The sequence below is a fragment of the Pseudomonas sediminis genome, assembly GCF_039555755.1.
Classification (GTDB): domain Bacteria; phylum Pseudomonadota; class Gammaproteobacteria; order Pseudomonadales; family Pseudomonadaceae; genus Aquipseudomonas; species Aquipseudomonas mendocina_D.
In genome coordinates, this window is the sequence record NZ_CP154631.1 from 3741602 (window position 1) to 3798120 (window position 56519).

The 56519-nt window shown below is 62.8% G+C and carries 50 protein-coding genes and 1 pseudogene (2 of these 51 running past the window's edge); 26 read left to right on the forward strand and 25 right to left on the reverse strand.

Translation table 11 applies throughout. The annotated features are described in order from the left end of the window. The 3 genes from purF to AAEQ75_RS17535 all read left to right on the forward strand — a co-directional run. Nucleotides 1-1081, forward strand: the 3' portion of a protein-coding gene (purF, locus tag AAEQ75_RS17525) for an amidophosphoribosyltransferase (RefSeq protein ID WP_099525427.1). The gene continues 428 nt to the left of window position 1, outside the view; the window shows 1081 of its 1509 coding nt (coding positions 429-1509); its start codon lies off the left edge, out of view; the stop codon is at nt 1079-1081. 77 nt (nt 1082-1158) lie between these two features. Next, the gene (locus AAEQ75_RS17530; RefSeq protein ID WP_343349917.1) at nt 1159-2370 is read left to right on the forward strand and encodes an O-succinylhomoserine sulfhydrylase; all 1212 of its coding nucleotides are present in this window, start codon (nt 1159-1161) and stop codon (nt 2368-2370) included. Between the two features lie 2 nt (nt 2371-2372). Next, nucleotides 2373-3149, forward strand: a complete 777-nt coding sequence (locus AAEQ75_RS17535; RefSeq protein WP_343349918.1) for an SDR family oxidoreductase — start codon at nt 2373-2375, stop codon at nt 3147-3149. A gap of 125 nt (nt 3150-3274) precedes the next feature. Here AAEQ75_RS17535 and AAEQ75_RS17540 read toward each other — a convergent pair whose 3' ends face one another. Beyond that, nucleotides 3275-4939, reverse strand: a complete 1665-nt coding sequence (locus tag AAEQ75_RS17540) for an electron transfer flavoprotein-ubiquinone oxidoreductase (RefSeq protein WP_343349919.1) — start codon at nt 4937-4939, stop codon at nt 3275-3277. 467 nt (nt 4940-5406) lie between these two features. Here AAEQ75_RS17540 and AAEQ75_RS17545 point away from each other — a divergent pair, with 467 nt between their 5' ends. Continuing rightward, nucleotides 5407-6156 carry an electron transfer flavoprotein subunit beta/FixA family protein gene (locus tag AAEQ75_RS17545; protein WP_012018936.1) on the forward strand — a complete coding sequence of 250 codons (750 nt, stop codon included), beginning with the start codon at nt 5407-5409 and terminating at the stop codon, nt 6154-6156. Further along, entirely contained in the window at nt 6157-7086 is a 930-nt protein-coding gene (locus tag AAEQ75_RS17550) for an electron transfer flavoprotein subunit alpha/FixB family protein (protein ID WP_343349920.1), read from the forward strand. It begins immediately after the preceding gene. A gap of 84 nt (nt 7087-7170) precedes the next feature. Here the strand turns inward: AAEQ75_RS17550 and AAEQ75_RS17555 are convergent, their stop codons facing one another. Further along, nucleotides 7171-8097, reverse strand: a complete 927-nt coding sequence (locus tag AAEQ75_RS17555; RefSeq protein ID WP_343349922.1) for an alpha/beta fold hydrolase — start codon at nt 8095-8097, stop codon at nt 7171-7173. Between the two features lie 113 nt (nt 8098-8210). On the opposite strand from AAEQ75_RS17555, the gene AAEQ75_RS17560 reads away from it, so the two are divergent. The 8 genes from AAEQ75_RS17560 (at nt 8211) to AAEQ75_RS17595 (ending at nt 15456) form a co-directional block, all read left to right on the forward strand. Further along, the gene (locus AAEQ75_RS17560; RefSeq protein ID WP_116618872.1) at nt 8211-9044 is read left to right on the forward strand and encodes a substrate-binding periplasmic protein; all 834 of its coding nucleotides are present in this window, start codon (nt 8211-8213) and stop codon (nt 9042-9044) included. Nucleotides 9045-9053: 9 nt separating this feature from the next. Next, on the forward strand, nt 9054-9404 hold the full coding sequence (locus AAEQ75_RS17565) for a DUF4398 domain-containing protein (RefSeq protein WP_343349924.1): 351 nt from the start codon (nt 9054-9056) through the stop codon (nt 9402-9404). Then, nucleotides 9404-10216 carry an OmpA family protein gene (locus tag AAEQ75_RS17570; protein WP_179545092.1) on the forward strand — a complete coding sequence of 271 codons (813 nt, stop codon included), beginning with the start codon at nt 9404-9406 and terminating at the stop codon, nt 10214-10216. Before AAEQ75_RS17565 ends, AAEQ75_RS17570 begins: the two co-directional genes overlap by 1 nt. A 186-nt stretch (nt 10217-10402) precedes the next feature. Further along, the gene (locus AAEQ75_RS17575; protein WP_143506285.1) at nt 10403-11848 is read left to right on the forward strand and encodes a PLP-dependent aminotransferase family protein; all 1446 of its coding nucleotides are present in this window, start codon (nt 10403-10405) and stop codon (nt 11846-11848) included. An 85-nt stretch (nt 11849-11933) separates the two neighbouring features. Further along, on the forward strand, nt 11934-13634 hold the full coding sequence (locus AAEQ75_RS17580) for a vWA domain-containing protein (protein ID WP_343349925.1): 1701 nt from the start codon (nt 11934-11936) through the stop codon (nt 13632-13634). Next, nucleotides 13631-14203: an RNA polymerase sigma factor gene (locus AAEQ75_RS17585; RefSeq protein WP_343349926.1), complete on the forward strand. Its 573-nt coding sequence runs from the start codon at nt 13631-13633 to the stop codon at nt 14201-14203. Before AAEQ75_RS17580 ends, AAEQ75_RS17585 begins: the two co-directional genes overlap by 4 nt. Further along, the gene (locus tag AAEQ75_RS17590; RefSeq protein WP_343349927.1) at nt 14200-14877 is read left to right on the forward strand and encodes a hypothetical protein; all 678 of its coding nucleotides are present in this window, start codon (nt 14200-14202) and stop codon (nt 14875-14877) included. Before AAEQ75_RS17585 ends, AAEQ75_RS17590 begins: the two co-directional genes overlap by 4 nt. Nucleotides 14878-14955: 78 nt before the next feature. After that, the gene (locus tag AAEQ75_RS17595) at nt 14956-15456 is read left to right on the forward strand and encodes a hypothetical protein (RefSeq protein ID WP_343349928.1); all 501 of its coding nucleotides are present in this window, start codon (nt 14956-14958) and stop codon (nt 15454-15456) included. A gap of 12 nt (nt 15457-15468) precedes the next feature. Here the strand turns inward: AAEQ75_RS17595 and AAEQ75_RS17600 are convergent. Together AAEQ75_RS17600 and AAEQ75_RS17605 are read right to left on the reverse strand one after the other, a co-directional pair. After that, nucleotides 15469-15670 (reverse strand): annotated as a pseudogene (locus AAEQ75_RS17600) (AMP-binding protein); the annotation flags it as partial. A 27-nt stretch (nt 15671-15697) separates the two neighbouring features. Continuing rightward, nucleotides 15698-17038, reverse strand: a complete 1341-nt coding sequence (locus AAEQ75_RS17605) for an NCS2 family permease (RefSeq protein ID WP_343349929.1) — start codon at nt 17036-17038, stop codon at nt 15698-15700. Between the two features lie 592 nt (nt 17039-17630). On the opposite strand from AAEQ75_RS17605, the gene AAEQ75_RS17610 reads away from it, so the two are divergent. Continuing rightward, nucleotides 17631-18398 (forward strand): GntR family transcriptional regulator, encoded by a 768-nt coding sequence (locus AAEQ75_RS17610; protein ID WP_343349930.1) that lies wholly within the window; start codon nt 17631-17633, stop codon nt 18396-18398. Between the two features lie 180 nt (nt 18399-18578). On the opposite strand, the gene guaD is transcribed toward AAEQ75_RS17610, so the two are convergent. From guaD to xdhA, 4 genes are all read right to left on the reverse strand, one after another. Further along, a complete protein-coding gene (gene guaD / locus AAEQ75_RS17615) occupies nt 18579-19883 on the reverse strand; it encodes a guanine deaminase (RefSeq protein ID WP_343349932.1) in 1305 nt (434 codons plus the stop codon). Between the two features lie 88 nt (nt 19884-19971). After that, nucleotides 19972-20805 carry a xanthine dehydrogenase accessory protein XdhC gene (gene xdhC, locus AAEQ75_RS17620; protein WP_343349933.1) on the reverse strand — a complete coding sequence of 278 codons (834 nt, stop codon included), beginning with the start codon at nt 20803-20805 and terminating at the stop codon, nt 19972-19974. A gap of 230 nt (nt 20806-21035) precedes the next feature. Continuing rightward, nucleotides 21036-23432, reverse strand: a complete 2397-nt coding sequence (gene xdhB / locus AAEQ75_RS17625) for a xanthine dehydrogenase molybdopterin binding subunit (protein ID WP_343349935.1) — start codon at nt 23430-23432, stop codon at nt 21036-21038. 62 nt (nt 23433-23494) lie between these two features. Further along, a complete protein-coding gene (gene xdhA, locus AAEQ75_RS17630) occupies nt 23495-24949 on the reverse strand; it encodes a xanthine dehydrogenase small subunit (RefSeq protein WP_343349936.1) in 1455 nt (484 codons plus the stop codon). Nucleotides 24950-25313: 364 nt separating this feature from the next. On the opposite strand from xdhA, the gene AAEQ75_RS17635 reads away from it, so the two are divergent. From AAEQ75_RS17635 to ligA, 4 genes are all read left to right on the forward strand, one after another. Next, a complete protein-coding gene (locus AAEQ75_RS17635) occupies nt 25314-25973 on the forward strand; it encodes a GntR family transcriptional regulator (RefSeq protein ID WP_256835247.1) in 660 nt (219 codons plus the stop codon). 6 nt (nt 25974-25979) lie between these two features. After that, nucleotides 25980-29468: a chromosome segregation protein SMC gene (gene smc / locus AAEQ75_RS17640; RefSeq protein WP_343349937.1), complete on the forward strand. Its 3489-nt coding sequence runs from the start codon at nt 25980-25982 to the stop codon at nt 29466-29468. A 213-nt stretch (nt 29469-29681) separates the two neighbouring features. Continuing rightward, a complete protein-coding gene (gene zipA, locus AAEQ75_RS17645; protein ID WP_343349938.1) occupies nt 29682-30503 on the forward strand; it encodes a cell division protein ZipA in 822 nt (273 codons plus the stop codon). Nucleotides 30504-30562: 59 nt separating this feature from the next. After that, complete coding sequence (gene ligA / locus AAEQ75_RS17650; protein WP_343349939.1) at nt 30563-32923, forward strand: NAD-dependent DNA ligase LigA; 2361 nt, start codon at nt 30563-30565, stop codon at nt 32921-32923. 217 nt (nt 32924-33140) lie between these two features. Here the strand turns inward: ligA and AAEQ75_RS17655 are convergent, their stop codons facing one another. The 5 genes from AAEQ75_RS17655 to AAEQ75_RS17675 all read right to left on the reverse strand — a co-directional run bounded on the left by AAEQ75_RS17655 (nt 33141) and on the right by AAEQ75_RS17675 (nt 36013). Beyond that, on the reverse strand, nt 33141-33509 hold the full coding sequence (locus AAEQ75_RS17655; protein ID WP_343349940.1) for a glutaredoxin family protein: 369 nt from the start codon (nt 33507-33509) through the stop codon (nt 33141-33143). A gap of 195 nt (nt 33510-33704) precedes the next feature. Continuing rightward, nucleotides 33705-34250 carry a GTP cyclohydrolase I FolE gene (folE, locus tag AAEQ75_RS17660; RefSeq protein WP_074680367.1) on the reverse strand — a complete coding sequence of 182 codons (546 nt, stop codon included), beginning with the start codon at nt 34248-34250 and terminating at the stop codon, nt 33705-33707. A 77-nt stretch (nt 34251-34327) separates the two neighbouring features. Continuing rightward, nucleotides 34328-34885: a Smr/MutS family protein gene (locus AAEQ75_RS17665; protein WP_143506300.1), complete on the reverse strand. Its 558-nt coding sequence runs from the start codon at nt 34883-34885 to the stop codon at nt 34328-34330. Nucleotides 34886-35014: 129 nt separating this feature from the next. Further along, a complete protein-coding gene (locus AAEQ75_RS17670) occupies nt 35015-35335 on the reverse strand; it encodes a hypothetical protein (RefSeq protein WP_143506301.1) in 321 nt (106 codons plus the stop codon). 81 nt (nt 35336-35416) lie between these two features. Beyond that, on the reverse strand, nt 35417-36013 hold the full coding sequence (locus tag AAEQ75_RS17675; protein ID WP_143506302.1) for a cysteine hydrolase family protein: 597 nt from the start codon (nt 36011-36013) through the stop codon (nt 35417-35419). Nucleotides 36014-36168: 155 nt separating this feature from the next. Between AAEQ75_RS17675 and AAEQ75_RS17680 the strand changes: the two genes are divergently transcribed. Then, nucleotides 36169-36297 carry a hypothetical protein gene (locus AAEQ75_RS17680; protein ID WP_343349941.1) on the forward strand — a complete coding sequence of 43 codons (129 nt, stop codon included), beginning with the start codon at nt 36169-36171 and terminating at the stop codon, nt 36295-36297. Between the two features lie 78 nt (nt 36298-36375). Continuing rightward, the gene (prmB, locus tag AAEQ75_RS17685) at nt 36376-37296 is read left to right on the forward strand and encodes a 50S ribosomal protein L3 N(5)-glutamine methyltransferase (protein ID WP_343349942.1); all 921 of its coding nucleotides are present in this window, start codon (nt 36376-36378) and stop codon (nt 37294-37296) included. Between the two features lie 119 nt (nt 37297-37415). Here the strand turns inward: prmB and AAEQ75_RS17690 are convergent, their stop codons facing one another. The 7 genes from AAEQ75_RS17690 to AAEQ75_RS17720 all read right to left on the reverse strand — a co-directional run bounded on the left by AAEQ75_RS17690 (nt 37416) and on the right by AAEQ75_RS17720 (nt 46926). Continuing rightward, nucleotides 37416-38240: an SDR family oxidoreductase gene (locus AAEQ75_RS17690; protein ID WP_343349943.1), complete on the reverse strand. Its 825-nt coding sequence runs from the start codon at nt 38238-38240 to the stop codon at nt 37416-37418. 88 nt (nt 38241-38328) lie between these two features. After that, nucleotides 38329-40317: an acetyl/propionyl/methylcrotonyl-CoA carboxylase subunit alpha gene (locus AAEQ75_RS17695; RefSeq protein ID WP_343349944.1), complete on the reverse strand. Its 1989-nt coding sequence runs from the start codon at nt 40315-40317 to the stop codon at nt 38329-38331. A gap of 160 nt (nt 40318-40477) precedes the next feature. After that, on the reverse strand, nt 40478-41275 hold the full coding sequence (locus tag AAEQ75_RS17700; RefSeq protein WP_343349945.1) for an enoyl-CoA hydratase/isomerase family protein: 798 nt from the start codon (nt 41273-41275) through the stop codon (nt 40478-40480). Between the two features lie 55 nt (nt 41276-41330). Then, nucleotides 41331-42491, reverse strand: coding sequence for a citronellyl-CoA dehydrogenase (gene atuD / locus AAEQ75_RS17705; protein WP_343349946.1), 1161 nt, complete (start codon nt 42489-42491; stop codon nt 41331-41333). An 81-nt stretch (nt 42492-42572) separates the two neighbouring features. After that, complete coding sequence (gene atuC / locus AAEQ75_RS17710) at nt 42573-44189, reverse strand: geranyl-CoA carboxylase subunit beta (RefSeq protein ID WP_343349947.1); 1617 nt, start codon at nt 44187-44189, stop codon at nt 42573-42575. A gap of 4 nt (nt 44190-44193) precedes the next feature. Then, nucleotides 44194-45063 carry an SDR family oxidoreductase gene (locus tag AAEQ75_RS17715; protein ID WP_343349948.1) on the reverse strand — a complete coding sequence of 290 codons (870 nt, stop codon included), beginning with the start codon at nt 45061-45063 and terminating at the stop codon, nt 44194-44196. Nucleotides 45064-45105: 42 nt separating this feature from the next. Then, nucleotides 45106-46926, reverse strand: coding sequence for an acyclic terpene utilization AtuA family protein (locus AAEQ75_RS17720; RefSeq protein WP_343349949.1), 1821 nt, complete (start codon nt 46924-46926; stop codon nt 45106-45108). 221 nt (nt 46927-47147) lie between these two features. Here AAEQ75_RS17720 and AAEQ75_RS17725 point away from each other — a divergent pair, with 221 nt between their 5' ends. The 3 genes from AAEQ75_RS17725 (at nt 47148) to AAEQ75_RS17735 (ending at nt 49543) form a co-directional block, all read left to right on the forward strand. Next, nucleotides 47148-47771, forward strand: a complete 624-nt coding sequence (locus AAEQ75_RS17725; protein WP_343349950.1) for a TetR/AcrR family transcriptional regulator — start codon at nt 47148-47150, stop codon at nt 47769-47771. A 95-nt stretch (nt 47772-47866) separates the two neighbouring features. Further along, nucleotides 47867-48649 carry a substrate-binding periplasmic protein gene (locus tag AAEQ75_RS17730; protein ID WP_343349951.1) on the forward strand — a complete coding sequence of 261 codons (783 nt, stop codon included), beginning with the start codon at nt 47867-47869 and terminating at the stop codon, nt 48647-48649. A gap of 75 nt (nt 48650-48724) precedes the next feature. Beyond that, the gene (locus tag AAEQ75_RS17735; RefSeq protein ID WP_343349952.1) at nt 48725-49543 is read left to right on the forward strand and encodes an ABC transporter substrate-binding protein; all 819 of its coding nucleotides are present in this window, start codon (nt 48725-48727) and stop codon (nt 49541-49543) included. Here AAEQ75_RS17735 and AAEQ75_RS17740 read toward each other — a convergent pair. The 4 genes from AAEQ75_RS17740 to AAEQ75_RS17755 all read right to left on the reverse strand — a co-directional run bounded on the left by AAEQ75_RS17740 (nt 49494) and on the right by AAEQ75_RS17755 (nt 52746). Continuing rightward, nucleotides 49494-50252 (reverse strand): CPBP family intramembrane glutamic endopeptidase, encoded by a 759-nt coding sequence (locus tag AAEQ75_RS17740; protein ID WP_343349954.1) that lies wholly within the window; start codon nt 50250-50252, stop codon nt 49494-49496. The genes AAEQ75_RS17735 and AAEQ75_RS17740 overlap by 50 nt on opposite strands. A 103-nt stretch (nt 50253-50355) precedes the next feature. After that, nucleotides 50356-50529: a DUF2897 family protein gene (locus AAEQ75_RS17745; protein WP_099525466.1), complete on the reverse strand. Its 174-nt coding sequence runs from the start codon at nt 50527-50529 to the stop codon at nt 50356-50358. 55 nt (nt 50530-50584) lie between these two features. Continuing rightward, on the reverse strand, nt 50585-51352 hold the full coding sequence (eutC, locus tag AAEQ75_RS17750) for an ethanolamine ammonia-lyase subunit EutC (protein WP_343349955.1): 768 nt from the start codon (nt 51350-51352) through the stop codon (nt 50585-50587). Further along, entirely contained in the window at nt 51352-52746 is a 1395-nt protein-coding gene (locus tag AAEQ75_RS17755; RefSeq protein ID WP_343349956.1) for an ethanolamine ammonia-lyase subunit EutB, read from the reverse strand. The genes eutC and AAEQ75_RS17755 overlap by 1 nt, the downstream gene beginning before the upstream one ends. Before the next feature lie 359 nt (nt 52747-53105). Between AAEQ75_RS17755 and pyrF the strand changes: the two genes are divergently transcribed. The 3 genes from pyrF (at nt 53106) to AAEQ75_RS17770 (ending at nt 55796) form a co-directional block, all read left to right on the forward strand. Next, the gene (gene pyrF, locus AAEQ75_RS17760; protein ID WP_343349957.1) at nt 53106-53807 is read left to right on the forward strand and encodes an orotidine-5'-phosphate decarboxylase; all 702 of its coding nucleotides are present in this window, start codon (nt 53106-53108) and stop codon (nt 53805-53807) included. 218 nt (nt 53808-54025) lie between these two features. Continuing rightward, nucleotides 54026-54787 carry an SDR family oxidoreductase gene (locus tag AAEQ75_RS17765; RefSeq protein WP_343349958.1) on the forward strand — a complete coding sequence of 254 codons (762 nt, stop codon included), beginning with the start codon at nt 54026-54028 and terminating at the stop codon, nt 54785-54787. Between the two features lie 112 nt (nt 54788-54899). Then, nucleotides 54900-55796 carry a bile acid:sodium symporter family protein gene (locus AAEQ75_RS17770; RefSeq protein WP_343349959.1) on the forward strand — a complete coding sequence of 299 codons (897 nt, stop codon included), beginning with the start codon at nt 54900-54902 and terminating at the stop codon, nt 55794-55796. An 87-nt stretch (nt 55797-55883) separates the two neighbouring features. Here AAEQ75_RS17770 and AAEQ75_RS17775 read toward each other — a convergent pair whose 3' ends face one another. Continuing rightward, on the reverse strand, nt 55884-56519 hold the 3' portion of the coding sequence (locus AAEQ75_RS17775; RefSeq protein ID WP_343349960.1) for a benzoate/H(+) symporter BenE family transporter. The gene runs 555 nt beyond the window's last position; the window shows 636 of its 1191 coding nt (coding positions 556-1191); its start codon lies beyond the right edge, outside the window — the gene reads right to left on this strand; the stop codon is at nt 55884-55886.

Sequence of the window (56519 nt, forward strand, 5' to 3'; positions counted from 1 at the left end):
CAAGCTGCAGCCCACCGAGGAAGACGTGTTCGCTGCCGTTACCCACGTGCACGAGCGCTGCCTGGGCGGTTACGCCGTGGTGGCAATGATCACTGGCTATGGCATCGTCGGCTTCCGTGACCCCAACGGCATTCGCCCGATCGTGTTTGGCCAGCGTCATACCGACGAAGGCGTCGAGTACATGATCGCCTCCGAGAGCGTATCGCTGGACGTGCTGGGCTTCACCCTGATCCGCGACCTGGCGCCGGGCGAGGCTGTGTACATCACTGAAGAGGGCAAGTTGTTCACCCGCCAGTGCGCGGCAAACCCGCAGTACGCGCCCTGCATCTTCGAGCACGTTTACCTGGCGCGCCCGGACTCGATCATGGATGGTATCTCGGTGTACAAGGCGCGTCTGCGCATGGGCGAGAAGCTGGCTGACAAGATCCTGCGCGAGCGTCCAGAGCATGACATCGACGTGGTCATCCCGATTCCCGACACCAGCCGTACAGCGGCGCTGGAGCTGGCTAATCACCTGGGCGTGAAATTCCGCGAAGGTTTCGTCAAGAACCGCTACATCGGCCGTACCTTCATCATGCCGGGCCAGGCGGCACGCAAGAAATCCGTGCGGCAGAAACTCAACGCCATCGAGCTGGAGTTCCGCGGCAAGAACGTGATGCTGGTGGACGACTCCATCGTGCGTGGCACGACCTGCAAGCAGATCATTCAGATGGCCCGCGAGGCCGGAGCGAAGAATGTCTACTTCTGCTCGGCAGCACCTGCCGTGCGCTATCCGAACGTCTACGGTATCGACATGCCCAGCGCCCATGAGCTGATTGCCCATGGTCGTACCACCGAGGAAGTCTGCGAGCTGATCGGTGCCGACTGGCTGATCTATCAGGATCTGCCGGATCTGATCGAGGCCGTCAGTGGCAGCAAGAAAATCAAGATCGACAACTTCGACTGCGCGGTATTTGACGGCAAGTACGTCACTGGCGACGTCGATGAGGCCTACCTGGATAAGATCGAGCAGGCGCGCAACGATGCCAGCAAGGTCAAGTCGCAGGCAGTCAGCGCGATCATCGATCTGTATAACAACTGATGCGAGCGGGCAGGGCAGCGGTCCTGCCCGGTCCGTAGCCCGGATTGCATCCGGGCTACTTTTTGTGAGGTAGCGATATGACTCTGGAATGGGAAGCCGGCAGGCTGGACAGTGACCTGGATGGCGTAGGCTTCGACACCCTGGCCGTGCGTGCGGGTCAGCACCGCTCGCCTGAGGGTGAGCATGGCGAAGCGTTGTATCTGACCTCCAGTTACGTGTTTCGTACCGCTGCCGATGCTGCCGCGCGTTTTGCTGGCGAAGTGCCGGGCAACGTCTATTCGCGCTATACCAACCCTACCGTGCGCACCTTCGAGGAGCGCATTGCCGCACTGGAAGGCGCCGAGCAGGCGGTGGCCACTGCCTCCGGCATGTCTGCGATCCTCGCCATCGTCATGAGCCTGTGCAGTGGCGGTGACCATGTGTTGGTGTCACGCAGCGTATTCGGTTCGACCATCAGCCTGTTCGAGAAGTACCTCAAGCGCTTTGGCATCGAGGTGGATTACGTTCCGCTGGCGGATCTGGATGCCTGGCAGGGCGCGTTCAAGCCCAATACCAAGCTGTTGTTCGTCGAGTCGCCTTCCAACCCGCTGGCCGAACTGGTGGATATCGCCGCACTGGCCGAGATCGCCCATGCTCGCGGCGCGCTGCTGGCAGTGGACAACTGTTTCTGCACGCCGGCCCTGCAGCAGCCGCTGAAACTTGGCGCCGACATCGTCATGCATTCGGCGACCAAGTACATCGACGGCCAGGGGCGCGGTCTGGGTGGTGTGGTTGCCGGTCGCAGTGAGCAGATGAAGGAAGTGGTGGGTTTCCTGCGTACCGCCGGGCCGACCCTTAGCCCGTTCAACGCCTGGATGTTCGTCAAGGGCCTGGAGACGCTGCGTATCCGTATGCGCGCGCAGAGCGAGAGTGCCCTGCAGTTGGCGCTTTGGCTGGAACAGCAGCCGCAGGTCGAGCGTGTGTACTACGCTGGCCTGCCCAGCCATCCGCAGCACGAGCTGGCGAAGAAGCAGCAGAGCGCCTTTGGCGCGGTGGTCAGTTTCGAGGTCAAGGGCGGCCGTGATGCCGCATGGAAAGTGATCGATGGCACTCGCGTCATTTCGATCACCACCAACCTTGGCGACACCAAGACCACCATCGCCCACCCGGCAACCACTTCGCACGGTCGGCTGACGCCACAGGAGCGCGCCAATGCTGGCATCCGCGACAGCCTGATTCGCGTTGCAGTGGGCCTGGAAGAGCTGGAAGACCTCAAGGCAGACCTGGCGCGCGGCCTGGCCGCACTCTGAGCATGTTGGAGTGGGGCACGAATGACACGCCCAACAATGGGCGTGTCGCGTTGGTCACCGGAGCCGCGCGCGGTATTGGCTTAGGCATCAGCGCCTGGCTGATCACCGAGGGCTGGCAGGTGGTGCTGGCCGACGTAGACCGTGAGCGGGGCTCCAAGGTAGCGCGTGTGCTGGGTAACAATGCCTGGTTCGTCGCCATGGACGTAGCCAAGGAAGATCAGGTCAGTGTCGGCGTTGCCGAGATACTCGGCCAGTTCGGCCGCCTCGATGCACTGGTGTGCAATGCAGCTGTCTCCGATCCGCACACCCCGCCGCTGGAGTCGCTCGATCTCAAGCGCTGGAATCGTACGCTGGCGGTCAACCTGACCGGTGCCATGCTGCTGGCCAAGCACTGCGCGCCTTATCTGCGTGGGCATCGCGGCGCCATCGTCAATATCGCCTCGACCCGTGCCAGCCAGTCCGAAGCCGATTGCGAAGCCTACGCTGCTAGCAAGGGCGGCCTCGTTGCGCTCACGCATGCGCTGTCGATCAGCCTGGGACCAGAGGTGAGAGTCAACTGCGTCAGCCCTGGCTGGATCGACGCTCGTGACCCGTCGCAGCAACGCCTGGAACCACTATCGGTGTTCGATCATGCGCAGCATCCGGTCGGCCGTGTCGGCACGGTAGAGGATGTCGCGGCGCAGGTCGCCTGGCTGCTCTCCGATGCGGCCAGTTTCGTCACCGGGCAGGAATTCGTCATCGATGGCGGGATGAGCCGCAAGATGATCTACCAAGACTGATTGGTAGGAGCGAGTTCTGCTCGCGAAATGCAGTGTTGCAGGCGCTTCGCGAGCTGCGCTAGTCCCTACGGACTCGATAGAAATGCAAAAGGCTCCCGAAGGAGCCTTTTGCATGTGTGGCCGAATTACATGTTGGGGTAATTCGGGCCACCAGTACCTTCCGGTGCAACCCAGGTGATGTTCTGGGCCGGGTCCTTGATGTCGCAGGTCTTGCAGTGCACGCAGTTCTGCGCGTTGATCTGGAACTTCTTCTCGCCGTCTTCCTGCGTCACCACTTCGTACACGCCGGCCGGGCAGTAACGCTGCGCCGGTTCGTCGTACAGCGGCAGGTTCTTCGCCAGCGGAATGCTCGGGTCAGTGAGCTTCAGGTGGCAGGGCTGCTCTTCTTCGTGGTTGGTGTTGGAGAGGAACACCGAGCTAAGTTTGTCGAAGCTGAGTTTGCCGTCCGGTTTCGGGTAGGCGATCTTCTTGCTCTCTGCGGCCGGCTTCAGGCAGGCGTAATCCGGCTTGTTGTCGTGCAGTGTGAAGGGGATCTTGCCGCCGAAGATGTTCTGATCCAGCCAGTTGATGCCGCCGCCAACGATGGCGCCGTACTTGTGGATGGCTGCGCCGAAGTTACGGCTGCGGAACAGCTCGTCGTACAGCCAGCTGGCTTTGAAACCATCGACGTAGTTGTTCAGCTCGTCACCGCCCTCACGGCCTGCGGCCAGAGCTTCGGTGATGGCGTCGGCGGCGAGCATGCCGGATTTCATCGCGGTGTGACTGCCCTTGATCTTGGCGAAGTTCAGCGTGCCGAGGTCGCAGCCGATCAGGGCGCCACCCGGGAAGACCATCTTCGGCAGCGAGTTCAGGCCGCCCTTGGCGATGGCGCGTGCGCCATAGGCGACACGTTTGCCGCCTTCCAGGTACTGGGCAATCACCGGGTGGTGCTTGTAGCGCTGGAATTCGTCGAACGGCGACAGGTGCGGGTTGGCGTAGGACAGGTCGATGATCAGGCCCACTACGACCTGGTTGTTCTCCAGGTGATAGAGGAAGGAGCCGCCGGTGTTCTCGGTGCCCATGATGTCCATCGGCCAACCAGCAGTGTGTACCACCAGGCCCTGGTCATGCTTGGCCGGGTCGATATCCCAGATTTCCTTGATGCCGATGCCGTAATGCTGAGCATCGGCTTCGCTGTCGAGGTTGTACTTCTTGATCAACTGCTTGCCGATGTGGCCACGGCAGCCTTCGGCGAACAGGGTGTACTTGGCACGCAGTTCCATGCCAGGGGTGTAATAGCCTTCCTTCGGATTGCCTTCGCGATCGACGCCCAGATCACCGGTGACGATGCCGCGTACCACGCCGTTTTCGTCGATCAGCGCTTCCTGAGCGGCGAAGCCCGGGTAAATCTCCACACCCAGGTTCTCGGCCTGCTGAGCCAGCCAGCGGCACAGGTTGCCTAGGGAAATAATGTAATTGCCTTCGTTGTGCATGGTTTTCGGCACAAAGAAGTCTGGAATTCGGGTAGCCTTGTCGGCGTCGCGCAGCAGATAGATGTCATCGCGCTTGACCGGGGTGTTCAGCGGGGCGCCGAGCTCTTTCCAGTCGGGGAAGAGTTCATTGAGGGCGCGCGGTTCGAACACTGCACCGGAGAGGATATGAGCGCCAACTTCGGAGCCTTTCTCGACCACGCAGACGCTGATCTCTTGACCCGCTTCAGCGGCTTTCTGCTTCAGTCGGCAGGCGGCGGACAGTCCGGACGGGCCGGCGCCGACGATGACGACGTCGAACTCCATAAATTCGCGTTCCACAGGCTATCTCCTACTCAAGGCTCTTCGATGTTTTATATTGGAGGGCACGGCTCACCCCCTAACCGCGGCGTGGGCATTATATCTACACCCTCTCTGCGGGCCAATACAAACGTTTGTTTGAATTTTCTGTAGGCCTGTTAGAATCGTACTACATCGCGGATGACCGGCCAGTTCGCTGTATTGACCAGGCCAGGCCGTGGGGTCAAGATACGGGCGGTTTTGCGCTCGCCGTCTGGGCTAACAGGCCGTTGAAAAACTACCTGCGTTGCCATTGCTGCGTTAAAAACAGCCTTAAAATGCTCATTTACAAGACGTAAACTGCGCTTTTTCTGCTGTTTTTGCCTTGCACTGGCTGCCTCGCCTACGTTTTTCAACGGCCTGCTAAAAGGTTGGCTCCTGCCAATTTATATCGCTGACCAGGCTCGCCTTGGCGAGATTCTTATTCACCGGAGAGTAACGAGGAATCCATGAAGGTTCTTGTAGCTGTCAAACGAGTGGTTGACTACAACGTCAAGGTTCGCGTCAAGGCGGACAACAGCGGCGTCGACCTCGCCAACGTCAAGATGTCCATGAACCCCTTCTGCGAAATCGCCGTGGAAGAAGCCGTACGTCTGAAGGAGAAAGGCGTGGCGAGCGAAATCGTCGTCGTCTCCATCGGCCCGGCTACCGCTCAGGAACAGCTGCGCACCGCGCTGGCTCTAGGTGCCGACCGCGCTATTCTGGTCGAATCCAATGACGAGCTGAACTCCCTGGCCGTGGCCAAGCTGCTCAAGGCAGTGGTCGACAAGGAGCAGCCGCAACTGGTGATCATGGGCAAGCAGGCCATCGACAGCGACAACAACCAGACCGGCCAGATGCTGGGCGCCCTGACTGGCTTCGGCCAAGGCACCTTCGCCTCCAAGGTCGAAGTGGCTGGCGACAAGGTCAACGTCACCCGTGAGATCGATGGCGGTCTGCAGACCGTTGCTCTGAACCTGCCGGCGATCGTCACCACCGACCTGCGTCTGAACGAGCCGCGCTACGCGTCGCTGCCGAACATCATGAAGGCCAAGAAGAAGCCGCTGGAAACCGTTACCCCGGACGCTCTGGGCGTTTCCACCGCCTCCACCGTCAAGACCCTGAAAGTCGAAGCGCCGGCTGCTCGCAGCGCTGGCATCAAGGTCAAGTCCGTGGCTGAACTGGTCGAGAAACTTAAGAACGAGGCGAAGGTAATCTAAATGACTATCCTGGTTATCGCTGAACACACCAATGCCGCTCTGGCTGCCGCTACCCTGAACACCGTTGCCGCTGCGCAGAAGATCGGTGGCGACATCCATGTGCTGGTAGCCGGCGCCAACGCTGGCGCTGCTGCCGAAGCCGCTGCCAAGATCGCTGGCGTGGCCAAGGTCCTGGTTGCCGACAACGCTGCTTATGCCAACCAGCTGCCGGAGAACGTTGCTCCGCTGGTAGCCGAGCTGGGCAAGGGCTACAGCCACATCCTGGCTGCCGCCACCAGCAACGGCAAGAACATCCTGCCGCGCGTCGCTGCTGCACTGGACGTCGATCAGATCTCCGAGATCATCGCCGTTGAAAGCGCAGACACCTTCAAGCGCCCGATCTATGCCGGTAACGCCATCGCGACCGTGCAGTCCTCGGCTGCCATCAAGGTGATCACCGTACGTAGCACCGGTTTCGATGCCGCTGCTGCCGAAGGTGGCTCCGCTGCTGTTGAAGCCGTTTCCGGTCCGACCGATGCCGGCAAGTCTGCCTTCGTTGGCGAAGAGCTGGCCAAGTCCGACCGTCCGGAACTGACCGCTGCCAAGATCGTCGTATCCGGCGGCCGTGGTATGGGCAATGGCGACAACTTCAAGCACCTGTACTCCCTGGCTGACAAGCTGGGTGCTGCAGTCGGCGCTTCCCGCGCTGCGGTCGATGCCGGTTTCGTCCCGAACGACATGCAGGTTGGTCAGACCGGTAAGATCGTTGCGCCGCAGCTGTACATCGCCGTCGGCATCTCCGGCGCGATCCAGCACCTGGCCGGTATGAAGGACTCCAAGGTGATCGTCGCGATCAACAAGGACGAAGAGGCGCCGATCTTCCAGGTCGCCGACTACGGTCTGGTTGCCGACCTGTTCGAAGCCGTACCGGAGCTGGAGAAGTCGGTCTAAACCGCTTTTCCCGCAACGAAAAAACCCGCTCTGCTGAGCGGGTTTTTTATTGCCTGCGCGTTGCTCGCGATCAGCGCCTGACCATCATTTCAGGCCTTCGAGAAAGCCTCGGTAGAGAAGGGCGCTTTCTTCAGGGCGTTCAAGCATGGGCGCGTGGCCGACGTTATCCATGATCACCACACTGGGTTTGTTCAGCAGGGGTTGCATGACCTCGATGCTGGAGACATCCAGCACGCGGTCCTGTCTGCCCCAGAGCAGCAGGGTCGGCGCCTGAATCTTGGACAGCTCGGGTGCCAGCGGCACTGGGCGCTCCACGAGTTGCTTGAATACCTGGTCGTAATGCGTGGCCTTGGCCATGGCGCGTTCGCCCAGATAGCGTTTGAGCGATTCCGGCAGGTAGGGCGGTTCGACGAAGACGAAATGCAGCAGCTTGTCGAAATCCTGCGGCTGTTTGACCACCAGCGGGTTGGGCGAGCCACTGGTCAGCAACTGATACAGTTCGCTCTTGTGGGGGCTGTCGATTCCGGCATTGGCGAGCAGTGCCAGCGAGCGGACGCGTTCCGGGTAGCGCGCGGCGAAGAGGGCGGCAATCTGTCCGCCCATCGAGTTGCCCAGCACGTGCGCCTGCTGGACGCCCAGCTCATCGAGGATATCCGCCAGGCGCTCGGCCTGAGTGCCGACGTCGTAGCTGCCTGGCGGCAGATCGCTGTCGCCGAAGCCGGGCAGGTCCAGTGCGATGACGCGATAGTCCTGAGTCAGGTGGCGGGAAAAACGCAGCCAGTTATCCTTGTCTGCAGCGAACCCGTGGAGCAGTACCAGGGTTTCGCCGTTTGCCGGTCCTCCCCGGTAATAATGGATGTTAAGATTGTGGACAGATAGTTGCTCGTGACTGAGCCCGGCACGGTACTGTTCTATCAGGCGCAGGCTGGCCAGTTGAGTCGCTGGAACGAAATACAGCGTGGCGGCGCTGCCTGATAGCAGAAGCAGCAGTGCGAACAGCAGTTTTTTCATGGCGCGTCCTTATCGCGAATTATTATGGCGGCGCCATTAAGCTAGCATGAACACCGAGGATGCCGGGGTGCCAAGACCATCCCACCGATCAACGCATAAACCGAGAGTAGCCAATGCCAGAGCGTTGTCTGTTTAAGTCGCTGTTGCTGTGGTGCGCCCTGGCTCTGATGCCAGCCTCTGCTCTGGCTGCCGGTAAGTGCGAGCGCCTGGTGGCGACCGGCAACCCGGAGTATCCCCCTTATCTCTGGCGTGACCCGCAGAATCCGCAGCAGCTGATCGGCGCCAATGCCGACCTGCTCAAGCATCTGGCCAAGGAACTGGGCGTGGTGGTCGATGTGATCTACACCGGGCCTTGGTCGCGCGCGCAGGACGAAGTGCGTACCGGCCGTGTCGACCTGCTGGCAGGGGCGTTTCTGACGCTACCGCGTCTGGAGAACATGGATTACGTGCACCCGGCATTCTTCTTCACGCCGAGTGTGGTCTGGGTGCGCAAGGGAGAGGCCTTTCCCTACGGCAGCTGGATCGACCTGCAAGGGCATACCGGCGACACCTTGGTGGGCAATAGCTTCGGCCAGCAGTTCGACGCCTTCGCCAAGCAAAACCTGAAGCTGGAGGGTGTCTCCAGCCTGACGCAGGCTTTCCAGAAACTGCTGCTCGGCCGCACCGACTACGTGCTCTACGAGCGCTACCCCGGCCTCGCGCTCGCCGAGACGCTGGGTATGGACGATGACCTGGAGGTACTGGATCCGCCGATTTCCAGCGAAGGCCTCTACCTTACCTTGTCGCACAATTCGGCGTGCAACGAGCCCTGGCTGCGTGGCCAGCTGGCGCGGAAAATGACAGAAATGGTCGCCGCCGGCCTGCCTGAGCAGTTCCTGCAAAGCAATCTAGAGCTTTGGAAGGCGCAGCAGATGCAGCCCGACCCGGTTGGCGACGTCACTCAGTAGGAAAATCTCGTGATCAATCGAACCCTTCCCTTGCTGCTGGCGCTGGGCCTGACGGCCTGCGCGAGCGATCCTGCGCCCGTCGAACAACTGCGTCTGACCGAACAGGCGTTGGCGCAGATCAAGTCCCTAGGTGTGGTCAGCGAGCAATCGGAGTCGCTGCGCCAGGCTGAGGACAAGTTCGCGCAGGCCCAGGCCGCCATGCAGGACGATGAGAACAAGCAGGCGCGCCAGCTCGCCGAACAGGCCGAGCTTGATGCGCGCCTGGCCGAGGCTGAGCACCTCAACGGTAAAGGACGGGAACAGCTGAATGAACTCAATCAGCGCATCGGCCGTCTGCGTCAGCAACTGGGAGCCATGTGATGAGGGCGTATGGTTATCTGGGCAGTCTGGCGCTGGTCGTTACTTTGCTCGGTGGTTGCGCGACCAACCAGATGGCGAGTGAGCAAGCGCTGGAAGAGGCGCGTCTGAGCTTCCAGGCAGTGAAGGAAGATCCCAGCGTGCTGCGTGCTGCACCTAAAGACGTGATTCGCGCCGGCGAATCACTGGGCCGTGCCGAGCGCCTGTCCAGCTACTGGGGCAGTGGTGACGATGTTCGTCATTACGCTTACCTCAGTCAGCGTTATGCCGCGATCGCCCGCCAGCACAGCGATATCAGCCTCAATCAGGAGCGGGCGGCCAAGCTCGAGCTGGAGCGCCAGCGCCTGCAACTGACGTTGCGCGAGGCCAAGCTGATGAGCGTGCAGCAGCACAACGGTTGGTTGGAAGAGCAGATGGTCAGCCTTGCCACCAGCGAGACCGAGCGAGGCCTGGTGATGACCCTCGGTGACATGCTGTTCGACGCTGGCCGCGCTGATCTGCAGCCGGCGGCCAACCGCACGGTGCTCAAGCTCGTGCAATTCCTGCAGATCAACCCGCAGCGCCGCGTGCGTATAGAGGGCTATACCGACAACACCGGCGACGCTGCCGAGAATCTCGAGCTGTCCCGCGCGCGGGCGCAGGCCGTGGCCGACCTGCTGGTCGACCTGGGCGTGGATGCCAAGCGGATTCAGGTCGCTGGTTACGGGGTCGACTTCCCCGTTGCGGAAAATGCCTCTGCCCGTGGTCGGGCACAGAATCGGCGAGTGGAGATTGTCTTCTCCGACGAGCGAGGTCAGCTCGGCGCCGAGCGCTGAAGGTCAGCAGTCAAAAAGCCCCGGCATCGTCCGGGGTTTTTTATGCCTTGAATCGGGTAGAGATACGGTTTTTACGCATACAGACAGTTGGCACAGAGCTGCTTGTGGAAAGTGTTTTCATCTGTGCCGGTACAATTGTGTAGCAATAGGTTACTGTTATGCTCCAGTGATATGAAGGATATTGCCATGAGCAATCTGTTGCTCTACCAACGCATCGCTCAGCAGTTGGCCGAGGATATTCGTCGTGGCGTCTACCAGCCGGGGGAGCGCGTGCCCTCGGTGCGCAAGATGAGCGCCCAGCTCAATGTCAGCCACGCCACGGTGTTGCAGGCGTACGCCAATCTCGAGGATCAGGGCCTGATCCGCGCACGGCCACAGTCCGGTTTCTACGTGCACCAGACGCCCGCACTGACTGCGCCGACGCCGGATATCGCCAAGGTCGAGCGGCCAGGCCTGGTCACCCGTGCCAGCATCATCAATCAGGTGCTTACCGAGTCGCGTCGCGAGGGCGTATTCCCGCTGGGCGCCGCGGTGCCGCATGTCGACTACTTGCCGGTGCGTGCGCTGCACCAGCAACTGGCGAAGGTCACGCGCTTTCACAGTCCGCGTGCCTTCAGCTACATGTTCAGCCCCGGCTTCGAACCGCTACGCCGCCAGGTGGCGATCCGCATGCGCGATGCCGGCGTGGTGGTCGACCCGTCCGAGGTGGTGATTACCCATGGCTGCGTCGATGCGCTGCAGATGAGCCTGCGCGTGCTGACCAAGCCGGGCGATCTGATCGCGGTGGAGTCGCCGACCTACTACGGCTTGCTGCAACTGGCAGATCTGCTGGGGCTCAAGGTCATCGAGATCCCGTGCGACCCCACCACCGGCATCAGCCTCGAAGCGCTGCAGCTGGCGGCCAACCAGTGGCCGATCAAGGCGCTGGTGCTGACTGCACGGCTGTCCAACCCGCTCGGCGGTACCATTCCTGAGGAGCGTCAGCGTCAGTTGTTGCGCCTGGCTGGCGATTACGATTTCCAGATCGTCGAGGACGATATTTACGGCGAGCTGATGTTCGAACAGGGCCCGACCAAGGCGCTCAAGTCCCATGATCGCGACAGCCGGGTGATTTATTGCTCGAGCTTCTCCAAGACGCTGTCGCCCGGTGTGCGCATCGGCTGGATAGTCGCTGGCAAGTATCAGGACGAGATCCAGCGGCTGCAGACCTTCTCCACCCATTCGGCGTGCAGCGTCACCCAGATGGCTGTAGCGGCCTACCTGGAGAATGGCGGGTACGACCGTCACCTGCGGCATATCCGTCAGGAGTACCGCAAGAACCTCAGCGCCTTCCAACTGGCGGTGCAGCAGTATTTCCCGGTCGGTACGCAGATGACCCGGCCCAAGGGCGGCTTCATTCTCTGGGTCAGCCTGCCGGCGCGGGTCAACACCAAGGATCTGCACGTGCGCGCGCTGCAGCAGGGCATTTCCATCGCACCGGGACTGATCTTCAGCAACACCGAGCAGTTCAACCATTGCGTACGCCTTAACTGCGGCATCCCGTGGAATCGCGAGGCGGAGAGGGCGTTGATGACCCTGGGCATGCTGGCCACGCAGCTGTGCCAGGAAGCGGGCGGTTCCTGGGAGGATTAAAAAGTCCGTCTCGTTTTAACCCGATTCATCGAAGGGCTGCGTCTACCTGAGCGAAGGTCTCGTGCCATTGCTCAGGAGGTGCACCATGTCCGTTTATTCCTCGTTGCTCGTTCGTCCATTCGCCGTCGGTTTTTCCGCGGGAACTTTGCTACTGCTTGCCGCCTGCAGCGCCTCTGGCCCGGAGCCGGAAGCTCAGGCCAACTCGGAACCGGCGGCGACACTCGTCCGTGAACGTCTGGCTGCGCCCGTAGCAGCCGAGATGCCTGCCGCAGCCAGCCAGAAACGCATGTCGACCCCGGCTTACGCGCCGTCGCCCATCGCCGATGTCCTGCCACCGGGCTACCGCGATGAGTCACGCGAGCAATACCAGGCCTATGCCGATAATCCGGTGTTCGCGGTTGCCGAGACCCCGGTATCCACCTTCAGCATCGACGTCGATACCGGTAGCTACGCCAACGTGCGGCGCTTCCTCAACGGCGGGCAACTGCCGCCGAAGGACGCTGTGCGCCTGGAGGAGCTGGTCAACTACTTCCCCTATGCCTATCCGTTGCCGCAGGGTGACGTACCTTTTGGCGTCAGCACCGAGCTGGCGGTGACGCCGTGGAACCCGCAGACGCGCCTGCTGCGTATCGCCATCAAGGCGTCGGATCGCAGTGTGGACGAACTACCACCAGCCAATCTGGTGTTCCTGGTCGACGTGTCAGGCTCGATGCATCGCCGCGAAGGGCTGCCGATGGTGCAGGGCACGCTGAAATTGCTGGTCGATCAGTTGCGCCCGCAGGATCGCGTCTCGCTGGTCACCTATGCCGGTGACAGCAAGGTGGTGTTGGACTCCGCGCCCGGCAGCGACAAGGCGAAGATTCGGGCGGCGATCGATCAACTCAACGCTGGCGGTTCGACGGCAGGCGAGTCAGGCATTCAGTTGGCTTACCAGCAGGCGAGCAAACATATGATTGATGGCGGCATCAATCGCATCCTGCTGGCCACCGATGGTGACTTCAACGTCGGTATCAGCGATTTCGACAGCCTCAAGCGCCTGGCTGCCGACAAGCGCAAGAGCGGCGTCTCGTTGACCACCCTGGGTTTTGGCGTGGACAACTACAACGAGCGTCTGATGGAGCAGCTGGCCGATGCTGGCAACGGTAATTACGCCTACATCGATAATTTGCGCGAGGCGCGCAAGGTACTGGTGGATCAGCTGGCGTCGACCCTCGCCACGGTGGCCAGCGACGTGAAGTTGCAACTGGAATTCAACCCGAGCGAAGTCAGCGAGTACCGCCTGCTGGGCTACGAAAACCGTGCGCTCAAGCGCGAGGATTTCAGCAACGACAAGGTCGATGCCGGGGATATCGGCGCTGGGCATACCGTCACCGCGCTGTACGAGATCGTCCCGGCGGGCAGCAAAGGCTGGCTGGAGCCGCTACGTTATCAGGCCAGTGCCCAGCCCGCGAGCAAGAGCGGCGAACTGGCCTGGTTGCGGATTCGCTACAAGGCGCCGGGGGAAGCATCCAGCCGGCTGCTGGAGCGGCCTATCGCTCGCGGCGAGACCAAGCCGGTTGCGGCTGCCAGCGAGGACCTGCGCTTCGCCGCTGCGGTAGCCGCATTCGCCCAGCAGCTCAAGGACGGGCGCTACACGGGCGACTTCAATCTGGCGCAGAGCATCGCGCTGGCGCGCTCGGCCAAGGGTGAGGATCGCTTCGGCCTGCGTGGCGAGTTCATCCAACTGGCCGAAATTGCCCAGAGCCTGCACACTTCCAGCTCCACCCCAGCAAGAGTTCAGCAGTGAACGCACCCCTCATGGATGACGACGCCGCCTTGCTGCGGCGTTATCGCCGCGGCGATGCCGCGGCCTTCAACGAACTATACCAGCGCCATCGGCTGGGCCTGTTCCGCTTTCTGCTCGGTCTGTGTGGCGATCACGCACTGGCCGAGGAGGTTTTTCAGGAAACCTGGATGAGCCTGGTGCGTAGCCAGAGTGAGCAGCGCGAGTCGGTGCTGTTCAAGACCTGGCTGTACCAGATCGCCCGCAACCGCTTGATCGATCACTGGCGCAAGACGGGCCGTCATCAGGCTGGACATGACGAATACGATGAAGGCCAGCATGCCCAGGCCGATCCGCAGCCAAGCCCTGAGCAGCAGTGGAGCTTGAGCCGCGATAGCGAGCGACTGCAGGCGGCGTTGGCCGACCTGCCGGAAGACCAGCGCGAAGTGTTCCTGCTGCGCGCCCATGGCGATCTGGAACTGAACGAAATTGCCGAGTTGACCGGCACGCCGGCCGAGACGGTCAAGAGCCGTCTGCGCTATGCCTTGCAGAAACTGCGCCGGCTGTTGGCCACCGAGGAGTTGTCCGTATGAACCATGAACGAGAACCTCTGGACCACGAACAGGCGTTGCTGGCGCATTTTCGTGCCCATGGCAGCGGCGAACCTTCGGCCGAGCTGGATGCGCGCATTCTGGCGGCGGCCAGTGCGGCTGCTCGAGAAGCGCGTCAGGCCGACAAGCCTGAATCTGGCTGGGTGCAGCGCCTGCATCAATGGTTGTTTGGCAGTGGCCGCCAGCGCTGGTCGGTGGCCCTGGCCGGGTTGGCCTGTGTCGGGATTGGCGTCAGCCTGACTTGGCGCACCCTGGAGCAGACGCCAGATGCCTTTGATGCCGTGCCGCCCAGCGTGGCCATGAGCCCCGCTGCACCAGCCCCGGCACCGATGGCGGCCAAGCGTGCTGCCGAGAACGAGTCGGTGGAGCGTATGGCCGTACCCCAGGAGCGGATGAGGACAGAGGCCATGGCACGCTCGGCGCCAGCCGCCGCGATGGCAGATGCGCCGATGGTCAGTTCAGCTGCGGCAATTGCTCCGATGGCAGAACTGGTGATCCAGAGCGAACCACGCGAGGCGTTGCTGCGTCTGCTGGAGCTGCACAAGGCCAATAAGCAGGAGGAGGCGCAGCGTCTGCTGGAGCAGCTCAAGGCCGATTATCCGCAACTGGATATCGAGGCCGAGCTCGCGCACCTGGCCGCTGAGCCCCCTAAGTAAAAGTCATGTAAGTCGGCTTGTCAGGCGCGCCCAGGCGGAGGAGCATGGGCGCGTTACTGATCGAGCTATCCTTGTCCCATGATGCGTAAGTCCATTCTTCTATTGCTGTGCCTGGGTTGGCTGAGCGCCTGTGAGCGTGAGCCTGAGCCTGTTGCGCAGCAGCCTGCACCTGAGCCCGCAGTGGTCGCCACGCCTGAACCTGCGCCCGTTGTCGAGGTTGCCAAGCCCGAGCCTGTCGAACCTGCGCCGCCTGCCAAGGTGGCCGAAAGCAAGCCCGTGCCTCCTGCCAAACCGCCTGTTGCCGCGAAGCCCAAGCCTGCTGCGGCACCACAACCCAAGCCTGCCGAGCCCGATTCGAAACTGGCGCTGGATCTGAGCGTGCCGCAGGAGCTGTTCGAGCAGGCACTGGAAAGCGAAACCCGCGAGGAGCTCTCGCCGGTGCTGCCGCCGCTGTTTGGCGAGAAACCCGAAGTCCAGAGCCCGTTCCAGATCAGCGGTCGGCTGATCAGCAACGAGCGAGTGGACGACTACTGGGATTCCATCGAAGGCGCCGAGCTGCAGTTCGAGTTCAAGCAGTAGCTCAAAAGGGATGTTGATTAGGGCGCTGATCACACCGAGCTTGCTCAGCGCAGCTAGGGGCGTCAGTAATTCCAGGCGGTTCTCCAGCATCACTGCGACCACGTCGTCATGGCCGACGCCGCGGCTTTGAACGTCCAGGCCAGGCGGTTGGCCCAGGCGTTGAAGGCGCGATAGCTGAGCTGGCGGTTTCATCCATCAGCGCCGGACGCCCGGGGTGGCGTTCAGCGCCTGGTGTTAGCCGTCAGAGGAAGGCGAACTTGGCGATGAAGATGATGCACAGGGCATACAGGCTCAGCGACACCTTGTTGGCCTGGCCGGTCAGCAGCTTCAGCGTGGCATAGGTCAGAAAGCCCAGGGCGATGCCGTTGGCGATGGAGAAGGTCAACGGCATCATCACCACGGTGACGATGGCCGGGATTGTGTCGGTATGGTCTTTCCAGTCGATGTGCGCCATGCCGCTCATCATCAGCATCGCCACGTAGATCAGTGCGCCGGCGGTGGCGTAGGCGGGGATCATGCCGGCCAGTGGGGCGAAGAACATCGCGGCGAGGAACAGGAAGCCGACGGTGATGGCGGTCAGGCCGGTGCGACCGCCAGCGGCGACGCCTGCGGCGCTCTCAACATAGCTGGTCACCGGCGGGCAACCAACCACGGCACCGACGACGCTGGAAGTGGAGTCGGCTTTCAGCGCCTTGGACAGGTTCTGGATCTTGCCGTCCTCGTCAACCAGGTTGGCGCGGTGTGCCACACCCATCAGGGTGCCGGCGGTGTCGAACATGTTCACGAACAGGAAGGCCAGGATCACACTGATCATCGCCACGTTGAACGCGCCGGCAATGTCCATGGCCAGGAAGGTCGGCGCCAGGCTCGGCGGCATCGACACCAGGCCGCCGTACTCCACCAGGCCCATGGTCCAGCCGATGGCGGTGACGCCGAGCATGCTGAAGAGAATGGCGCCGAACACGTTGCGGTGGCTGAGCACGGCGATCAGCAGGAAGCACACAGCGGCAAGCAGCGCCGATGGGTTGCCGAACGAGCCCATGGTCAGCAGGGTAGCTGGGCTGTCGACAACGATGCCGGCAGTCTTCAGACCGATCAGGCCGAGGAACAGGCCGACCCCGGCACCCATGGCGAAGCGCAGACTCATCGGAATGCTGTTGAGCAGCCACTCGCGGATCTTCGACAGGCTCATGATCATGAACAGCACGCCGGAGATGAATACGGCGCCCAGTGCGATCTCCCAGCTGTAACCCATCTCGCCGACGACGGTGTAGGTGAAGAAGGCATTCAGGCCCATACCCGGCGCCAGGCCGACCGGCCAGTTGGCGTACAGGCCCATGAGGAAGCAGCCCAGCGCCGCACCGATGCAGGTGGCGACGAAGGCCGCGCCATGATCGATGCCCGCGGTAGCCATGATGTTGGGGTTGACGAAGATGATGTAGGCCATGGTGACGAAGGTCGTCAGGCCGGCCAGCAGCTCAGTCTTGATGGTGGTGCGGTGCTCGGTCAGTTTGAAGAAACGGTCGAGCAGACCACTGCTTGCCAGTTGATTCGCGTGTTGTTCTTGTTTGACGCTTTCCACAGCGGGTACTCCTCATCTCTCTTGTTGTGTACCGCCCAGAGCGTTGCACATGAACAATGCTCTCTGAGGCAGGCGGTGTTTTCGACGGTGCTTCCTGGCTAAGTTGTTGACCTATCGGTCAAGAAGCTACTCAGGCGCGATTATGATGTTGTATACAAAAAATGCAATTAATGTTTTTAGTTTTTCATTAATCGCACCAGTCGATCGCGCGGATTGAGAAGCGAGCGGATTTGGCGAAAATCCTTTCGGGTATTTAAATAAAATTCATATAAAACAATAAGATATGTTTATTGCGTGATCGGTGGCAGTAACCGATCGAGCGTCGGTGTGGCGACCTGAGCGGGTCCTTAGCCACTAATGAACTGAGAGGGCGGCTGTATATAAGGAAAAAATTTGTTGTTCTGGGTTGAGCCATGGCTGAGGTTCGGACGATGCTCAGCTGCGACGTCGTACAACGAGTGGTGTGATGGCTGGGTGACTTGTGTACAATTACCTCAATTTTTTCTGATGTTTTTTCGCTCGGAGCTTGTCAGCTACCGGGTAGAACACAGTAGAGTCGCAGTGTCGCCGACTCTCATTGACGCGAGCCAGAATGAACGATCAATTGCAGCCTCTAAAGAAGCAGCCGCGCGTGGGCAAAAGCAGCCGCAGCGGGACTCAGGACGATGTCGTATATGCCCACATCTTCGATGCCATTCTCGAACAGCGCCTGGCGCCTGGCACCAAGCTTAGCGAGGAGGCGTTGGGTGAGATCTTCGGCGTCAGTCGCACCATCATTCGTCGCGCCTTGTCACGTTTGGCCCACGAGGGTGTGGTGTTGCTGCGCCCGAACCGCGGTGCGGTAGTGGCCAGCCCGAGCGTCGAAGAAGCGCGGCAGATCTTCTATGCGCGTCGTTTGGTCGAGCGCGCCATCACCGAGCTGGCCGTCGAGCACGCCACCGCTGAGCAACTGGCTGAGCTACGGCAGATGGTCAAGGACGAACAAGACAGCTTCTCGCGTGGTGACCGGGGCGCAGGTATTCGCCTGTCCGGCGAGTTCCACCTGAAGCTGGCCGAGGCTGCACGCAACGCGCCGCTGGTAAGCTTCCAGCGCAGCCTGGTGTCGCAGACCTCGCTGATCATCGCCCAGTACGAAAGCGGCAGCCGCTCGCATTGCTCCTACGACGAACACAATCAACTGATCGACGCTATTGAAGCGCGCGATGCCGAGCGTGCGGTGCACCTGATGATGCATCACATGGATCACATCGACAGCAAGCTGAACCTGGACGAGGAAAGCGCCTCCGACGACCTGCATGCAGTGTTCTCCCACCTGCTTCAGACCAAGAAGAAAACCGGCCGCAGCGCTGCTAATCGCTGACCGACTGCGTGTAATAAGAAAGCCCCGATGCTCGCGCCTCGGGGCTTTTTGGTTGGGGAGACTATGTGGCTGAGGCAGGGCACGTTTGTGTAGGAGCGGCTTCAGCCGCGAAGCTTTCAAGCATGCCTACAGCCTGATCGCGGATAAATCCCCTTCTACGAGGTGCGTAGATCGTCGTCTTCAATCGCGCTGGTGCACCGATACACCGGCGGCGAAGGTCTCTTTCACGGTGCGGTCATCGCCAAGCATGGTCAGGGCGAACAGGCGTTCTTCCAGGCTCTTGGCCTGCTGCATGCGGTAACTGATCAGCGGCGTGGCGTTGTAGTCCAGCACCAAGAAATCGGCGTCCTTGCCTGGCAGGAAGTTGCCCAGCTTGTCGTCCAGATACAGCGCGTTGGCGCCGCCTAGGGTGGCCAGGTACAGCGACTTGAACGGATCAAGCTTCTTGCCCTGCAACTGCATGATCTTGTACGCCTCGTTCAGTGATTGCAGCTGGCTGAAGCTGGTGCCGGCACCGACGTCGGTGCCGAGACCGACGCGCACGCCATGTTCTTCCAGCTTGTTCAGGTCGAACAGGCCGCTACCCAGGAACAGGTTGGAGGTCGGGCAGAAGGCGACAGCCGAGCCGGTCTCGGCCAGGCGCTTGCACTCGTCGTCGCACAGGTGCACGCCATGAGCGAACACCGCGCGCGGGCCGATCAGCTTGTGGTGGTCGTAGACGTCCAGATAGCCCTTGCGTGCCGGGAACAGTTCCTTGACCCAGGCCACTTCGGCCTTGTTCTCCGAGATATGGGTGTGCATGTACAGGTCGGGATACTCGCCGAACAGCTTGCCGGCCAGATCCAGTTGCTCCGGCGTGCTGGTGGGAGCGAAGCGGGGGGTGACGGCGTAGTGCAGGCGGCCCTTGCCATGCCAGCGCTCGATCAGCGCCTTGCTCTCGGCATAGCCGGATTCGGCGGTATCGGTCAGGTAGTCCGCGGCGTTGCGATCCATCATCACCTTGCCGGCGATCATGCGCAGGTCGAGCTTCTGCGCCGCTTCGAAGAAGGCGTCCACCGATTGCGGATGCACGCTGCCGAACACCAGCGCAGTCGTGGTGCCGTTACGCAGCAGTTCCTTGAGGAAAATGTCCGCGACCTCGGCGGCGTGCGCCTTGTCTTCGAACTGTTTCTCGGTGGGGAAGGTGTAGGTATTGAGCCAGTCCAGCAACTGCTCGCCGTAGGAGGCGATCATGCCGGTCTGTGGGTAGTGGATATGGGTGTCGATGAAACCGGGGGTGATCAGCGCGTCGCGGTATTGCTGGATCTCGACGCCGGTCAGCTTCGGTAGCAATTCGGAAGCTTCGCCGACCTGGGCGACCTTGCCGTTCTCGATCAGCAGGATGCCGTCCTCGAAATACTGGTAGGACTGCTCGACGCCGACGACGGCCGGGTCGGCAAGGCTGTGCAGGATGGCGGCGCGATAGGCTTTGGTGTTGGTAGTCATCTATTACGTCTCGATTGGGGCAGGTAGTGCGTAGGGTGCGCTGTGCGCACCACAGGCAATACGGTGTTCTTGGTGCGCGCGGCGCACCCTACTGGGCGCGCCGCGAATTAGGCATCAGCTTGGCGACGCTGGACTCGCCTTTCTTCACCTCTTGGCCGAAGGTCGCGTTGTAGGTGGCGATCACTTCGCCGGCGATGGACACGGCGATTTCCACCGGCAGCTTGCCCTTCACCTCGGGCAGACCCATCGGGCAGCGCATGCGCGCCATCGAGTCCTCGGCGAAACCGCGCTCGCGCAGGCGGTGCTCGAACTTGACGCGCTTGGTCTTCGAGCCGATCAGGCCGTAGTAGGCGAAGTCGCCACGTTTGAGGATGGCCGCGGTCAGTTCAAGGTCGAGCTGATGGTTGTGGGTCATGACGATGTAATAGCTGCCGGGCGGCATGTTCTCCACTTCATCGACCACTTCATCGTTGACGATCTTCTCCGCGCCGGCCGGTATCTGCTCGGGGAATTCGTTTTCCCGCGAGTCGATCCAGCGCACCTTGCACGGCAGGCTGGCGAGCAGCGGTACCAGCGCGCGGCCGACGTGGCCGGCGCCGAACACGGCGATCTGCGCCTGCGGCTGACCCATGGGCTCGAACAGCAGCACGGTGGCGCCGCCGCAGCACTGGCCCAGGCTGGCGCCGAGGGAGAAACGCTCCAGGCGAGTGTCCTGGCTACGGCTGGCGAGCATCTCGCGCGCCATTTCCATGGCCTTGTATTCCAGATGGCCGCCGCCGATGGTCTCGAAGATGCGTTCGGCGGTGACCACCATCTTCGAACCGGCATTACGCGGCGTCGAGCCGCGTTCTTCGATGATGGTCACCAGCACGCAGGGCTCACCTTTTTCCAGCAGCTCGGCGAGGGCACTGATCCAGCTCATTTGCTCAGCCTCCAGGAAGGCGTGGTCTGCCCCGGGCGCGGCAGGCGCCAGTTGCTCGGCGACGGGGCCAGAATCGGCTCCGGCGTCGGGCGAGCGGGTGGATTATTCGGTTCGGTGTGTTTTGTCATTGTTGTACACCGTGGTTTGGGGGGGGAAGTAGGGTGGGCTTTAGCCCACCAATACTCCCCGTTGATGTTGGTGGGCTGAAGCGGAGCGCCGCCCGGCCCACCCTACGCTCCGGCCGTTTCCATTTCGACGGCGCTTGTTCTGGCTTGTTTCAGCTTGCGCATCTGCTCCACGCCCCAGAGCACGCGCTCAGGGGTGGCCGGGGCGTCAATCTGCGGCTGCACCTTGTAGTCCGCCAGGCTGGCCACGGCGTCCTTCAGCGCGCACCAGGCGGCGATGCCGAGCATGAAGGGCGGCTCGCCCACGGCCTTGGAGTGGAACACGGTGTCTTCCGGATTCTTGCGGTTTTCCACCAGCTTCACGCGCAGGTCGATGGGCATGTCGGCGATGGCCGGGATCTTGTAGCTGGCCGGGCCGCAGGTCATCAGCTTGCCCTTGGCGTTCCACACCAGCTCTTCGGTGGTCAGCCAGCCCATGCCCTGGACGAAGGCGCCTTCGACCTGGCCGATGTCGATGGCCGGGTTCAGCGAGTCGCCGACGTCATGCAGGATGTCGCCGCGCAACATGCGGTATTCGCCGGTCAGGGTGTCCACCAGCACTTCCACGCAGGCCACGCCGTAGGCGTAGTAGTAGAAGGGGCGGCCGGCTGCCTTGTCGCGATCGTAGTAAATCTTCGGGGTGCGGTAGAAGCCGGTCGACGACAGCGAGACCTGGCCGAAGTAGGCCTTCTGGATCATCTCTTCGAACGACAGGAAGTGATCACGCACGCGCACCTGCCCGTTGCGGAATTCGACGTCCTCCGGGGTGACCTTGTACTCGCGCACCAGGAAGTCCACCAGACGCTGCTTGATGGTCTCGGCCGCGTTCTTCGCCGCCATGCCGTTGAGGTCGGCGCCGCTGGAGGCTGCGGTCGGCGAGGTATTGGGCACCTTGTCGGTGTTGGTGGCGGTGATCTGGATGCGCTCGATATCGACCTGGAATACCTCGGCGACGACCTGCGCCACCTTGGTGTTGAGGCCCTGGCCCATCTCGGTGCCGCCGTGGTTCAGGTGGATCGAACCGTCGGTGTAGATATGGATCAGCGCGCCAGCCTGGTTGAGGAAGGTGGCGGTGAAGCTGATGCCGAATTTCACCGGAGTCATAGCCAGGCCTTTCTTCAGCACCGGACTTTTCTGGTTGAAATCGATGATTTCGCGGCGGCGCTTGGCGTACTCGGCGCTTTCCTCCAGCTCGGCGGTCATCTCGTGGATGACGTTGTGCTCCACGGTCTGGTGGTAGTGGGTGACGTTGCGCTCGGTCTTGCCGTAGTAGTTGAGCTTGCGCACTTCCAGCGGGTCCTTGCCCAGGCTGCGCGCGACGGCGTCCATCACTTCCTCGATGGCAACCATGCCCTGCGGGCCGCCGAAGCCGCGGTAGGCAGTGTTCGAGGCGGTGTTGGTCTTGCAGCGATGACCATTAATGGTGGCGTTGCCGAGGAAGTAGGCGTTGTCCGAGTGGAACATGGCGCGGTCGACGATGGAGCCGGACAGGTCCGGCGAATAGCCGCAGTTGCCGGCCAGGTCCATCTCGATGCCGTGCAGCAATCCGTCGTCATCGAAGCCGACGTCGTACTCCACGTAGAAGGGGTGACGCTTGCCGGTCATGCTCATGTCTTCCATGCGCGGCAGGCGCATTTTGGTCGGTCGGCCGGTGAGGTGCGCGATCACTGCGCACAGGCACGCCGGGCCGGCTGCCTGGGTTTCCTTGCCGCCGAAGCCGCCGCCCATGCGGCGCATGTCGATGACGATCTTGTTCATCGGCACGCCGAGCACCTCGGCAACCAGCTTCTGCACTTCAGTGGGGTTCTGCGTCGAGGTGTAGACCAGCATGCCGCCGTCTTCAGTGGGCATCACCGAGGAAATCTGGGTTTCCAGGTAGAAGTGTTCCTGGCCACCGATATGCAGGGTGCCCTGCAGGCGGCGCGGGGCGCTGGCCAGCTTGCTGGCCGAATCGCCGATGCGATGGGTGTGGCTGGCGAGCACGAAATGCTTTTTGCGGTAGGCGTCGACCACATCGAGTACTGGCTCCAGGTCCTCGTACTCGACGATGGCAGCCATGGCCGCCTTGCGTGCGGTTTCCAGGCTGTCGGCGGCTACTGCCAGCACCACCTGGCCAACGTACTCGACCTTGCCGTCGGCCAACAGCGGGTCACCGGCGACCACCGGGCCGATATCCAGTTGGCCCGGTACGTCATCCTTGGTGATGGCGATGGCCACGCCTGGAATCTCGTAGCAGGGGCTGGTGTCGATGCGCAGGATGCGCGCATGGGCGCGATCAGACTGGCGCGCGTAGACGTGCAATTGATTGGGGAATTCCAGGCGGTCATCGACATAGACCGCTTCGCCGGACACGTGCTTGTCCGCGCTCTCATGCTTGACGCTGCGGCCGACGCCGCTGGTCATGCCGGCGCGGAACAGGGCGGCCAGCTCTTCCTGAGATTTGTGTTCGATATGACTGGACATCTTCGTCTCCAAAACTTCGCATGCCGCCGGGTGCGCCGGCGGCGTATCAATTCACTGCACGCTTACGCGTAGGCGGTAACCCGGGTTTCGATCTCGGGCGACTGCTGCTCGAGGAAGAACTTGCGCAGCAGGTTCTGGGCAGTGAGCAGGCGGTATTCCTTGCTGGCGCGGAAATCCGACAGCGGGGTGAAGTCCTCAGCCAGCGCGTTGCAGGCGCCTTCGATCACGCCCGGATACCAGGCCGAACCGACCAGGGCCGCTTCGCAGGCGCTGGCGCGTTTGGGAATGGCGGCCATGCCGCCGAAGGCGATACAGGCTTCGGTGACCACACCCTCTTCGATGGTCAGGTTGAAGGCGGCGCAGACGGCGGAGATGTCGTCGTCCAGGCGCTTGGACACCTTGTAGGCGCGGAACGCCTGGTTGGCCTGGGCACGCGGCACAATGATCTTCTCGATGAATTCGGCTTCCTGACGGGCAGTCACCTTGTAATCGAGGAAGTAGTCCTGCAGTGGCAGGATGCGACGGGTGTTGCCCTGGCGCAGGGCAATCTGCGCGCCGAGGGCGATCAGCAGCGGTGGGGCGTCGCCGATGGGCGAGGCGTTGCCGATGTTGCCGCCCAGGGTACCCTGGTTGCGAATCTGCAGCGAGGCGAAGCGGTGCAGCAATTCGCCGAAGTCCGGGTATTCGCGCGACAGCGCTTCGTAGCAGTCGGACAGGGCGGCGGCAGCGCCGATTTCGATGGAGCTGTCGGTCACCTCGATGCGCTTCATGTCTTCGATATGGCCGACGTAGATCATCACCGGCAATTCACGGTGGAACTGGGTGACTTCCAGGGCCAGGTCGGTGCCTCCAGCGAGCAGGCGTGCCTCAGGGTTGGCGGCGTAGAGGTCGGCCAGGTCGGCCACGGTCAGCGGTACCAGGCAGCGTTTGTCACCGCTATTGAGCTCGGCCGTCTCGCGCGGAGCGATGGACTTGAGTCGGGCCACGGTGTCGCGTTCGAAGGCATCGAATTGATCCGGCTGCTTCTGGCAGCAGGCCTGTTCAGCGGCGTCGATGATCGGGCGGTAGCCAGTGCAGCGGCACAGGTTGCCGGCCAGAGCTTCCATGGTTTGGCCCTTGTCGTACCCGGTGGCGCCTGACGCGGCCCGGTTCTTTTGCAGGGCGAACAACGACATGATGAAGCCGGGGGTGCAGAAGCCACACTGCGAGCCATGGCAGTCGACCATAGCCTGCTGCACGCTGTGCAGCTTGCCCTGGTGTTTGAGGTCTTCGACGGTGATCAGTTGCTTGCCATGCAGGCTGGAAACGAAGGTCAGGCAGGAATTGAGGGTGCGATAGCGTACGCGCTCGCCCTCGAGCTCGCCCACCACCACGGTGCAGGCACCGCAGTCGCCGGAGGCGCAGCCTTCCTTGGTTCCGGTTTTGCCGACGTGCTCACGCAGGTAATTGAGCACGGTGACGTTGGGGTCCAGGGCATGCTCTGTGCGCAGCTCCCGGTTGAGTAAAAACTGGATCAAGGACGACCTCCAGGCATTTTATTGTTATGAATCGTTGGCTCGCCGGGTGATCTGCGTGCACTGCAAGGTCCGGGCGAGATTGGTCATGGAGGCAATCTAGGGTTTTCTGACTTTTGGGTCAATAAATTTCTGACCTGAAAGTCAGTCTATTTTTGGCAGTATGATCCGTGAGACTGGCCATTCTGCTTGATGGCTTCCGCCCTGCAGGGCGCTCCGAGATTCGTGCAGCAAGTGTCATGCCGTACGCTTGGCCCGGATGCGCCCTGTGTTACACTCGCCGCCAGATTTTCTTGCTCCCGCCCAGCCGTGGCGGGGCTCTCAGACTCGACCGCCTGCCCCTGGATCGACGTAAATAAGGAATGTCATGACGTTCAAGGCCCTGGACAGCCTCGCCGAGCAAATTGCGCATTACCTGGCCGAGCGCATCATTCGCGGTGAGCTCAAGGAACGTGAGCGCATTCAGGAGCAGAAAGTCACCCAGGCCCTTAACGTCAGTCGTGGTTCGGTACGCGAAGCGCTGCTCATTCTCGAGCGCCGCCACCTGATCGTGATCCTGCCGCGCCGCGGTGCCCAGGTCAGCGAACTGACCCCGCACCACGTCACCAGCCTCTATGCGCTGAGCATCGAGCTTTACGCCATGCTGGCCCGCGCGGTGATCGAACGCTGGCAGGTGGAGTCCGATCTGGCGCCGTTCATCGAGATCAAAAATCGCCTGCAGGACAGCCTCGAGCGCGACGATATCAGCGCCTTTGTCGAGAACAGCTTCGACGTGATGCGCGCCGCCTTTCCCTTCGCCGACAACCCCTATCTACAGGAAACCCTGGAGAATCTGCTGCCGGCCATCAGCCGCACCTACCACCTGGCGCTGGAGCGGCGCAAAGGCGAGATGGGCCAGTTCATGAATACCTTCGCCAGCCTGCTGCAGGCGATCATCGCCCGCGACCCAGTGAGTGCCCGCGAGGTGCTGCAGTCCTATGGTGAGCACAACTGCCAGCTGGTGCTGGCGACTTTGGCCGAGCGATAAGCCCAGATGCGCCTGAAGAGCATCAAGCTGGCGGGCTTCAAGTCCTTCGTCGATCCGACGACGGTAAGCTTTCCCAGCAACATGGCGGCGGTGGTCGGGCCCAATGGTTGCGGCAAGTCGAACATCATCGACGCCGTGCGTTGGGTGATGGGCGAAAGCTCGGCGAAGAACCTGCGTGGCGAGTCGATGACCGACGTCATCTTCAACGGCTCCAACACGCGCAAGCCGGTGACCCAGGCCTCGATCGAGCTGATCTTCGACAACAGCGACAACTCGCTGGTGGGTGAATACGCCGCCTTCGCCGAGATTTCCATTCGCCGCCGGGTGACCCGCGACGGGCAGAACACCTATTTCCTCAACGGCACCAAGTGCCGCCGCCGCGATATCACCGATATCTTCCTCGGCACCGGCTTGGGGCCACGCAGCTACTCGATCATCGAACAGGGCATGATCAGCAAGCTGATCGAGGCCAAGCCCGAGGAGCTGCGCAACTTCATCGAGGAAGCCGCCGGCATCTCCAAGTACAAGGAGCGCCGCCGCGAGACCGAGAACCGCATCCGCCGCACGCAGGAAAACCTGGCACGTCTGACTGACCTGCGTGAAGAGCTGGAGCGCCAGCTCGAACGCCTGCATCGTCAGGCCCAGGCGGCGGAGAAGTATCAGGAATACAAGGCCGAGGAGCGCCAGCTCAAGGCACAACTGCTGGCACTGCGCTGGCAGGGGCTGAACCAGCAGGTGGGCAGCCGCGAGCAGGTGATCGGCGACCAGGAGGTGGCCTTCGAGGCCCTGGTGGCCGAACAGCGCAGCGTCGATGCCAGCATCGAGCGCCTGCGCGACGGTCACCATGAACTCTCCGAGCGCTTCAACCTGGTGCAGGGCCGCTTCTATTCCGTGGGCGGCGATATCGCCCGCGTCGAGCAGAGCATCCAGCACGGCCAGCAGCGCCTGCGCCAATTGCAGGATGACCTGCGCGAAGCGGAAAAGGCACGCCTGGAAACCGAATCGCACCTGGGGCACGACCGCACTCTGCTTGCCACTCTGGGTGAAGAGCTGGAGATGCTACTGCCCGAGCAAGAGATGACCGCCGCTGCTGCGGAGGAATCCGCCGCCAGTCTGGAAGAGGCCGAAGCCGCCATGCACGGCTGGCAGGAACAGTGGGACGGTTTCAACCAGCGCAGCGCTGAACCGCGCCGCCAGGCCGAGGTGCAGCAATCGCGCATCGCCCAGCTGGAACAGAGCCTGGAGCGTCTGGCCGAACGCCAGCGCCGTCTCAACGAAGAACTGCAGCAACTGGTGGCCGATCCCGAAGACGCCACTATTCTCGAATTGAACGAACAGCTCGCTGCCGGTGAGTTGGAGCATGAAGCGCTGCAACTGGCCGAAGAACAGCAGGCCGAGCGCCTGCAGCACCTGCGCGAGGAACTGCAGCAGGCCGGTCAGGCCCAGCAGCAGGCGCAAGGCGAGCTGCAACGGCTGAACGGTCGCCTGGCCTCGCTGGAAGCGCTGCAACAGGCTGCGCTCGATCCGGGGCAGGGCGCTGGTGAGTGGCTGCGCGAGCAGAACCTGCTGCAGCGTCCGCGTCTGGCCGAAGGCCTGCGCGTCGAGTCCGGTTGGGAGCTAGCGGTGGAAACCGTGCTCGGTGCTGACCTGCAGGCCGTGCTGCTGGATGATTTCGTCGGCCTGGATTTCTCCGCGCTGGAGCAGGGCGAGCTGCGCTTGGCCAACCCGGCTTCGGGTGGTGCCCGCCGCGCCGGCAGTCTGCTTGACAAGGTCGAGTCGAGCCACGACCTGTCGCCCTGGTTGGCCGGTGTACGACCGGTGGAGTCTCTGGAGCAGGCGTTGGCTGCCCGTGCGCAACTGGCGGACGGCGAAAGCCTGATCAGTCGCGACGGCTACTGGGTTGGCCGGCACTTCCTGCGCGTGCGCCGCGCCGCCGAAGCCGACAGCGGCGTGCTGGCGCGCGGTCAGGAGCTTGAGCGTCTGCAACTGGAGCGTGAGGAGCGCGAAGCGGCTCTGGCGCAGCTGGATGAACGCCTGCTGGCGCTGCGCGATGATCAACGTCGTCAAGAAGAGCAACGCGAGCAGCAGCGCCGTCAGGGCCAGGAACTGGCGCGCCAGCTGGCCGAGCTGAAGGCAAAGCTGTCCGCTAGCCAGGCCAAGGCCGAGCAGTTGGGCCTGCGCCGTCGTCGCTTGCAGGACGAACTGCAGGAGGCCGCAGAGCAGCGCGAGATCGAGCAGGAACAACTGGGCGAGTCGCGCCTGCAATTGCAGGACGCACTGGATGCCATGGCACTGGATAACGAGCAACGCGAAAGCCTGCTGGCCAGCCGTGACAGCCTGCGCGAGCGCCTTGATCGCGTACGTCAGGAAGCCCGCCAGCACAAGGATCATGCGCACCAGCTGGCGGTGCGTGTCGGTTCGCTCAAGGCGCAGCACGATTCCACTCGTCAGGCGCTGGAGCGCCTGGAGATGCAGGCCGAGCGTCTGCATGAGCGGCGCGAGCAACTGTCGCTGAACCTGGAAGAGGGCGAGGCGCCGCTGGAAGAGCTGCGCATCAAGCTAGAAGAGCTGCTTGAGCGGCGCATGGCGGTGGACGACGAGCTGCGTCAGGCGCGGTTGGCGCTGGAAGATGCCGATCGTGAGCTGCGTGATGCCGAGAAGCGCCGTACCCAGGCCGAGCAGCAGGCGCAACTGCTGCGCAGCCAGCTGGAGCAACAGCGCATGGACTGGCAGTCGCTCAACGTGCGGCGCAAGGCCCTGGCCGACCAGCTCGCCGAGGACAATTACGACCTGCACGGGGTGATCGCCACGCTGCCGGCCGAGGCGACGGAAAGCGCCTGGGAAGAAGAGCTGGAGCGCATGGCCGCGCGTATTGCCCGTCTCGGGCCGATCAACCTGGCGGCTATCGACGAGTATCAGCAGCAGTCCGAGCGCAAGCGCTACCTGGATGCTCAGGACGCCGATCTGGTCGAGGCGCTGGAAACCCTGGAGAACGTCATCCGCAAGATCGACAAGGAAACGCGCAACCGTTTCAAGGACACCTTCGATCAGATCAATCGCGGTTTGCAGGCACTCTTTCCAAAAGTTTTCGGTGGCGGCAACGCTTATTTGGAACTCACCGGCGAAGATTTACTCGATACCGGTGTAACCATCATGGCGCGGCCCCCGGGCAAGAAGAACAGCACCATTCATTTGCTCTCCGGTGGAGAGAAAGCGTTGACCGCTTTGGCATTGGTGTTTTCCATCTTCCAGCTCAATCCGGCGCCGTTCTGCATGTTGGACGAAGTGGATGCACCGCTGGACGACGCCAACGTTGGGCGCTATGCGCGGCTGGTCAAGGAGATGTCGGCCACGGTGCAGTTCATCTACATCACCCACAACAAGATCGCCATGGAAATGGCCGATCAGCTGATGGGGGTTACCATGCACGAGCCGGGTTGTTCGCGCCTGGTGGCGGTGGATGTCGAGGAGGCGCTGGCGATGGTGGAGGCGTGATGGCAGAGCGCCGCGAGATTAACTGAATATAGGCAAAACCTTGTGTGGCTCCCTGTGTAAAGTTGCCTTTCGTCGTGCTAGCTTATTGCCCACTTTTGTTACACGCGGAAAACGTCAGATAGAACATCAAGTTGGCGTCGCGTTTTATAGTTGAGTTGTGATCCGGTTGATTGGATCTTTTTTTCACCAGAATTATTAAGGGTCAGGTATTTCATGGAATTCGGTCTGCGCGAGTGGCTGATCGTTATTGGCATCATCGTTATCGCTGGCATTCTTTTCGACGGCTGGCGCCGTATGCGCGGTGGCAAGGGCAGGCTCAAGTTCAAGCTCGACCGCAGCTTCGCCAACATGCCTGATGACGACAGTGACCCGGACCTTCTCAGCCCGCCGCGTGTGGTCAATCGCGACCACGAGCCGCAGCTGGACGAAGACGAACTGCCGTCGATGACTGCCAAGGACCTGCCGCGTCGTCAGCGCAACGAGCCGCAACAGGGCGACCTCAATCTGGCCGTCGATGAGCCGGTACCGACTCTGCTCAACCCGGTCGATGATGAGCCCCAGGAACCCAAGAAAGCCGCCAAACCGGCTGCCGATGCTGCGCCGGTGGAAGAGGTGCTGGTGATCAACGTGGTCGCCCGCGACGATTTCGGCTTCAAGGGCCCGGCGCTGCTGCAGAACATTCTCGAAAGTGGCCTGCGCTTCGGCGAGATGGATATTTTCCATCGCCACGAAAGCATGGCTGGCAATGGCGAAGTGCTGTTCTCCATGGCCAACGCTCTCAAGCCGGGCACCTTCGATCTGGACGACATTGAAGGCTTCAGCACCCGCGCTGTTAGCTTCTTCCTCAGTCTGCCCGGCCCGCGTCATCCCAAGCAGGCCTTTGACGTGATGGTCGCTGCCGCGCGCAAACTGGCCCACGAGCTGGGCGGCGAGCTGAAGGATGACCAGCGCAGCGTGATGACCGCGCAGACCATCGAGCATTACCGCCAGCGCATCGTTGAATTCGAGCGTCGGCAGCTGACCCAGAAACGCTGAAACATCAGTGCATTGCAAAAGAGCAGCCGAGGCTGCTCTTTTCGTTTGAGAGACCGAGCATGACCGACGCCGCCCAACGTATTTCCGAACTGCGCAACGAACTGGACGCGCACAACTACCGTTACTACGTGCTGGACGAGCCGAGCGTACCCGACGCCGAGTACGATCGCCTGTTCCGCGAACTGCAGGCGCTGGAAGCTGATCACCCTGAGCTGGTCACACCAGAATCCCCGACCCAGCGCGTCGGCGGTGAGGCGCTCAGCGCCTTCGGCGAGGTGCGTCACGAAGTGCCGATGCTTAGCCTGGGCAATGCCTTCGAGGAAGACGACCTGCGTGCCTTCGACCGCAGTGTGCAGAACGGCCTTGGCGTGCCGGGCGGTGATCTGTTCGGCGGCGGTGCCGAGATCGAGTACAGCTGCGAACCCAAGCTCGACGGCCTGGCCGTCAGCCTGCGTTACGAGAATGGCCAGTTGGTGCGCGGTGCTACGCGTGGCGATGGCAGCACCGGCGAAGATATCACCAGCAACGTGCGCACCATCCGCAACGTGCCGCTCAAATTGCAAGGGGAAGGCTGGCCGCAAGTGCTGGAAGTGCGTGGTGAGGTGTTCATGCCCAAGTCCGGCTTCGAGGAGCTCAATGCACGCCAGGCTGAGATCGGTGGCAAGACTTTCGCCAACCCACGTAACGCCGCTGCCGGCAGCCTGCGTCAGCTCGACCCGAAAATCACCGCCAGCCGCCCGCTGGAGTTCTGTTGCTACGGCGTCGGCCAGGTCAGCGGCGAACTGCCAGGCACCCAGGTGGCCATGCTGCAGCAGCTGAAATCCTGGGGCGTGCCCATCAGTCGCGAACTGAAGCTGGCCAAGGGCGTCGAGGCCTGTCTGGATTACTACCGCGACATCGGTCAGCGCCGAATGAGCCTGGCCTATGACATCGATGGTGTGGTGTTCAAGGTCAACAATATCGAGGACCAGCAGCAACTGGGTTTCCGTGCGCGTACGCCGCACTGGGCCATCGCCCACAAGTTCCCGGCGCAGGAAGAGCTGACCGAGCTGCTCGACGTGGAGTTTCAGGTCGGCCGTACTGGTGCGGTGACGCCGGTTGCGCGTCTGAATCCGGTCAAGGTGGCCGGTGTGATAGTGGCCAACGCCACCCTGCACAACATGGATGAAGTGGCGCGCCTCGGCGTGATGATCGGCGACACGGTGATCATCCGCCGTGCTGGCGACGTGATCCCGCAAGTGATGGCGGTGGTGCCCGAGCGTCGCCCGGATAATGCGCGCCCGGTGCATATCCCCGAGCAATGCCCGGTGTGCGGCTCGGCGGTGGAGCGCACACAACTGGTCAAGCGCAGCAAGGGCAAGGAGTCGCTCAGCGAAGGCTCGGTGTATCGCTGCGTCGGTCGCCTGAGCTGTCAGGCGCAGCTCAAGCAGGCGATCATCCACTTCGTCTCGCGTCGAGCCATGGATATCGAAGGCCTCGGCGACAAGACTATCGAGCAACTGGTGGACGAGAAGCTGATCGCGTCGCCAGCCGACCTGTACAAACTGACCTTCGAGCAGATCATTGGTCTGGAAGGCTTCGCCGAGGTGTCCAGCAACAAGTTGCTGGCGGCCATCAGGGACAGCAAGCGGCCGACCCTGGCGCGCTTTATCTACGCCCTGGGTATTCCCGATGTAGGCGAGGAAACCGCCAAGGTGCTGGCGCGCTCCCTGGCCTCGCTGGAGCGCGTGCGCAAGGCGCTGCCACAGGTGCTCACTTACTTGCCGGACATTGGTCTGGAAGTCGCGCACGAGATCCACAGCTTCTTCGAGGATGAGCATAACCAGCAGGTGATCAGCGCCTTGTTGGGCGAATGCGGCCTCGAACTGCAGGAGGAGGGCGAACTGAGCGCCGAGTTCTCGGCCGTCGCCACCCTCGGCGGCATGCTCGACAAACTGAATATTCCGAGTGTCGGCCCCGGAGCGGCGCAGAAGCTGGCGGAGCGTTTCGGCAGCCTGGAGGGTGTGCTGGGTGGCGACTGGCTGGACATGCGCCAGACCCTGCCGGAGAAACAGGCCAAGGCTGTACGTGAGTTCTTCGACAGTGCTGAAAACGCCCAGCTGGCGCGCGCCATCGAGCAGCAACTGCGCGATTTCGGCATGCACTGGGAAAGCGAGAAGAAAGTCGCTGAAGGCCTGCCCCTGGCCGGCCAGACCTGGGTGCTCACCGGCACCCTGGAAGTGATGAGCCGCGACGTGGCCAAGGAAAAACTGGAGAGCCTGGGCGCCAAGGTGGCTGGTTCGGTATCGGCCAAGACCCATTGCGTGGTGGCCGGGCCAGGTGCCGGTTCGAAGCTGGCCAAGGCTAGCGAGCTGGGGGTGAAGGTACTGGACGAAGCGCAGTTCCTCGACCAGCTCAAGGTCTACGGTATCGAGCCCTAATAGGCTGTTCGCGAGCAGAGCTCGCTCCTACAGAAACAGGCGAAGATACGCCGATCTTGTGGGGGCGGCTTCAGCCGCGAAAACCAGTGCCGGATCGTCGAGAGCCTGCAGGCCTGGACGAAGTTCAGGTGTTGATTCTGAATCTGTAGGAGCCGGCTTGCCGGCAATCCTTTACGGAGACATCGCCGGTAATCCGGCTCCTACGAAAAGCTCGGCTTCAGCCAGCGAAGCGCTGATCCAGATAGGCGATGATCGCCTTGGATTCGTACAGCCAGGTGCTCTGACCGTTTTCCTCGATGCGCAGGCACGGCACCTTGATGCGGCCGCCGTGCTGCTCCAGTGCCTGCCGGTGTTCGGCGTCGTTCTTGGCGTCGCGCAGTTGCACCGGCAGGTTCAGGCGGTGCAGGGTGCGGCGCACCTTGACGCAGAACGGGCAGGCGCGGAACTGGTACAGCGCCAGATTGGCCGTGGCACGCTCGACTTCGGCTTGCGCCTCGGGGCTGCGCTTGAGCTTGCGCGGACGGCTGACCCAGTCGGCGAACACGACGAGCTGACCCAGGCCGATACGAAGGGCTTTGAGCAACATTTTTCTAACTCCTGAACGGGCATGCCGCGGGCGGCACTCCAAATGATCTTTGCGGCCTGCCCACCCTCATCCGGCGCTTCGCGCCACCTTCTCCCGAAGGGAGAAGGGTCATCGAGGAAGGCGTTGCTACGCGACTTTTGCGTTAAGCGGCGAAGGCCGTTCACCGAAGTGAGCGGCCGTCGTCTTGAGCGGGAATCAGCGAACCAGATTGAGGAATTCGCCGCGGGTCGCCGGGTTGCTGCGGAATTCGCCGAGCATCACCGAGGTGACCATGGAGGAGTTCTGCTTCTCCACGCCGCGCATCATCATGCACATGTGCTGCGCTTCGATGACCACCGCCACACCGAGGGCACCGGTGACCTGCTCGACCGCTTCAGCGATCTGTCGGCTGAGGTTTTCCTGGATCTGCAGGCGGCGGGCGTACATGTCGACGATGCGTGCCACCTTGGACAGGCCGAGTACCTTGCCGTTAGGGATATAGGCGACGTGGGCCTTGCCGATAAACGGCAGCAGGTGATGCTCGCACAGCGAGTACAGCTCGATGTTCTTTACCAGCACCATCTCGCTGTTGTCGGAGCTGAACAGCGCGCCATTGGTGACCTCTTCCAGCGTCTGCTGGTAGCCACGGCAGAGGTACTGCATGGCCTTGGCGGCGCGCTTGGGCGTGTCCAGCAGGCCTTCGCGGGAAACATCCTCGCCAAGTTGGCCAAGGATCGCGGTGTACTGTTGTTCCAGGGACATGGAAAATCCTGTTGGGTATCGAATGGGCGCAGGGTAGGGCGCCGACAGGGGCCTGGCAAGAGTGCCAGGTTCTCTGATTACTCGTCGCGACCATCCATCATGGTGCGCTTGAGGATGATGTACACCGCGCCAGTACCGCCGTGTTTGGCGACGCAGGAGCTGAAGCCCAGTACTTGCGGGTGCTGGCGTAGCCAGGTATTCACGTGGCTCTTGATCATCGGCTTGCGCCCGTCCATGCGCACCGCCTTGCCGTGGGTGACGCGCACGCAGCGGATCTCCAGTTTGGTGGCTTCGGCAAGAAACTCCCACAGTGTGTCACGCGCCTTCTCGACGCTCATGCCGTGCAGGTCGAGGCTGCCGTCGAAGGGGATCTGGCCCAGCTTGAGCTTGCGCATCTGGCCGTCCTGCACGCCGTTACCAGCCCAGTACAACGGGTCTTCGGCGCCCACGTCGATGACGAACTGATCAGACAGGCCATCCACCTTGATCTCGCCCTGGCTGATGGTCGCAGCCTGGCGCAGGGTGTTGAACTGTTTACGGTCAGTTTTGGGTTTGCCGGTATCGGCGCGGTCGTGCTTGATCGGCTTGACGCCGCGCAGCTCGGCCTGGAACAGGGAAAAGTCGTCGTCTTGCATCGGTGGCTCCGCGAAACAGGCGAGCATTTTACCCAAATGCCAGCGGTGTAAGCGTAGAAAGACGAATTTGTAGGAGCCCGCTTGCGGGCGATCTTCAATTCTAGTTACACGCGCTGTGTTTTCGGCTGATCAGTCGCGCTTTTTCATCAGCGACGGCGATAGGCTCAAATCGCTGGGGCGACGCAGGCGTCTGCGGCAGCGACGCCAGAATGCGATGCCGGCCCACAACAGGAACAGACCGAATAACAGCAGGACGATAGCCTCGCCGGCGGAGTCGTTGAGCGCGCCCAGCACTGGCGCACGACCCGCCAGCGAGGCGACGCCGGCCATTGCCAGGAGAATACCGAAGGCGGCGAGCAGGGCGCCCAGGCCGGCTCCGATACGCAGGCGCCAGTTTCTCGGCTGGCGCGGGCGCAGGCGGCGTGCATCGAAATCGTCGGACAGCTTCATTCCGATTTCCTTTGGTTTATCGGCGGTATGACCGGCTGGTCGCACTCAGGTTCCGCAGCACAGGCAAGACTGCTACCGCTTTCACACCAGCGACTTGGCGTGCGGCACCAGGGTGGCGAAGTTATCGCCCAAGGCGATCATCTCGATGCGGTGCACTTCGGCGGCGGCAATCACGCTGCCATCCGGTGCGGGCAGGTCACGGGTAGCGCAGGCGGCATCGACCAGAGTGCAGCGGTAGCCATAGTCCTTGGCGGCGCGAACGGTGGTGCTGACGCTGGAGTGGGTCATGAAGCCGCAGACGATCAGGTCCAGGTGGCCGAGTGCCTGCAGGCGATCATGCAGCTCGGTGCCGGCGAAGGCGTTGGGCAGGCGTTTTTCCACCACGATTTCGCCTGCCAGTGGCGCTGCCTCCGGCAGATGACGACCGCGTGGGCCGCTGGGGTCGAGCAGGCCGCCCGGGATGCCAAGGTGCTTGACGTGAACGATGTCGGTGCCGGCGGCGCGGGCGGCTGCCAGCAGGCTGGCGATCTCCGCCAGTGCCGGGTCCAGGCCGGGAAGTGCCAGTACGCCGCTGCGGTATTCTTCCTGGGCATCGATGATCAGCAAGGTCGCATTGCTCAGGCTGGCCGCTGCGTGGCCACGGCCGGTGAGCTGGAACATGGTTTGCGGATGGGACATCTCGGGCTCCTGGCTGATGGTGATGATTTGCCATTGTCCGCTGGCCAGAGCGGTCTGTGAACCTCTATCTGCGCCAATACTTGCTCAGGGCATGCTGCGAGAGCAGAATCGGAACTGCCCCGAAGGAGTCAGGGTCGTACGCAAAAGGAGTTGCCATGTCGCTCTTGTCGCAGTTGTCCCCGCATTTCTGGCTTTTGTTCTCCATCGCCGTATCGGCCGCAGTGCTGCGCGAGTTGCGCCGCCCCGACGAGGATGCGGAACGCAAGAAACATAAAGGCTCGTGAGCGCTCGTTAATCCTACGTTCATGCGCTAGCTACCTGCACTGGGCTAAACTTCCGCACTTTTCATCCGGAGGCCGCCCGTGACCGCTCTCACTACCCGTTTACGCACCCTGCGTGATTACATCCGCTGGGCCGTCAGCCGTTTTCAGGCCGAGCAACTGTTCTTCGGCCACGGCACCGACAACGCCTGGGACGAGGCGCGCCAACTGGTGCTCGGCGCATTGCACCTGCCCTGGGAAATCTCCGACGCCTACCTCGATTGCCGCCTGGAAGACGACGAGCACGCCCACTTGCAGGCGTTGCTCCAGCGCCGAATCGAAGAACGTGTTCCTACTGCTTACCTGCTGGGCGAGGCCTGGTTCTGCGGTTTGCCCTTCGTGGTTGATGAGCGTGTGCTGGTGCCACGCTCGCCGATTGCCGAGCTGATCGACCGTCATTTCGCTCCCTGGCTGCCGACCGAACCGGCGCGCATTCTCGACCTGTGTACCGGCTCCGGCTGCATCGGTATCGCCTGTGCCTACGAATTCCTCGAAGCGGAAGTAGTGCTGGCCGATCTATCGTTCGACGCGCTGGAGGTGGCCAACCTCAACATCGAGCGCCACGGCCTGGAGCAGCGCGTTTACTGCGTGCAGGGCGACGGTTTCGCCGGGTTGCCCGGGCAGCGTTTCGACCTAATCGTCTCCAACCCGCCTTATGTCGACGCCGAAGATTTCGCCGACATGCCTGCCGAATACCAGCACGAGCCGGAGATAGGCCTCGCCTGCGGCGCTGACGGTCTGGATCTGGTACGGCGCATGCTGGCTGAGGCGGCCGACCACCTCACCGAGCGTGGTGTGCTGATCGTCGAGGTGGGCAACAGCCAGGTGCATGTCGAAGCGCTATACCCGGAAGTGGACTTCACCTGGCTCGACTTCCAGCGTGGCGGGCACGGCGTGTTCCTGCTGGCGGCCAAGCAGTGCCGCGAGCATCAGGAATTGTTTCGCTCGCGTATCGAGAGCTGATACCCCGGTGCGCACGACGGCGCACCCTGCGGATCCGGGCTACGAAGTTGAAATGGTATTCCCTCTCCCCAGCCCTCTCCCATGCATGGGAGAGGGGAGCGAGGTGTATCCAGCCGTGCTCAATCGACGAACAGATCCGGCACCAGGCTGCCGCCAGCGGGATCGAAGCGGTACTGCTCGAAATCGGTGACACCCCGCTCGCGCAGGATGTCCTCGTCGATAAGCAGGCGCCCCGTGAGGCTGCGGCCCTGGCTGGCCAGGATCGCGTGGGCCGCGTCGGCCATGATCGCCGGCGTGCGCGCGCGCTTGAAGGCGTCGCGGCTGCCTAGCTCGAACTCGATGGCGGCGGTGGCGATCATGGTTTTCGGCCACAGCGAGTTGACGCTGATGCCGTACTTCTTGAACTCCTCACTCATGCCCAGGGTGAGCATGCTCATGCCGTACTTGGTGACGGTGTAGGGGCCGTGTTGGCCGAACCATTTAGCGTCTAGGTTGAGTGGCGGCGAGAGGTTGATGATGTGCCCGCCCGCGCTTTGCTTGAGATAGGGCAGGGCCGCCTGGCTGCAGACCATCACCGCGCGGGTGTTGATCTGGTACATCAGGTCGAAACGCTTGGGTTCGAGTTTCTCCACGCCCACCAGCTTGATCGCCCCGGCGTTGTTAACCAGGGCGTCGATGCCGCCGAAATGCTCGGCGGCCTGGGCCATGGCCGCCGCCACGGCTTGTTCGTCGCGCACGTCCAGCTGCAGTGCCAGCGCCTTGCCGCCAGCGGCTTCGACCTCGGCGGCGACGCTGAAGATGGTGCCTTCGAGTTTTGGGTGCGGCTCGGCGCTCTTGGCCGCAATGACGATGTTGGCGCCATCGGCGGCGGCCTTGAGGGCGATCTCGCGGCCGATGCCACGGCTGGCGCCAGTGATGAACAGGGTCTTGCCGGAAAGTGACATGGGCGTGCTCCGGTATTGTTGTTATGAGGGAGGAGGGACTCGAATTGTGAGTTTCCGTCGCGGCTAAAGCCCCTCCCACAGCGATATTTCAGGCCCCTACAGCTTCGATTTCCACCAGCAACTGGCGATTCTTCACCTGGTCGCCCTGGCTCACGCCGACGCGGCGAACGATGCCGTCGACGCCAGCCTTGAGCGGGTGCTCCATCTTCATCGCTTCCAGCACCACCAGTAGTTGTCCCTTGCTCACGCTGGCGCCCTCGGCGATCAGTACGTCGACGATGGCGCCATCCATCGGTGCCTTCACCGCGCCGCTGCTGGCGGCGTTCTGGCCGCCGGCCGGCTCGTGGGTGACATCCACTAATTCCAGGTTGCCATGCTCACCATACAGCCGCAGGCGTTCGCCTTCGATGTGGTAAGCCTGGCGGCGGCGCACCCCGTCCAATTCCAGGGTCAGCCAGCGACCGTCGCTGGCCAGCAGGCGCAGGGACAGCTGTTCTTCGCCCCGACGCACGCAAAGGTGCGCTTGGGCGCCGCTGGCGAGCACGTCCAGCTCCACGGCGTGCTTGTGCTCGCCCTGCTTGAGAACGAAACGCCAGGGCGCACTGCCGGCGCTGCGCCAGCCAGACAGGCCAGGTTGGTGCGCACGGGCATCGGCCGAGACCTGGTAGAGCAGGGCAGCAGCCATGGCCAGCTCGGCCAGGCTGGCGGTATGAGGGTGCAGGCTGGGGTCATCCGCGAAGTGCTCGGCGATGAACGCCGTGGTGGCGTTGCCAGCGGCGAACTCCGGGTTCTTGAGCAGGTTGGCGAGGAAGCGCTGGTTGCCGTTGACGCCGAGCAGCACGCACTGCTCGACGGCGCGTACCAGCTTGCGCCGGGCTTCGTCACGGGTTTCACCGTAGGCGATGACCTTGGCCAGCATCGGATCGTAGAAGGGCGTGACGGCCTGGCCCTCGACCAGGCCGTGATCGATGCGCACACCGGCCAGCAGCTCGGGCTCCCAACGCAGCACCTGGCCGGTTTGCGGCAGGAAGCCGGCGGCCGAGTCCTCGGCGTACAGGCGCACCTCCATGGCGTGGCCGGTGAGGCGAATGTCGTCCTGCTGCAGCGGTAGGGGTTGGCCTTCGGCGACGCGAATCTGCCAGGCCACCAGATCCTGCCCGGTGATCAGCTCGGTCACTGGGTGCTCGACCTGCAGGCGTGTGTTCATTTCCAGGAAGAAGAATTCGCCGCTGGCGTCGAGCAGAAATTCCACGGTGCCGGCGCCGACGTAGTTGACCGAAGCTGCAGCCTTGACCGCCGCTTTACCCATGGCTTTGCGTAGCTCCGGCGTCATCACCGGGCAGGGTGCTTCCTCGACCACCTTTTGGTGACGGCGTTGCACCGAGCAGTCACGCTCGCCGAGATAGACGATATTGCCGTGCTGGTCGCCGAACACCTGAATCTCCACGTGGCGTGGGCGGATCACTGCGCGTTCGAGGATCAGCTCACCGGAGCCGAAGGCGTTCTGCGCCTCCGAGCGGGCGGTGCGGATCTGCCCCAGCAGTTCGGCGGACTCTGCTACCTGCCGCATGCCGCGACCACCACCACCGACGCTGGCCTTGATCATCAGCGGGTAGCCGATACGTTCGGCTTCGCTGGCCAGGGTGTCGTCATCCTGGGCGGCGCCTTCGTAGCCGGGGATGCAGGGCACGCCGGCTTCGAGCATGGCGATCTTGGACAGGCGCTTGCTACCCATCAGGTGGATGGCTTCCACGGTCGGGCCGATAAAGACGATGCCGGCTGCTTCACAGGCGCGGGCGAAATCGGCGTTCTCGGAGAGGAAGCCATAGCCGGGGTGGATGGCGTCGGCGCCGGTCTTGCGCGCGGCTTCGATGATGGCGTCGATGCGCAGGTAGGACTGGTTGACCTGCGCCGGGCCGATGCACACGGCTTCGTCGGCGATCTGCACGTGGCGGGCGTCGGCATCGGCCTCGGAGTACACCGCCACGGTGCGGTAGCCGAGTTCGATGGCGGTGCGCATCACCCGGCAGGCGATCTCGCCGCGGTTGGCGATCAGGATCTTGTTGAATGCGGGCATCTCTGTGCTCCTGTTGTGCTACCTGGATGGTCTGTTCCGGATGGCATCCGGGTTACGTCAATTCATTCCCTCTCCCCTTGGGGAGAGGGTTAGGGAGAGGGGCTGCGCAAGACCAAACCCTCTCCCCCAGCCCCTCTCCCGCAAGCGGGAGAGGGGAGTTTTACTGTGCCCATTTCGGCTTGCGCTTCTGCACGAAGGCCATGGTGCCCTCGACGCCTTCGGTGCCGGTCACGGCGGCGGCGAACTGCTCGGCAGCGCGGTCGAGCAGCGGGCCGAGTGCTTCACGTTCGCTAGCCAGCAGCAGGGCCTTGGTCTGGGCGTTGGCCTGTGGCGCGCATTGGCGAATCTGTTCCAGGGTCTCGTCCAGGCGCTGCTGCAGGGCTGCGTCATCGTGCTCGCAGTAGTGCACCAGGCCCAGGCGCAGCGCCTCGCTGCCGTCGAAGCGGGCGGCGGTCAGGGCCAGGCGGCGGGTCTGGGTCAGGCCGATGCGGTGCACGACGAAGGGAGCGATCTGCGCTGGGAGGATGCCCAGCGTGGTTTCCGGCAGGCCGAACTTGGCGCCGCTGGCGGCGATGGCCACGTCGGAGACGCAGGCCAGGCCGAAGCCGCCACCCAGCACGGCGCCTTCCAGCACGGCAATCAGCACCTGTGGCGCGGCCTGGGCCTCTTCCAGCAGTGCGCCGAAGGCGCGGTTCAGCTCACGGTAGGCGTCGCCTCCCTTGGCGCGGGCGCCGGCCATGTCCTTGATGTCGCCGCCGGCGCAGAAGTGGCCGCCGGCGCCGCGCAGAACCAGGGCGCGCACGTTCGGCTCATGGCGCACGGCTTCCAGGGTGGCGCGCAGTTCGCCGACCATGGCCAGGCTCATGGCGTTGCGGCTGTCCGGTCGGTTGAGGGTGACGTGCAGTACGCCATCGACGGAGTTCAGCAGCAGGGTTTCGCAGCGGGGCAGATCGTTCATCGCATAGCCTCGGTGTAGGGCGGGTGAAACCCGCCGCAACGGTATGAGTGGCAGGTCAGCCTTTCTTTTTCCCTGGCAGGATGCCCATCAGCTTGCAGATGATGCCGAGCATGATTTCGTCGGCGCCGCCGCCGATGCTGACCAGGCGCACGTCGCGGTAGGCGCGCGACACCGGGTTGTCCCACATGAAGCCCATGCCGCCCCAGTACTGCAGGCAGGCGTCGGACACTTCGCGGCCCAGGCGGCCGGCTTTGAGCTTGGCCATCGACGCCAGCTTGGTCACGTCGCGGCCCTTCACGTATTGCTCGGTGGCCTGGTAAACCAGTGCGCGCAGGCACTCGATGTCGGTTTGCAGCTCGGCCAGGCGGAAGTGGATGACCTGGTTGTCGATCAGCGGTTGGCCGAAGGTGTGGCGCTGCTTGCAGTAGTCGATGGTAGTGTCGACGCAGTGCTCCAGGCCCTTGATCATGTTGGCGGCGCCGAACAGGCGCTCTTCCTGAAACTGCAGCATCTGCATCATGAAACCGGCGCCTTCGTGGCCGATGCGATAGCGCTGCGGCACACGCACGTTGTCGAAGAACACCTGGGCGGTCTCGGAGCTGCGCATGCCGAGCTTGTCCAGGTGTGGGCTGACGGTGATGCCGGGCGTCTTCATCGGCACCACGATCAGCGACTTGTTGACGTGCGGCTTGTCGTCACTGGTATTGGCCAGCAGGCAGATGAAGTCGGCCGACGGCGAGTTGGTGATCCACATCTTGCTGCCGTTGATCACGTAGTCGTCGCCGTCCTTGCGGGCGGTGGTCTTCAGGCCCGCCACGTCGGAGCCGGCGCCGACCTCGGAGACGCCGATGCAGCCGACCATCTCGCCTGTGATGGCCGGACGCAGGAACTCTTCACGCAGCTCATCGGAGCCGAAGCGCGCCAAGGCCGGGGTACACATATCGGTCTGCACGCCGATGGACATCGGGATGCCGCCGCAATGGATGGTGCCGAACTCTTCGGCGGCGACGATGGAGTAGCTGTAGTCCAGACCCATGCCGCCGAATTTTTCCGGTTTGGAGATGCCCAGCAGGCCCAGCTCGCCGGCCTTCTTGAAAATTTCTTGGATGGGGAAACGGCCTTCCTTTTCCCACTCATCGACGTGCGGGTTGATTTCCTTGTCGACGAAGTTGCGGACGGTACGGCGGAGTTCTTCGTGCTCTTGAGTGAAGATCATTGTTGTTGTACTCCGTATCGAATGGGTCTGTAGGGCGGGTGAAACCCGCCACATGCTTGGCGGGTTTCACCCGCCCTACGTTTAAAATCTCGCGACGCCGAAACTGCTCTTCTTCAACGGCCGCAGGTTGGCTTCGGCGCAGATGTCCAGCAAAAAGCCCAGCAGCTTGCGGGTGTCACGCGGGTCGATCAGGCCGTCATCCCACAGGCTGGCGGTGCCGTACAGCGCGGTAGACTGGCTGTCGAGCTTCTGTGCGGTCACGGTTTCCAGCATGTCGAGCATCTTCGGGTCAGGCTCTTTGCCCTCCTTGGCGTGCTTGTCCTCGGTGACGATGCGCAGCACCTTGCCGGCCTGGGCACCGCCCATCACGGCGGTCTTGCTGTTGGGCCAGGCAAAGATGAAGCGAGGGTCGAGGCCACGGCCGCACATGGCGTAGTTGCCGGCGCCGTAGGAGCCGCCAACGACGATGGTGAGCTTGGGCACGGTGGCGTTGGCCACGGCCTGGATCATCTTCGAACCGTGTTTGATCACGCCGTTTTGTTCCGATTCCGTCCCGACCATAAAGCCGGTGGTGTTGTGGAAGAACAGGATCGGCGTGTTGCTCTGCTCGCACAGCTGGATGAACTGCGCTGCCTTGGCCGCACCCTGCGGGGTGATCGGGCCGTTGTTGCCGATGAAGCCGCAGGCCTGGCCTTCGATCTGCAGGTGGCCGCAGACGGTCTGGCTGTCGAACTCGTTCTTGAAGTCGAGGAACTCCGAGCCATCGGCGATGCGCGCGATGATCTCGCGCACGTCGTAGGGCTTCTTGGCGTCGGCCGGCACCAGGCCGAGCAGCTCCTCGGCCGGGTAAAGCGGCTCGCTCCAGGTGCGTTTCTCACGTGCCGGCAACTGCTGGTTCCACGGCAGCATGCCAAGGATCTCGCGCGCCAGGCGTACGCCGTCGGCGTCGTTCTCGGCCAGGTATTCGGCAGTACCGGCGACCTGAGCGTGCATCTCGGCGCCGCCGAGTTGCTCGTCGGTGGCGATCTCGCCAGTGGCGGCTTTAAGCAGAGGTGGGCCGGCGAGGAACATCTTGGCTTTGCCGCGTACCACCACCACGTAGTCTGATAGGCCGGGCTGGTAGGCCCCGCCAGCGGTGCTGGAGCCATGTACCACGGTGACCTGAGGCAGGCCCATGGCGGACATCCGCGCCTGGTTGGCGAAACCGCGTGCACCCTCGACGAAGATGTCGGCGGCGTAGTTGAGGTTGGCGCCGCCGCTCTCGGCCAGTGTCACCACCGGCAGCTTGTTCTCGACGGCGATCTGCTGCAGACGCAGCGACTTCTTCAAGCCAGTGGGGGAGATGGTGCCGCCCTTGATCGCGCTGTTGTTGGCGATCACCAAGCAGCGCACGCCGGCGATGTAGCCGATGCCGGCGATGATGCCGCCGCCGGCCTGGCTGCCGTCCTTGTCGTCGTGCAGCTTGTAGCCGGCCAGCGAGGACAGTTCGAGAAAGGGCGCGCCGGCATCGAGCAGCAGGTTGATGCGTTCGCGCGGCAGCAATTGGCCGCGCTTCTCGAACTTGGCCTTGGCTTCCTGGGCCTTGTCGAGCACCTTCTGCTCGACGTCGCGGAAGGCCGCGATGGCTGCCAGCATGGCTTCGCGGTTCTGCGCGAAGGCTTCGCCGTGCACATCGATTTCCGATTGGATCACGGGCATCGCCTTACTCCTGATCTTTCAGTACGTCGGGCACGTAGGCCCGGTGGAAACCGTTGTAGGACTCGCTGTTTTTCGCCTTGCCCAGCGTCCAGGCGCGGGTGCCCTGGCTGGCGGCGCCATCGATGCGGACGGTGTTGCCACTGATGAAGTTGGCGCCGGGGCTGAGCAGGAAGACGATGGCCGCGGCCACCTCGGACTCGGTGCCGATGCGTTGCAGCGGCACGTGATCCTTGAGGTTGCGGATCATGTTCTTCATCGACTCGGGGTAGGTGTCCATGCCACTGGAGGCGATCCAGCCCGGCGCCACGGCGTTGACCCGCACGCCGGCGTGGCCCCACTCGTAGGCGGCGGTCTTGGTGAAGTTCTCCATGCCAGCGCGTGCGGCGCCGGAGTGGCCCATGCCGGGCATGCCGCCCCACATGTCGGCGAGCATGTTGACGATGCTGCCGCCGTGCTTGCTCATGCTCTGCAGGAAGACTTCCTTGGCTACCAGAAAGCCGCCAACCAGATTGGTGCGTACCACGGTCTCGAAGCCTTTCTGGTTGATGCCGATCAGCGGCGCGGGGAACTGGCCGCCAGCATTGTTCACAAGCTGGTGGATGCGCCCGCGTTCCCTGATCACCGCAGCGATCATGGCCTTCACGGCTTCTTCGTCGCGGATGTCGCAGACTTGGATGCTGGCGCTGCCACCGTCCTCGGTGATCTCGGCGCAGGTCTTCTCCAGCTTTTCCTGCTTGCGCCCGACCAGCACCACATGAGCGCCCAGATGGGCCAGCTCGTGGGCCACGCAGCGGCCGATGCCGCTGCCACCACCGGTGACCAGAATGGTCTGTTCATTGAACAGGCCAGGTTTGAATACGGAGTCGTAGCTCATTGTTCTTGTTGTCCTGAGTGATACTGGTGCGCGCAGCGCACCCTACGGGTGGGTGTAGGGTGCGCCGTGCGCACCAGTCAAGGTCTCGGCCAATGCCCTGGGCACCTGCACCGGGAATTCCAGCAGTTGCTGGGCGAAAGCCTTGCCCTGCGGGTCGATGCGCAGGCTGGCTACGCCGCCACCGCCCAGCGCGTTTTCCAGCAGGAAGTTGAGGCTGTGGCTGCCCGGCAGGTACCAGCGGCTGACGCGGCCGTGCTCGGCGTCCAGTGTATGCGCCATCCAGTTGGCCACGGCTTCGGGCGTCAGCGCAGCAGCGATCCATGCCAGGTATTCGGGCTTTCTGGCCATCACACCAATGTTGCTGTGGTTGCCCTTGTCGCCGGAGCGGGCCACGGCCAAGCGGATCAGCGGCACGGCCGCGTCGGCTTCGCCCATCGGTACGGGTAGGGCGGCGGGCGCGCGGAGTTGGGCGGGGTCGAAGGCATCGATCTGGGGCAGGGCGACCGGCTGGCGTTCGCCGTCGATTTCGACGCTCAGGGCGCAGGCACTTTTGTCCACCAGGAAGCTGAACAGGCGGATCACCGGGTAGACGGTTGGGCGGCCACCGACGATGCCGGTCAGGCCCGGCGCCATGCCGGTGGCGGCCTGGGCGATCTCGCGGGAGAAGAGGATCAGCGCTTCCTTTTTGGCATGGCGTGCGGCGATCTTCACCACCACTTCGCGGCTATATTTGCGGTGAGCATGGACGCCATAGGTGGCTTCGCTACCGAGCAGCTCGACGCTGACCTCCTGGTAACGGCCCCAGCCGCGCTCGGCGAACATCTCTTCGGTCTTCTTGATGATCGCCTGGCTGACCCGTTCGGCCTTGGCCACGGCATCGATACCGGCAAGCAGGAAGCTGGCAGTGCAGCGGAAACCGTCCGGGTGGGTGGCGCTGACCTTGTACTGGTCGGTGGGTGGCAGGCCGCGTGCGCCCTGCAGTTGCACGCGGTTGTCGCCGACCTGGCTCAGCTCGACCTGGGTGAAGTCGCAGATCACGTCCGGCAGCAGGTAGGCGCGCGGGTCACCGATCTCGTAGAGCATCTGCTCGCCAACGGTAAAAGGCGTGACCAAGCCGCCGGAACTATCCGGCTTGGTCACGACGAAACGGCCATCGCCCTCGACTTCGACGATGGGGAAGCCGATATGCTCGTAATCCGGCACGTCGCGCCAGTCGGTGAAGTTGCCACCGGTGCACTGCGCGCCGCATTCGATGATGTGCCCGGCCAGCGCGGCCTGGGCCAGCTTGTCGTAGTCGCTCCAGGCCCAGCCGAATTCGTGCACCAGGGCGGCGCTGACCACCGCGCTGTCGACCACGCGGCCAGTGATGACGATGTCGGCGCCCTGTTCCAGAGCGGCGACGATGCCCGGTGCGCCGAGGTAGGCATTGACCGACACGCAGAAGGGCGGCAATGCGGCGCCAGTGAACATCTCGCGGGTACCGGCCTTGACCAGCTCGCCGAGCTTGGGTTGCAGGTTGTCGCCGTGCAGCACGGCGATCTTCAGGTTCACCCCGGCCTGCTCGCAGGCTGCGCTCAGGGCCGCAGCGCAGGCCATCGGGTTGACCCCGCCGGCGTTACTGATGACGCGAGTTTTTTTTGCTGCCAGTTCGCCGAGCAGAGGTGCGAGTACCTCGACGAAGTCGCGGGCGTAGCCGTCATCCGGCTTCTTCATGCGCGCACCGGCCATGATCGACATGGTGATCTCGGCTAGGTAGTCGAACACCAAGTAATCCAGTTCGGCGCCGCGAACCAGTTGAGCGGCAGCGGTGGAGGTGTCGCCCCAGAAAGCGGAGGCGCAGCCGATGCGTACGGTTTTGGTCATTGGAATTGGCCCGTCACACATTGAGAAGGTGAGCTCACACTACCAAGCAAGCGCTTGGTTGAAAAGTGGCGAAAGACGACAATTCGGCCAAAAATGCGCCCAAGCGCTTGCTTGGTCAGCTGGCGCCGCATACATTTCATCAAGCAAGACAAGCACTTGCCGGCAGCATGAAGAATTAATCAGAACAATCGCCGAGCAGGGCAATCAGGGGAGAAGTCAGCGTGGACGAACACAGAGCCCAGGCCGTGATGCAGGAGCTGGTCGATAGCGGCCAAGTGACCGATCCGGACAGTGCCCGCGGCAAGCTGCTGCAGATGGCTGCCCACCTGTTCCGCAGCAAGGGTTACGAGCGCACCACGGTGCGTGATCTGGCCGCCGCCATAGGCATCCAATCGGGCAGCATCTTTCACCACTTCAAGAGCAAGGACGAAATTCTGCGCTCGGTGATGGAGGAAACCATCGTTTACAACACTGCACTGATGCGCTCCGCGCTGGCAGAGGCGCAAGGCACGCGCGAGCGCTTGCTGGCACTGATCCGCTGCGAGTTGCAGTCGATCATGGGCGGTACCGGCGAGGCCATGGCGGTGCTGGTATACGAATGGCGTTCCCTGTCGGACGGTGGCCAGGCGCAGGTGCTGGCCTTGCGTGATACCTACGAGCAGATCTGGCTGGCGGTGCTGGGCGAGGCTCGCGATGCCGGTTATTTCAAAGGTGATCCTTTCATTCAACGGCGTTTTCTCACGGGAGCGCTGAGCTGGACCAACACCTGGTTCCGCTCGCAAGGGCCGATGAGCCTGGATCAACTGGCCGAAGAAGCGCTGTCATTGGTCTGTAAGGAAGCTTGAGCGATTTCGGCTAGGCTAGTAGCACCCGCCGGTTTTCGGCTCGAACACGGGCGCAGCGGCCTTCCCGCGTTGCGATCCGTGACGAGAGGTCGAGTTTGCGCGCATTAGCCTTTTGCCTGCTGTCCTGCCTGTTGCTGCATGTGCCCGTCGCGGTTGCGGTCGAGGAGGTGCGTGTCGGCGGTTATCACTTCCCGCCTTACCTGGATAAACCTGACTCGCAGCACCCGCAAGGTCTGGTACCCGAGTTGCTGCAAGCGCTCAACGCGGCGCAGCAGCGGTATCGCTTCGTCCTGGTGCCGACCTCGGCAACCCGCCGTTACCGCGACCTGGAGAGCGGCCGCTTCGATCTGATGTTTTTCGAGTCCAGCCGTTGGGGGTGGCAGGGCACTTCATACCTGGCCTTGGGGTTGGATATCGATGATGCGGAAGTTTATGTCGCTGCGGCTGAGCCGGGGCGCGGCCAGGAGTATTTCGAGGACCTTAGCGACAAGCGCATGGCGCTCTACAACGGCTATCACTACGGCTTTGCCGCATTCGATGCCGACCCTGACTACCTTGCGCGCACCTTCAACGCGGTGCTGACCTACTCCCACGACAGCAACTTGCGCATGTTGCTGGCGCGACGAGCCGATGTCGCAGTGGTGACGCGTTCATACCTGGAATCGTTTCTGGCCCGACACCCGGAAATACTGCCTGAGCTTCTGGTATCCGAGCGCCTGGACCAGCTCTATCACCATCAGGTTCTGTTGCGGCCGGAGGGGGCTTTGAGCCCCGCTGAAGTGACGGAATTGCTCGGTCAGTTACAAGCCAATGGCGAGCTATCCAGGCTACTTGGACGGTATCGTCTGACATTAGGCGGCAAAGTGTCTGCGCAGTGAAAATCCATCTGGTCGGTCAGGAGAGACTGGAGTAGGCTGCACCACACTAGAAGAAGGATTTTTTGGGGATTCGACATGCGGTATTCGCGGTGCTGGGTTCATGGGTGTTGGGCTGCCTTGGGTCTGTTGTTTGCCAGTTCTCTCTACGCTGCCGAGGTCGTCAAGGTCGGCGGTGCACACTTCCCTCCGTACGTCATCAACTCCAACCTGCAAGAGTCGAGCGGCCTACTGCCGCAACTGCTCGATGCGCTCAATCAAGAACAGGCTGAATACCATTTCACCATGCTGCCCACGGCCATCGTGCGTCGCTTTAGCGATCTGCAACGAGGCCGTATCGACATGACGATTTTCGAGAACCCGCGGTGGGGTTGGCAGGACATCGACGTCGAAGCCGTAGACATGGGGCTGGAAGACGCCGAGTTATTCGTCGCCAGAGTGGAAGAGCGGCGCGGCCAGGAGTACTTCGAGCAGCTCGAAGGCAAACGTCTGGCGCTCTACCGCGGTTATCACTACGGCTTTGCCCAGTTCAACAGTGACCCGGAGTTTCTTACCCGCACCTTCAATGCCAATCTCGGCCACTCTCACGACAGCAACCTGCTGATGGTGGTGCGCGGGCGTGCGGATGTCGCGTTGGTGACCCGCTCCAACCTTTACGACTTCGTTGAGCGTAATCGCGAGCATGCGCGCAAGCTGCTGATCTCGGAGGGGGTCGATCAGGTCTACCGTCATCACGCGATGATCCGTCCCGGCGCCCCGATAAGCCCTGAGCGCTTCGCCGCCTTGCTCGAGCGGCTACGGGTAAAAGGCGAATTGAAGCGCATCTTTTCGCCTTATCGTATTGCCGTCATACCAGTCGTAGCGGATAACTCAAAAGCATTAGATGCAGCAGATTGACTGCTGCGTGCAGGGCAATGGCCAGGCTAATGCGGCCGCTGTAGTGAAAGGCCAGCCCACAACCCAGCCCTGCGCAGGTCGCCACCACGGCAAATAGCGCGCTGAAGGGCAGGTGGGCTGCGCCGAAAAGACCCGCCGTCAACAGCAAACCAGGCCATATGCCCAGACGCTTGATCAAGGCGTTTTGCAGCAGACCGCGAAAGAGCAACTCTTCCGCCAGCACCGTTACGCCGAGGTTGACCGCCAGCCACAGCAGCAGGCCCTGTGGCCATTTGGGTTGCCAGGCGACCAGGCCCAGCGCCATGGCCAGCAGCGGCACCAGTAGCAAGGTGGCGATGCACGCCAGCCAGGCATTTTTCAGCGAGTTCACGGGGCTGCGCGGTTGCCCCAGCCACCAGGCGAGCAGGGAGGTTCCCAGCAGCAGTTTGTCCCAGGACAGGCGCAGCGCGTAGGGCGCGGCGTCCGGGCTGAGGAGGCGCGGCTGCCACAACTGCCAGGGGCGGAAACCGGGTATGAGATGCGCCGCCAGGGCGACCCCTCCGAGCAGGATCAAAGGCAGCCATAGCCAGTTTGGCAGGCGCGGTTGTCCGGCCAGCAAGACGATAACGAACACGCTGCCCAACAGCAGGCCGACGGGCTCGATGAAGCCCAGCCCAGCGCCCAGAGCGAGGGTAAGAGCGGGGAACAGCAAGCGCAGATGCAGGGGCATGGCACCTTCTCCTGAGAAGGCGCGCAGTCTAGCAGGCAGTAGAAAAACTACCTCGGCTTTGGCTTCTTGCGCTGCGAGGGCGCGGAGAGGAGAGTGGTGGCGCTTAGCGTTGACGCTCGCGTGCGTCCTTGGCTTCTTGCTCGACGGCGCGTTTACGCATGCGTTCGAGCTGGTCTTCGCTCAGACGCATCTTTTTGGCGCTGCTGCGCAGCACCAGCAAACTACCAATCACCGAGCCGAACACCAGGACCAGCAGCAGCCAGACGTACCAAGGCATGATGACTCCTTACAAAGGGCTAGAGTCGTCACCATAACCCGAGGGCCGAAACTTGTCAGTCTGCCTGTACTGCGACTGCCTGCATGCTGCTGTCGTCCTTGAGCTTCACGCCGCTCAGTTGCAGGCGCAATGCCTGACGCGCCAAGTAGTCGAGCTTGTGTGCTGCCAGTTCGTATGGCAGGCCTTCAGGTCGCACGTTGGAGATACAGTTACGGGCGCTGTCCAGGCAGCCCACGCGCGGTGCGTAGGTCAGGTACAGGCCGAGGCTGTCCGGCGAGGTCAGCCCCGGCCGCTCACCGATCATGACGATCACCAGACGTGCGCGCAGGGCTTCACCGATGCCGTCGCCAATCGCCACGCGCCCCTGTTCGGCTAGCACCACCGGGGTGTTGGCCCAATCGGTATCAAAACGCTCGCGCAGGGCTTGCAACAGCGGCAGGGCATGACGCTGGACGGCAACGGCCGATAACCCGTCGGCGAGGACGATGGCGATTTCAGGCGCGGGCAGTTCGTGCTGCAGTTGCACCTGGCAGTCGCCATGCAGGTGGCGGCCGTGATCCGGGCGCAGCAGGTAGGTCTGCCGGTCTTCGGCGTTGCTGCGTACTTTCAAGGTGCGAAAGCCAGCCGTATGCAGCTGGTGCTTGAGTTCGCTGAAGTCCAGCGGACGATGCACCGCATCGCGCGCCTGGGCATGGGCCAGGCCGAACTTCAGCACCTCGCGGGTGGGTAGGCTGCAACCGACACGGCCGAGCGCGATACGGGCCGAGGTATGCGTGCGCAATTCGTCCCAGGGGTTGTGCTGGATCAAGTCGATCTGTTTCATCAGGCCGCTCCGGAAATCTGTGGCAACTGCTTGAGCAGATGATGGCCGCTACCGATCTCACGCAGGCGGCCGCTGGGTTCGGTAATGGCCATGCGCGCCAGCCAGGCGTCGAATTCCGGCGCGCGTTTCAGGCCCAGCACGTTGCGCAGGTAAAGCGCGTCGTGGAACGAGGTGCTCTGGTAGTTGAGCATGATGTCGTCGGCACCCGGGATGCCCATGATGAAGTTGATACCGGCTGCACCGAGCAGGGTGAGCAGGCTGTCCATATCGTCCTGATCGGCTTCTGCATGGTTGGTGTAGCAGACGTCGCAGCCCATCGGCAGGCCGAGTAGCTTGGCGCAGAAGTGATCCTCCAGGCCTGCGCGGATGATCTGCTTGCCGTCGTAGAGGTACTCAGGGCCGATAAAACCGACCACGGTATTGACCAGCAGTGGACGGAATTCACGAGCAACGGCATAGGCGCGGACCTCACAGGTCTGCTGGTCGACGCCATGGTGGCCGCCGGCCGACAGCGCGCTGCCCTGGCCGGTTTCGAAATACATGACGTTGTCGCCCAGGGTGCCGCGTCCTAGCGACAGTGCGGCCTCGTGGGCCTCGCGCAGGATCGCCAGGGACACGCCGAAACCAGCGTTGGTGGCCTCGGTGCCGGCGATGGACTGAAACACCAGATCGATCGGCGCACCGGCCTCGATAGCCTGGATCTGTGTGGTGACGTGGGTCAGCACGCAGCTCTGCATGGGAATTTCGAAGTGCTGGCGCACCTCGTCCATCATCTGCCACAGGCGCATCAGCGTCGGCAGCGAATCGCTGGCCGGGTTGATACCGACCGTGGCATCGCCGGAGCCATAGAGCAGACCGTCGAGCATGCTGGCAGCGATACCGCGCACATCGTCGGTAGGGTGATTGGGTTGCAGGCGCACGGCCAGATGGCCGGGCAGGCCCAGGGTATTGCGAAAACGAGAGATCACCTGGCATTTGTGCGCCACCAGAATCAGATCCTGATTGCGCATCAGTTTGCTCACCGCGGCGACCATCTCTGGTGTCAGTCCAGCGGCCACGGCCGCCAGGCGCGCGCTGTCGGTCTTTTCCAGTAGCAGCCAGTCGCGCAGATCACCCACGGTCAGGTGGCTGATCGGGGCGAAGGCCACGGCGTCATGGCGGTCGATGATCAGGCGGGTGACTTCGTCGTCTTCGTAAGGAATCAGCGCCTCGTCGAGGAAGCGCTTGAGCGGCACCTCAGCCAGCGCCAGCTTGGCCGCCATGCGCTCTTCGTAGGTAGCAGCAGCCAGCCCCGCCAGGTAGTCGCCGGAGCGCGCCGGGCTGGCCTTGGCCAGCAGCGTCTTGAGGTCGGCGAAGCGGTAGACCAGGCTGCCGATGGTGGTTTGATAAGGCATGGCTGCAACCCGTTGCAGAGAGGGATGTGCATACCGTGCAGTGCTCATGCCAGAGGCCTCACCGCTGACCATCTGCCGCCTGCACCTGGATACTGGTTGGATCGGACGAATGAAAAAGGTGCAGTGGCAGTGTGGGTGCACCGCTCTGGCGCGCAGTCGCGCGATGCCTGTTACATGATGGCAACCGCAATTCGAATGCCGAATTTCCGATGGCAGAAGGTGGTCGGCAGCTGGATGGCCGCTAGACCGGTTTTTATTCGGGCTGCCGCTCTGCATGCGGGAGGTGCTTTAACCGCGACCAGCGCCAGGATGCTTTGCGCTACAATGCGCGGCGTTTTTATCCTGTTCGAGACTCGCCCATGCCCGCCTGCCAAACCCCGATCATCGTCGCCCTCGACTTTCCCAGCCGTGATGCAGCTCTGGCGCTGGCCGACCAGCTCGATCCGGCGCTGTGCCGGGTCAAGGTCGGCAAGGAGCTGTTCACTCGCAGTGGTCCGCAAGTGGTCGAGGCGTTGCAGGCCAAGGGCTTCGAGCTGTTCCTCGATCTGAAATTCCACGACATCCCCAACACCACGGCGATGGCGGTCAAGGCTGCTGCGGAACTGGGCGTGTGGATGGTCAATGTGCACTGTTCCGGCGGTCTGCGCATGATGGCGGCCTGTCGTAACGAACTGGACAAGCTCGCTGGCGCCAAGCCGCTGCTGATCGGCGTGACGGTGCTGACCAGCATGGAGCAGCAGGATCTGGCCGGCATCGGCCTGGACGTGCCGCCGCAGGAGCAGGTACTGCGCCTGGCCGGCCTGGCTGCTGAAGCCGGGCTCGATGGTCTGGTCTGCTCGGCGCAGGAGGCGCAGGCACTGAAGGTCGCGCAGCCGCGTCTGCAACTGGTGACGCCGGGCATTCGTCCTGCTGGCAGCAATGCTGATGACCAAAAGCGCATCCTCACTCCACGTCAGGCGCTGGATGCCGGCTCCGATTACCTGGTGATCGGCCGCCCCATCAGCCAGGCTGCCGATCCGGCGCAGGCGCTGGCTGCGGTGGTTGCCGAACTGCAAGGCTGAGCCCTGTAGCCCGGATGAAGTCCGGGGCGGTCTGGCATGTAGTCCGATCTGCCCCGGATTTCATCCGGGCTATCCGCTGCTCGCGATAACGCGCTGCTGGAGTCGTCATCAGCGCCCTGCATGACCCACCACTTCAGAGTCTGATAGTGCTGCTCTGCGCGCGGCCGCCTGGCTAGACTCCTCGCCAATTCAACAAGAATCGCTGCGAGGAAGCAGACATGAGCATGACGTTCTCCGGCCAGGTCGCCCTGGTCACCGGCGCTGCCGCCGGTATTGGCCGTGCCACCGCCCAGGCTTTCGCTGTCGAAGGGCTCAAAGTGGTGGTTTCCGATGTCGACGTGAGCGGTGGTGAAGGCACCGTCGAGCTGATTCGTGCGGCCGGTGGCGAGGCCTGCTTCGTGCGTTGCGACGTGACCCGCGATGCCGAGGTCAAGGCGCTGATGGACGCCACCGTGGCGCAGTACGGTCGTTTGGACTACGCCTTCAACAACGCCGGTATCGAGATCGAACAGGGCAAACTGGCCGACGGCAACGAAGCCGAGTTCGACGCTATCATGGGCGTCAACGTCAAGGGCGTGTGGCTGTGCATGAAGCACCAGATCCCCTTGCTGCTGGCCCAGGGCGGAGGCGCCATCGTCAATACCGCTTCGGTCGCCGGCCTGGGTGCCGCGCCGAAGATGAGTATCTACGCCGCCTCCAAGCATGCGGTGATCGGCCTGACCAAATCCGCTGCGATCGAGTACGCCAAGAAGAAACTGCGGGTAAACGCGGTATGTCCAGCGGTGATCGACACCGACATGTTCCGCCGCGCCTATGAAGCCGACCCGAAGAAGGCCGAGTTCGCCGCCGCCATGCACCCGGTCGGGCGTATCGGCAAGGTCGAGGAGATCGCGGCTGCCGTGCTCTATCTGTGCAGCGACCACGCCGCGTTCACCACTGGCCAGGCGTTGGCTGTGGATGGTGGCGCCACGGCGATATAAAGGCTCTAGCCCGGTCGTCTGCACGTCGGCTAAGGTTGGCTCGCAGGGCCACTGCCAGCAGTGGCCCTGACTCAGCACAATCCTGCCAGGTTCAACTGGAGCGATAACAATAATGACCGCCGATCCCTTGCTGACGTTTTTCCTTCCCGCTGCGCTGGGCATCATCATGCTCGGGCTTGGCCTGTCACTGAGCCTGGCCGACTTCGCCCGCGTGGCCAAATTTCCCAAACCGGTATTGATCGGCCTGGCTTGCCAGCTGCTGTTGCTGCCGCTGGCGTGCTTCTTCCTGGCCAAGGCCTTCGGCCTGGCGCCGGCGCTGGCCGTTGGCCTGATGCTGCTGGCGGCCTCGCCGGGCGGCACTACGGCCAACCTCTACAGCCACCTGGCCCATGGCGATGTGGCGTTGAACATCACCCTCACCGCGGTCAATTCGGTGATCGCGATTCTGACCATGCCGCTGATCGTCAACCTGTCGCTGGCTTACTTCATGTCCGCCGATCAGGCCATCCCGCTGCAGTTCGCCAAGGTGGTGCAGGTGTTCGTCATCGTCCTCGGGCCGGTGGCCATCGGCATGTGGCTGCGCAGTCGTTTCCCCGGCTTCGCCGAGCGTATGCAGAAACCGGTGAAGATCGTTTCGGCACTGTTCCTGCTGCTGATCATCCTGCTGGCGGTTGCCAAGGACTGGCGCACCTTCGTCGATTACGCGCCTGCGGTGGGCGGTGCGGCGCTGGCCTTCAACCTGCTGAGCATGGTGGTGGGCTACTGCGTGCCACGCCTGCTCAAGCTCAATCTGCGTCAGGCGATTGCCATCGCCATGGAGATCGGCATCCACAATGGCACCCTGGCCATCGCCCTGGCACTCAGCCCGGCGTTGCTGAACAACCCGACCATGGCCATTCCGGCGGCCATCTACAGCTTGATCATGTTCGTCACTGCAGCGCTGTTCGGGCTGTGGGTCAACCGTATGCACGGCGCCGAGCTGGCTAACGAAACGGTGGCTGAACAGTAGGGTGCGCCGTGTGCACCGCTTGAACACGCTGTTATCCAGTGGTGCGCGCGGCGCACGCTACCGCTCGTAGCCTGGATTGCATCGGAGTTAGCGCTTGCCCCAGTTCAGCACGGCCAGCGTCAGCAGGCCGGCGACGATGCCCCAGAATGCCGAGCCGACACCGGCCAGGGTCATGCCCGAGGCGGTGACCAGAAAGGTGATCAGCGCCGCTTCGCGCTCGTTGGGCTCGCTCATGGCCTGGGTCAGGCCGCCGATGATCGAGGCGAACAGTGCCAGCGCGGCGATGGAGAGGATCAACGCCGCCGGCAGCGCCGCGAACAGCGAGGCCAGGGTGGCGCCGAAAATGCCGGCGATGGCGTAGAACACCCCGCACCAGACTGCCGCGGTGTAGCGCTTGCGCGGGTCTTCATGAGCTTCCGGGCCGGCACAGATGGCAGCACTGATGGCCGCCATATGAATGCCGTGGCTGCCGAACGGCGCCATCAGGATCGATACCAGGCCGGTGCTGGTCAGCAGCGGCGAGGCCGGTACGTCATAGCCATTGGCGCGCAGCACCGCCATGCCCGGCAGGTTCTGCGAGGCCATGGCGACGATGAACAGGGGAATGCCGATGCTGATGGCGGCGGCCAGCGAGAAGCTCGGTGTGGTCCATTCCGGCGTGGCCAGCTGCAACTGGAAGTTCGTGAAGTCCAGCAGGCCGAAGACTGCTGCCAGCACGCTGCC

What these genes read in the sequence shown, in the direction of transcription:
- AAEQ75_RS17715 (WP_343349948.1), bottom strand. Translation starts at nt 45,063, where the DNA reads ATGAGCTACGACTCCGTATTCAAACCTGGCCTGTTCAATGAACAGACC.
- AAEQ75_RS17695 (WP_343349944.1), bottom strand. Translation starts at nt 40,317, where the DNA reads ATGCCCGCATTCAACAAGATCCTGATCGCCAACCGCGGCGAGATCGCC.
- AAEQ75_RS17530 (WP_343349917.1), top strand. Translation starts at nt 1,159, where the DNA reads ATGACTCTGGAATGGGAAGCCGGCAGGCTGGACAGTGACCTGGATGGC.
- AAEQ75_RS17560 (WP_116618872.1), top strand. Translation starts at nt 8,211, where the DNA reads ATGCCAGAGCGTTGTCTGTTTAAGTCGCTGTTGCTGTGGTGCGCCCTG.
- AAEQ75_RS17740 (WP_343349954.1), bottom strand. Translation starts at nt 50,252, where the DNA reads ATGCCCCTGCATCTGCGCTTGCTGTTCCCCGCTCTTACCCTCGCTCTG.
- zipA (WP_343349938.1), top strand. Translation starts at nt 29,682, where the DNA reads ATGGAATTCGGTCTGCGCGAGTGGCTGATCGTTATTGGCATCATCGTT.
- AAEQ75_RS17675 (WP_143506302.1), bottom strand. Translation starts at nt 36,013, where the DNA reads ATGTCCCATCCGCAAACCATGTTCCAGCTCACCGGCCGTGGCCACGCA.
- guaD (WP_343349932.1), bottom strand. Translation starts at nt 19,883, where the DNA reads ATGACTACCAACACCAAAGCCTATCGCGCCGCCATCCTGCACAGCCTT.
- AAEQ75_RS17575 (WP_143506285.1), top strand. Translation starts at nt 10,403, where the DNA reads ATGAGCAATCTGTTGCTCTACCAACGCATCGCTCAGCAGTTGGCCGAG.
- folE (WP_074680367.1), bottom strand. Translation starts at nt 34,250, where the DNA reads ATGTCCCTGGAACAACAGTACACCGCGATCCTTGGCCAACTTGGCGAG.
- AAEQ75_RS17535 (WP_343349918.1), top strand. Translation starts at nt 2,373, where the DNA reads ATGTTGGAGTGGGGCACGAATGACACGCCCAACAATGGGCGTGTCGCG.
- AAEQ75_RS17765 (WP_343349958.1), top strand. Translation starts at nt 54,026, where the DNA reads ATGAGCATGACGTTCTCCGGCCAGGTCGCCCTGGTCACCGGCGCTGCC.
- xdhB (WP_343349935.1), bottom strand. Translation starts at nt 23,432, where the DNA reads ATGTCCAGTCATATCGAACACAAATCTCAGGAAGAGCTGGCCGCCCTG.
- AAEQ75_RS17610 (WP_343349930.1), top strand. Translation starts at nt 17,631, where the DNA reads ATGAACGATCAATTGCAGCCTCTAAAGAAGCAGCCGCGCGTGGGCAAA.
- AAEQ75_RS17690 (WP_343349943.1), bottom strand. Translation starts at nt 38,240, where the DNA reads ATGTCACTTTCCGGCAAGACCCTGTTCATCACTGGCGCCAGCCGTGGC.
- atuC (WP_343349947.1), bottom strand. Translation starts at nt 44,189, where the DNA reads ATGCCCGTGATCCAATCGGAAATCGATGTGCACGGCGAAGCCTTCGCG.
- AAEQ75_RS17655 (WP_343349940.1), bottom strand. Translation starts at nt 33,509, where the DNA reads ATGTTGCTCAAAGCCCTTCGTATCGGCCTGGGTCAGCTCGTCGTGTTC.
- AAEQ75_RS17590 (WP_343349927.1), top strand. Translation starts at nt 14,200, where the DNA reads ATGAACCATGAACGAGAACCTCTGGACCACGAACAGGCGTTGCTGGCG.
- eutC (WP_343349955.1), bottom strand. Translation starts at nt 51,352, where the DNA reads ATGAAACAGATCGACTTGATCCAGCACAACCCCTGGGACGAATTGCGC.
- AAEQ75_RS17570 (WP_179545092.1), top strand. Translation starts at nt 9,404, where the DNA reads ATGAGGGCGTATGGTTATCTGGGCAGTCTGGCGCTGGTCGTTACTTTG.
- smc (WP_343349937.1), top strand. Translation starts at nt 25,980, where the DNA reads ATGCGCCTGAAGAGCATCAAGCTGGCGGGCTTCAAGTCCTTCGTCGAT.
- AAEQ75_RS17770 (WP_343349959.1), top strand. Translation starts at nt 54,900, where the DNA reads ATGACCGCCGATCCCTTGCTGACGTTTTTCCTTCCCGCTGCGCTGGGC.
- AAEQ75_RS17635 (WP_256835247.1), top strand. Translation starts at nt 25,314, where the DNA reads ATGACGTTCAAGGCCCTGGACAGCCTCGCCGAGCAAATTGCGCATTAC.
- AAEQ75_RS17720 (WP_343349949.1), bottom strand. Translation starts at nt 46,926, where the DNA reads ATGACCAAAACCGTACGCATCGGCTGCGCCTCCGCTTTCTGGGGCGAC.
- AAEQ75_RS17665 (WP_143506300.1), bottom strand. Translation starts at nt 34,885, where the DNA reads ATGCAAGACGACGACTTTTCCCTGTTCCAGGCCGAGCTGCGCGGCGTC.
- AAEQ75_RS17700 (WP_343349945.1), bottom strand. Translation starts at nt 41,275, where the DNA reads ATGAACGATCTGCCCCGCTGCGAAACCCTGCTGCTGAACTCCGTCGAT.
- pyrF (WP_343349957.1), top strand. Translation starts at nt 53,106, where the DNA reads ATGCCCGCCTGCCAAACCCCGATCATCGTCGCCCTCGACTTTCCCAGC.
- atuD (WP_343349946.1), bottom strand. Translation starts at nt 42,491, where the DNA reads ATGATCTTCACTCAAGAGCACGAAGAACTCCGCCGTACCGTCCGCAAC.
- xdhC (WP_343349933.1), bottom strand. Translation starts at nt 20,805, where the DNA reads ATGAGCTGGATCAGTGCCCTCGCCGAGCTGCTGGAAAAAGGTGAGCCC.
- AAEQ75_RS17735 (WP_343349952.1), top strand. Translation starts at nt 48,725, where the DNA reads ATGCGGTATTCGCGGTGCTGGGTTCATGGGTGTTGGGCTGCCTTGGGT.
- AAEQ75_RS17555 (WP_343349922.1), bottom strand. Translation starts at nt 8,097, where the DNA reads ATGAAAAAACTGCTGTTCGCACTGCTGCTTCTGCTATCAGGCAGCGCC.
- AAEQ75_RS17580 (WP_343349925.1), top strand. Translation starts at nt 11,934, where the DNA reads ATGTCCGTTTATTCCTCGTTGCTCGTTCGTCCATTCGCCGTCGGTTTT.
- AAEQ75_RS17755 (WP_343349956.1), bottom strand. Translation starts at nt 52,746, where the DNA reads ATGCCTTATCAAACCACCATCGGCAGCCTGGTCTACCGCTTCGCCGAC.
- ligA (WP_343349939.1), top strand. Translation starts at nt 30,563, where the DNA reads ATGACCGACGCCGCCCAACGTATTTCCGAACTGCGCAACGAACTGGAC.
- AAEQ75_RS17680 (WP_343349941.1), top strand. Translation starts at nt 36,169, where the DNA reads ATGTCGCTCTTGTCGCAGTTGTCCCCGCATTTCTGGCTTTTGTTCTCC.
- AAEQ75_RS17550 (WP_343349920.1), top strand. Translation starts at nt 6,157, where the DNA reads ATGACTATCCTGGTTATCGCTGAACACACCAATGCCGCTCTGGCTGCC.
- AAEQ75_RS17745 (WP_099525466.1), bottom strand. Translation starts at nt 50,529, where the DNA reads ATGCCTTGGTACGTCTGGCTGCTGCTGGTCCTGGTGTTCGGCTCGGTG.
- AAEQ75_RS17595 (WP_343349928.1), top strand. Translation starts at nt 14,956, where the DNA reads ATGATGCGTAAGTCCATTCTTCTATTGCTGTGCCTGGGTTGGCTGAGC.
- AAEQ75_RS17545 (WP_012018936.1), top strand. Translation starts at nt 5,407, where the DNA reads ATGAAGGTTCTTGTAGCTGTCAAACGAGTGGTTGACTACAACGTCAAG.
- AAEQ75_RS17670 (WP_143506301.1), bottom strand. Translation starts at nt 35,335, where the DNA reads ATGAAGCTGTCCGACGATTTCGATGCACGCCGCCTGCGCCCGCGCCAG.